Source organism: Streptomyces sp. NPDC058664 (assembly GCF_042716635.1).
Lineage (GTDB): Bacteria > Actinomycetota > Actinomycetes > Streptomycetales > Streptomycetaceae > Streptomyces.
The window spans coordinates 1-55,896 of record NZ_JBHXRW010000015.1 but is presented as its reverse complement, the minus strand read 5'-3'; the positions used below and the strand labels follow the sequence as shown (position 1 = coordinate 55,896).

Annotated in this window: 51 protein-coding genes, 7 tRNA genes and 1 pseudogene (1 of these 59 only partly in view); 41 read left to right on the top strand and 18 right to left on the bottom strand. The window is 72.3% G+C overall.

Annotated elements, in window-relative coordinates:
* Together ACFWUY_RS14730 and ACFWUY_RS14725 are read right to left on the bottom strand one after the other, a co-directional pair.
* A protein-coding gene (locus ACFWUY_RS14730) for a hypothetical protein (RefSeq protein WP_384107238.1) crosses the window boundary here: on the bottom strand, positions 1-293 show its 5' portion. The gene continues 136 nt to the left of window position 1, outside the view; 293 of the gene's 429 nt are visible here — the first part of the coding sequence; its start codon is at positions 291-293; its stop codon lies beyond the left edge, outside the window.
* A 2-nt stretch (positions 294-295) separates the two neighbouring features.
* Positions 296-658 (bottom strand): hypothetical protein, encoded by a 363-nt coding sequence (locus ACFWUY_RS14725; RefSeq protein ID WP_384107236.1) that lies wholly within the window; start codon positions 656-658, stop codon positions 296-298.
* Between the two features lie 552 nt (positions 659-1,210).
* On the opposite strand from ACFWUY_RS14725, the gene ACFWUY_RS14720 reads away from it, so the two are divergent.
* The 8 genes from ACFWUY_RS14720 to ACFWUY_RS14685 all read left to right on the top strand — a co-directional run bounded on the left by ACFWUY_RS14720 (position 1,211) and on the right by ACFWUY_RS14685 (position 12,393).
* Positions 1,211-2,266, top strand: a complete 1,056-nt coding sequence (locus ACFWUY_RS14720) for a methionine ABC transporter ATP-binding protein (RefSeq protein WP_384107234.1) — start codon at positions 1,211-1,213, stop codon at positions 2,264-2,266.
* Entirely contained in the window at positions 2,263-2,931 is a 669-nt protein-coding gene (locus tag ACFWUY_RS14715) for a methionine ABC transporter permease (protein WP_384107232.1), read from the top strand. Before ACFWUY_RS14720 ends, ACFWUY_RS14715 begins: the two co-directional genes overlap by 4 nt.
* Before the next feature lie 93 nt (positions 2,932-3,024).
* Positions 3,025-3,882 (top strand): MetQ/NlpA family ABC transporter substrate-binding protein, encoded by an 858-nt coding sequence (locus tag ACFWUY_RS14710; protein WP_384107230.1) that lies wholly within the window; start codon positions 3,025-3,027, stop codon positions 3,880-3,882.
* Between the two features lie 184 nt (positions 3,883-4,066).
* Positions 4,067-4,702 (top strand): GNAT family N-acetyltransferase, encoded by a 636-nt coding sequence (locus ACFWUY_RS14705; RefSeq protein ID WP_384107228.1) that lies wholly within the window; start codon positions 4,067-4,069, stop codon positions 4,700-4,702.
* Positions 4,703-4,772: 70 nt separating this feature from the next.
* Positions 4,773-6,035, top strand: a complete 1,263-nt coding sequence (gene cbiE, locus ACFWUY_RS14700) for a precorrin-6y C5,15-methyltransferase (decarboxylating) subunit CbiE (RefSeq protein ID WP_384107226.1) — start codon at positions 4,773-4,775, stop codon at positions 6,033-6,035.
* A gap of 305 nt (positions 6,036-6,340) precedes the next feature.
* Complete coding sequence (gene cobT / locus ACFWUY_RS14695) at positions 6,341-10,009, top strand: nicotinate-nucleotide--dimethylbenzimidazole phosphoribosyltransferase (protein ID WP_384107224.1); 3,669 nt, start codon at positions 6,341-6,343, stop codon at positions 10,007-10,009.
* Positions 10,010-10,242: 233 nt separating this feature from the next.
* Positions 10,243-11,475, top strand: coding sequence for a uroporphyrinogen-III C-methyltransferase (cobA, locus tag ACFWUY_RS14690; protein ID WP_384107222.1), 1,233 nt, complete (start codon positions 10,243-10,245; stop codon positions 11,473-11,475).
* A 99-nt stretch (positions 11,476-11,574) separates the two neighbouring features.
* Complete coding sequence (locus ACFWUY_RS14685; protein WP_384107220.1) at positions 11,575-12,393, top strand: TrmH family RNA methyltransferase; 819 nt, start codon at positions 11,575-11,577, stop codon at positions 12,391-12,393.
* A 12-nt stretch (positions 12,394-12,405) separates the two neighbouring features.
* On the opposite strand, the gene ACFWUY_RS14680 is transcribed toward ACFWUY_RS14685, so the two are convergent.
* Positions 12,406-13,578 (bottom strand): serine/threonine-protein kinase, encoded by a 1,173-nt coding sequence (locus ACFWUY_RS14680; protein WP_384107218.1) that lies wholly within the window; start codon positions 13,576-13,578, stop codon positions 12,406-12,408.
* Between the two features lie 501 nt (positions 13,579-14,079).
* On the opposite strand from ACFWUY_RS14680, the gene ACFWUY_RS14675 reads away from it, so the two are divergent.
* From ACFWUY_RS14675 to ACFWUY_RS14665, 3 genes are all read left to right on the top strand, one after another.
* Entirely contained in the window at positions 14,080-14,247 is a 168-nt protein-coding gene (locus ACFWUY_RS14675; protein ID WP_384107216.1) for a hypothetical protein, read from the top strand.
* A gap of 183 nt (positions 14,248-14,430) precedes the next feature.
* Positions 14,431-15,387, top strand: a complete 957-nt coding sequence (locus tag ACFWUY_RS14670; protein ID WP_384107214.1) for a phosphotransferase family protein — start codon at positions 14,431-14,433, stop codon at positions 15,385-15,387.
* A 46-nt stretch (positions 15,388-15,433) separates the two neighbouring features.
* Positions 15,434-15,727 (top strand): zf-TFIIB domain-containing protein, encoded by a 294-nt coding sequence (locus tag ACFWUY_RS14665; protein ID WP_384107212.1) that lies wholly within the window; start codon positions 15,434-15,436, stop codon positions 15,725-15,727.
* Between the two features lie 52 nt (positions 15,728-15,779).
* Here the strand turns inward: ACFWUY_RS14665 and ACFWUY_RS14660 are convergent.
* The 5 genes from ACFWUY_RS14660 to ACFWUY_RS14640 all read right to left on the bottom strand — a co-directional run bounded on the left by ACFWUY_RS14660 (position 15,780) and on the right by ACFWUY_RS14640 (position 16,260).
* Positions 15,780-15,854 (bottom strand) — tRNA-Val (locus ACFWUY_RS14660).
* Positions 15,855-15,895: 41 nt separating this feature from the next.
* Positions 15,896-15,967: transfer RNA gene (locus ACFWUY_RS14655), tRNA-Val, on the bottom strand.
* Between the two features lie 34 nt (positions 15,968-16,001).
* Positions 16,002-16,073, bottom strand: a tRNA-Val gene (locus ACFWUY_RS14650).
* A gap of 1 nt (position 16,074) precedes the next feature.
* Positions 16,075-16,148 (bottom strand) — tRNA-Cys (locus ACFWUY_RS14645).
* 39 nt (positions 16,149-16,187) lie between these two features.
* Positions 16,188-16,260, bottom strand: a tRNA-Gly gene (locus ACFWUY_RS14640).
* A 232-nt stretch (positions 16,261-16,492) separates the two neighbouring features.
* Between ACFWUY_RS14640 and ACFWUY_RS14635 the strand changes: the two genes are divergently transcribed.
* From ACFWUY_RS14635 to ACFWUY_RS14625, 3 genes are read left to right on the top strand one after another with little or no spacing between them, the layout of a single operon-like run.
* On the top strand, positions 16,493-17,560 hold the full coding sequence (locus ACFWUY_RS14635) for a chorismate-binding protein (protein WP_384107210.1): 1,068 nt from the start codon (positions 16,493-16,495) through the stop codon (positions 17,558-17,560).
* Complete coding sequence (locus ACFWUY_RS14630; RefSeq protein ID WP_384107208.1) at positions 17,557-18,387, top strand: aminotransferase class IV; 831 nt, start codon at positions 17,557-17,559, stop codon at positions 18,385-18,387. The genes ACFWUY_RS14635 and ACFWUY_RS14630 overlap by 4 nt, the downstream gene beginning before the upstream one ends.
* A 42-nt stretch (positions 18,388-18,429) precedes the next feature.
* Positions 18,430-19,269 carry a GNAT family N-acetyltransferase gene (locus ACFWUY_RS14625; protein ID WP_384107206.1) on the top strand — a complete coding sequence of 280 codons (840 nt, stop codon included), beginning with the start codon at positions 18,430-18,432 and terminating at the stop codon, positions 19,267-19,269.
* 5 nt (positions 19,270-19,274) lie between these two features.
* Here ACFWUY_RS14625 and ACFWUY_RS14620 read toward each other — a convergent pair whose 3' ends face one another.
* Entirely contained in the window at positions 19,275-19,790 is a 516-nt protein-coding gene (locus ACFWUY_RS14620; protein ID WP_384107204.1) for a DsbA family protein, read from the bottom strand.
* 148 nt (positions 19,791-19,938) lie between these two features.
* On the opposite strand from ACFWUY_RS14620, the gene ACFWUY_RS14615 reads away from it, so the two are divergent.
* Together ACFWUY_RS14615 and ACFWUY_RS14610 are read left to right on the top strand one after the other, a co-directional pair.
* The gene (locus ACFWUY_RS14615) at positions 19,939-20,352 is read left to right on the top strand and encodes a hypothetical protein (RefSeq protein ID WP_384107202.1); all 414 of its coding nucleotides are present in this window, start codon (positions 19,939-19,941) and stop codon (positions 20,350-20,352) included.
* A gap of 111 nt (positions 20,353-20,463) precedes the next feature.
* Entirely contained in the window at positions 20,464-20,640 is a 177-nt protein-coding gene (locus tag ACFWUY_RS14610) for a hypothetical protein (protein ID WP_384107200.1), read from the top strand.
* Between the two features lie 11 nt (positions 20,641-20,651).
* Here ACFWUY_RS14610 and ACFWUY_RS14605 read toward each other — a convergent pair whose 3' ends face one another.
* Entirely contained in the window at positions 20,652-21,209 is a 558-nt protein-coding gene (locus ACFWUY_RS14605) for a CGNR zinc finger domain-containing protein (protein ID WP_384107198.1), read from the bottom strand.
* Positions 21,210-21,403: 194 nt separating this feature from the next.
* Positions 21,404-21,817 carry an SsgA family sporulation/cell division regulator gene (locus tag ACFWUY_RS14600; protein ID WP_015032345.1) on the bottom strand — a complete coding sequence of 138 codons (414 nt, stop codon included), beginning with the start codon at positions 21,815-21,817 and terminating at the stop codon, positions 21,404-21,406.
* A gap of 190 nt (positions 21,818-22,007) precedes the next feature.
* Between ACFWUY_RS14600 and ACFWUY_RS14595 the strand changes: the two genes are divergently transcribed.
* Positions 22,008-22,430: a TIGR02611 family protein gene (locus tag ACFWUY_RS14595; protein WP_384107196.1), complete on the top strand. Its 423-nt coding sequence runs from the start codon at positions 22,008-22,010 to the stop codon at positions 22,428-22,430.
* 54 nt (positions 22,431-22,484) lie between these two features.
* Positions 22,485-22,559: transfer RNA gene (locus tag ACFWUY_RS14590), tRNA-Val, on the top strand.
* A gap of 50 nt (positions 22,560-22,609) precedes the next feature.
* Here ACFWUY_RS14590 and ACFWUY_RS14585 read toward each other — a convergent pair.
* Complete coding sequence (locus ACFWUY_RS14585; protein ID WP_384107194.1) at positions 22,610-25,195, bottom strand: SCO7613 C-terminal domain-containing membrane protein; 2,586 nt, start codon at positions 25,193-25,195, stop codon at positions 22,610-22,612.
* 93 nt (positions 25,196-25,288) lie between these two features.
* On the opposite strand from ACFWUY_RS14585, the gene ACFWUY_RS14580 reads away from it, so the two are divergent.
* Together ACFWUY_RS14580 and ACFWUY_RS14575 are read left to right on the top strand one after the other, a co-directional pair.
* Complete coding sequence (locus ACFWUY_RS14580; RefSeq protein ID WP_384107192.1) at positions 25,289-25,735, top strand: SRPBCC family protein; 447 nt, start codon at positions 25,289-25,291, stop codon at positions 25,733-25,735.
* 39 nt (positions 25,736-25,774) lie between these two features.
* Positions 25,775-25,846, top strand: a tRNA-Val gene (locus ACFWUY_RS14575).
* Between the two features lie 48 nt (positions 25,847-25,894).
* Here ACFWUY_RS14575 and ACFWUY_RS14570 read toward each other — a convergent pair.
* Positions 25,895-26,623 carry a 3'-5' exonuclease gene (locus ACFWUY_RS14570; protein WP_384107189.1) on the bottom strand — a complete coding sequence of 243 codons (729 nt, stop codon included), beginning with the start codon at positions 26,621-26,623 and terminating at the stop codon, positions 25,895-25,897.
* Between the two features lie 121 nt (positions 26,624-26,744).
* Between ACFWUY_RS14570 and ACFWUY_RS14565 the strand changes: the two genes are divergently transcribed.
* The 3 genes from ACFWUY_RS14565 (at position 26,745) to thrS (ending at position 30,751) form a co-directional block, all read left to right on the top strand.
* The gene (locus ACFWUY_RS14565) at positions 26,745-27,320 is read left to right on the top strand and encodes a DUF4365 domain-containing protein (protein WP_384107187.1); all 576 of its coding nucleotides are present in this window, start codon (positions 26,745-26,747) and stop codon (positions 27,318-27,320) included.
* Positions 27,320-28,639, top strand: coding sequence for a hypothetical protein (locus tag ACFWUY_RS14560; RefSeq protein ID WP_384107185.1), 1,320 nt, complete (start codon positions 27,320-27,322; stop codon positions 28,637-28,639). The genes ACFWUY_RS14565 and ACFWUY_RS14560 overlap by 1 nt, the downstream gene beginning before the upstream one ends.
* A gap of 135 nt (positions 28,640-28,774) precedes the next feature.
* On the top strand, positions 28,775-30,751 hold the full coding sequence (gene thrS, locus ACFWUY_RS14555; protein ID WP_384107183.1) for a threonine--tRNA ligase: 1,977 nt from the start codon (positions 28,775-28,777) through the stop codon (positions 30,749-30,751).
* Positions 30,752-30,822: 71 nt separating this feature from the next.
* On the opposite strand, the pseudogene ACFWUY_RS14550 reads toward thrS, so the two are convergent.
* A pseudogene (locus ACFWUY_RS14550) lies at positions 30,823-31,074 on the bottom strand (potassium channel family protein); the annotation flags it as partial.
* 68 nt (positions 31,075-31,142) lie between these two features.
* On the opposite strand from ACFWUY_RS14550, the gene ACFWUY_RS14545 reads away from it, so the two are divergent.
* Positions 31,143-31,706, top strand: coding sequence for an HIT family protein (locus ACFWUY_RS14545; protein WP_384107181.1), 564 nt, complete (start codon positions 31,143-31,145; stop codon positions 31,704-31,706).
* Positions 31,707-31,762: 56 nt separating this feature from the next.
* On the opposite strand, the gene ACFWUY_RS14540 is transcribed toward ACFWUY_RS14545, so the two are convergent.
* The gene (locus tag ACFWUY_RS14540; RefSeq protein WP_384107179.1) at positions 31,763-33,421 is read right to left on the bottom strand and encodes a hypothetical protein; all 1,659 of its coding nucleotides are present in this window, start codon (positions 33,419-33,421) and stop codon (positions 31,763-31,765) included.
* Positions 33,422-33,597: 176 nt separating this feature from the next.
* On the bottom strand, positions 33,598-35,805 hold the full coding sequence (locus tag ACFWUY_RS14535; protein ID WP_384107177.1) for an elongation factor G-like protein EF-G2: 2,208 nt from the start codon (positions 35,803-35,805) through the stop codon (positions 33,598-33,600).
* Positions 35,806-36,074: 269 nt separating this feature from the next.
* Between ACFWUY_RS14535 and pgsA the strand changes: the two genes are divergently transcribed.
* The 15 genes from pgsA to ACFWUY_RS14460 all read left to right on the top strand — a co-directional run bounded on the left by pgsA (position 36,075) and on the right by ACFWUY_RS14460 (position 51,412).
* Positions 36,075-36,737 carry a phosphatidylinositol phosphate synthase gene (gene pgsA / locus ACFWUY_RS14530; RefSeq protein WP_384107175.1) on the top strand — a complete coding sequence of 221 codons (663 nt, stop codon included), beginning with the start codon at positions 36,075-36,077 and terminating at the stop codon, positions 36,735-36,737.
* Positions 36,734-37,720 (top strand): phosphatidylinositol mannoside acyltransferase, encoded by a 987-nt coding sequence (locus ACFWUY_RS14525; protein WP_384107173.1) that lies wholly within the window; start codon positions 36,734-36,736, stop codon positions 37,718-37,720. The genes pgsA and ACFWUY_RS14525 overlap by 4 nt, the downstream gene beginning before the upstream one ends.
* Positions 37,717-38,868, top strand: coding sequence for a glycosyltransferase family 4 protein (locus ACFWUY_RS14520; protein ID WP_384107171.1), 1,152 nt, complete (start codon positions 37,717-37,719; stop codon positions 38,866-38,868). Before ACFWUY_RS14525 ends, ACFWUY_RS14520 begins: the two co-directional genes overlap by 4 nt.
* A 186-nt stretch (positions 38,869-39,054) precedes the next feature.
* Entirely contained in the window at positions 39,055-39,597 is a 543-nt protein-coding gene (locus ACFWUY_RS14515) for a hypothetical protein (RefSeq protein ID WP_384107167.1), read from the top strand.
* 116 nt (positions 39,598-39,713) lie between these two features.
* The gene (gene pdxS, locus ACFWUY_RS14510; RefSeq protein ID WP_384107165.1) at positions 39,714-40,628 is read left to right on the top strand and encodes a pyridoxal 5'-phosphate synthase lyase subunit PdxS; all 915 of its coding nucleotides are present in this window, start codon (positions 39,714-39,716) and stop codon (positions 40,626-40,628) included.
* A gap of 6 nt (positions 40,629-40,634) precedes the next feature.
* Complete coding sequence (pdxT, locus tag ACFWUY_RS14505) at positions 40,635-41,228, top strand: pyridoxal 5'-phosphate synthase glutaminase subunit PdxT (RefSeq protein WP_384107163.1); 594 nt, start codon at positions 40,635-40,637, stop codon at positions 41,226-41,228.
* 62 nt (positions 41,229-41,290) lie between these two features.
* Positions 41,291-42,043, top strand: coding sequence for a YebC/PmpR family DNA-binding transcriptional regulator (locus ACFWUY_RS14500; protein WP_250768698.1), 753 nt, complete (start codon positions 41,291-41,293; stop codon positions 42,041-42,043).
* Between the two features lie 140 nt (positions 42,044-42,183).
* Complete coding sequence (ruvC, locus tag ACFWUY_RS14495) at positions 42,184-42,747, top strand: crossover junction endodeoxyribonuclease RuvC (RefSeq protein WP_384107160.1); 564 nt, start codon at positions 42,184-42,186, stop codon at positions 42,745-42,747.
* Positions 42,744-43,376: a Holliday junction branch migration protein RuvA gene (ruvA, locus tag ACFWUY_RS14490; protein WP_384107158.1), complete on the top strand. Its 633-nt coding sequence runs from the start codon at positions 42,744-42,746 to the stop codon at positions 43,374-43,376. Before ruvC ends, ruvA begins: the two co-directional genes overlap by 4 nt.
* 65 nt (positions 43,377-43,441) lie before the next feature.
* Positions 43,442-44,521 (top strand): Holliday junction branch migration DNA helicase RuvB, encoded by a 1,080-nt coding sequence (ruvB, locus tag ACFWUY_RS14485; protein ID WP_384107407.1) that lies wholly within the window; start codon positions 43,442-43,444, stop codon positions 44,519-44,521.
* 165 nt (positions 44,522-44,686) lie between these two features.
* Complete coding sequence (yajC, locus tag ACFWUY_RS14480) at positions 44,687-45,172, top strand: preprotein translocase subunit YajC (protein ID WP_384107156.1); 486 nt, start codon at positions 44,687-44,689, stop codon at positions 45,170-45,172.
* Positions 45,173-45,316: 144 nt separating this feature from the next.
* Positions 45,317-47,086 (top strand): protein translocase subunit SecD, encoded by a 1,770-nt coding sequence (gene secD, locus ACFWUY_RS14475; protein WP_384107154.1) that lies wholly within the window; start codon positions 45,317-45,319, stop codon positions 47,084-47,086.
* A gap of 1 nt (position 47,087) precedes the next feature.
* On the top strand, positions 47,088-48,155 hold the full coding sequence (gene secF, locus ACFWUY_RS14470; RefSeq protein ID WP_384107152.1) for a protein translocase subunit SecF: 1,068 nt from the start codon (positions 47,088-47,090) through the stop codon (positions 48,153-48,155).
* Positions 48,152-48,703, top strand: coding sequence for an adenine phosphoribosyltransferase (locus ACFWUY_RS14465; RefSeq protein WP_384107150.1), 552 nt, complete (start codon positions 48,152-48,154; stop codon positions 48,701-48,703). Before secF ends, ACFWUY_RS14465 begins: the two co-directional genes overlap by 4 nt.
* Before the next feature lie 228 nt (positions 48,704-48,931).
* A complete protein-coding gene (locus ACFWUY_RS14460) occupies positions 48,932-51,412 on the top strand; it encodes a RelA/SpoT family protein (protein WP_384107148.1) in 2,481 nt (826 codons plus the stop codon).
* A gap of 67 nt (positions 51,413-51,479) precedes the next feature.
* Here ACFWUY_RS14460 and ACFWUY_RS14455 read toward each other — a convergent pair whose 3' ends face one another.
* Positions 51,480-52,709, bottom strand: a complete 1,230-nt coding sequence (locus tag ACFWUY_RS14455; RefSeq protein WP_384107146.1) for a DUF349 domain-containing protein — start codon at positions 52,707-52,709, stop codon at positions 51,480-51,482.
* A 200-nt stretch (positions 52,710-52,909) separates the two neighbouring features.
* On the bottom strand, positions 52,910-53,713 hold the full coding sequence (locus tag ACFWUY_RS14450) for a peptidylprolyl isomerase (protein ID WP_384107144.1): 804 nt from the start codon (positions 53,711-53,713) through the stop codon (positions 52,910-52,912).
* A gap of 162 nt (positions 53,714-53,875) precedes the next feature.
* On the opposite strand from ACFWUY_RS14450, the gene ACFWUY_RS14445 reads away from it, so the two are divergent.
* Both ACFWUY_RS14445 and hisS read left to right on the top strand, forming a co-directional pair.
* Positions 53,876-54,583 carry an MBL fold metallo-hydrolase gene (locus ACFWUY_RS14445; RefSeq protein ID WP_384107142.1) on the top strand — a complete coding sequence of 236 codons (708 nt, stop codon included), beginning with the start codon at positions 53,876-53,878 and terminating at the stop codon, positions 54,581-54,583.
* An 8-nt stretch (positions 54,584-54,591) separates the two neighbouring features.
* Positions 54,592-55,854, top strand: coding sequence for a histidine--tRNA ligase (gene hisS / locus ACFWUY_RS14440; protein ID WP_384107140.1), 1,263 nt, complete (start codon positions 54,592-54,594; stop codon positions 55,852-55,854).
* The last annotated feature ends 42 nt before the right edge of the window (positions 55,855-55,896 follow it).

Sequence of the window (55,896 nt, the reverse complement as noted above, 5' to 3'; positions counted from 1 at the left end):
GTCCCGACGACCAGGACGCCCGCGAGCTCGGCGGCGCAGCACACCAGCGCCGCCCTGCGGGCCGTCTCGCCGCCGCGTACCAGCGTGTACGTGATGAAGGCGTAGACGACGGCCGCCACCGCCGACAGGGCGTACGCGAGCGGCGCCCGGTCGAACTCCGTGGCGATCTGGTAGATCGAGCGGGAGACCGCGCCGACCGACATCACGCCGTACAGCCACACCAGCAGGATGCCGGGCCCCGAGACGAGACGGGTCCGTACGCCGTGCCCGGCCTTCTCCTGTGTCGCGGTCATGGTCAGCCCACCGTCCAGATGTCGTGGAGACGCACTTCGAGCACGGCCAGGACGACCGCGCCGGCCGCCACCGTGGCCGAACCCCACCGGCTGCGCTCCGCGAGCGACATGAAACCGGCGATGGGCACCGCGCACAGCGCCCCGAGCAGATAGGCGACGAAGATCGTCGCGCCCTCCTCGGCCTCCTCGCCGCGCACCAGCTGCACGATCCCGACGATCAGCTGGACCAGGACGAGGAAGGTCACCACGCCCATGCCGATGAAGTGCCAGTCCTTGGTCGGCTGGTCGCGGAAGGCGGCGAAGCCGCACCAGGCGGCGAGGGCGAGCGCGGCCACGGAGACCGCGACCGTCAGGACGTCAAGCATGCGCCCGAGGGTATTACGGTCGATGAGACCCGATGTGCCCGCCCCCTGCCCGGCGGCGGCCGTACGCACCGTGGCCTTGGCCACAACCGGGCCCGTGCCGGTCCCGACGGCGCCGCTCCGTCGCCCCCTTCTCCACAGGCCACATGCGGGAGAAAGGGCGGAAACCCAGGCTCCGGACCGTCCGCATGATGTCTCAGTGACGTCCGCTATTCGGACAGCCCCCGTTCGTTCGCGACTGCGCATGCTTTACTTGCAGACATGACCACGACGAGCAGCCGCATCCTTGCGACCGAGGCGATCACGACGCCCGGTGCTCGTTGTATGTGTCGAATGTGCGCCTCCTGAGGGCCCCCGCCTGAGTTTCGCGCCCCGAAGCGAGACCCGACGGCCGTGCCGTTCCGCCCGCCGACAGGCGGCGGACCGTGCCCGCCCCGCGCACCGCCGCTGCCCGGCCACCCGCCGGACCGGCCCCCGTGCGCCTGACTGTCCGAAGACGAATGCCCCGTGCGTGACGGACCCCGCGTCGCGCACTCGACAGTGACGGAAACCCCTGTGATCACCACTTCGGGCCTGACCAAGGTCTACGAGTCGCGCGGCCGGCAGGTCACCGCTCTGGACGGCGTCGACCTCCACGTCCGCGAGGGCGAGGTGTTCGGCGTGATCGGCCAGAGCGGCGCCGGCAAGTCCTCGCTCATCCGCTGCGTCAACCTCCTGGAGCGCCCCACCTCCGGCACCGTGACCGTCGACGGCGTCGACCTCACCGCCCTCGCCGGGAAGGGCCGCCGCGCGGGCAAGGACCTGCGCCGGGCGCGCAGCAGCATCGGCATGGTCTTCCAGCACTTCAACCTGCTGTCCTCCCGCACGGTGAAGGACAACATCGAACTTCCCCTGGAGATCCTCGGGGTTCCCGGCGCCGAGCGTTCCCGCCGCGCCCTCGAACTCCTCGACCTCGTCGGCCTCGCCGACAAGGCCAAGGCCTACCCCGGCCAGCTCTCCGGCGGTCAGAAGCAGCGCGTCGGCATCGCCCGCGCCCTCGCCGGCGAGCCCAAGGTCCTCCTCTCCGACGAGGCCACCAGCGCCCTCGACCCGGAGACCACCCGCTCCATCCTCCAGCTGCTGCGCGACCTCAACCAGCAGCTCGGCCTGACCGTCCTGCTCATCACGCACGAGATGGACGTCGTGAAGACGATCTGCGACTCCGCCGCGCTGATGCGGCACGGCCGCGTCGTCGAGTCCGGCACCGTCGCCGAACTGCTCGCCACCCCCGGCTCCCAGCTGGCCGCCGAGCTCTTCCCGGTCAGCGGCGCCGCAACCGGCCCCGACCGCACGGTCGTCGACGTCACCTTCCACGGCGAGTCCGCGACCCAGCCGGTCATCTCCCAGCTCTCCCGCACCTACAACATCGACATCTCGATCCTCGGCGCGGCGATGGACACCGTCGGCGGCAAGCAGATCGGCCGGATGCGGATCGAGCTCCCCGGGCGGTACGAGGACAACGTCGTCCCGGTCGGCTTCCTGCGCGAGCAGGGCCTCCAGGTCGAACTCGTGGAAGAGGACGAGGCGCCGGTCGAGGCCGCGCCCGTACTGGTCAAGGAAGGTGCCAAGTGACCTGGTCCGAGATGCAGCCCCTGCTGGAGCAGGGCACCGTCGACACGCTCTACATGGTTCTGTGGGCGACCGTCGTCACCGTGCTCGGCGGCCTGCCGCTCGGCATCCTCCTCGTCCTCACCGACAAGGGCGGACTGCTGCAGAACCGGCCGGTGAACAAGGTCGTCGGTGCGATCGTGAACGTCGGGCGTTCGCTGCCGTTCATCATCCTGCTGATCGCCCTGATCCCCTTCACCACCTTCGTCGTCGGCACCTTCATCGGCCCGACCGCGATGATCGTGCCGCTCGCCATCGGCGCCATCCCCTTCTTCGCGCGTCTCGTCGAGACGTCGATCCGCGAGGTCGACCACGGACTCGTCGAGGCCGTCCAGGCCATGGGCGGCGGCATCCCCACCATCGTCCGCAAGGTGCTGCTCCCGCAGGCCCTTCCCTCGCTGGTCTCGGGCGTCACCACCACGGTCATCGTCCTCATCGGCTACTCGGCGATGGCCGGCGCGGTCGGCGGCGAAGGCCTCGGCTCCAAGGCCGTCACCTACGGATACCAGCGCTTCGACACCACCTTCATGCTGGTCACCGTCGTCGTCCTGGTCCTGATCGTGACCGTCGTCCAGCTCATCGGCGACGGAGTCGTACGACTCCTCGCCCGCCGGGGCCGCACCGCGTAACGGCCCCCCGGCTCCCCAGACTTCGTCCTTCGAAGAAACAGCCCGGACTTGTTGTCCAGGCGTCCACCGCACCACCGGAAAGAGGCACTCTTCGTGCGTAAGAACATCAGGCTCACCGCCGGTATCGCCGCCACCGCCGCCCTCGCCCTCGGCCTCAGCGCCTGCGGCACCTCCTCGGACCCGTCCTCCGCCAAGGACACGGCCGGCGCCGCCGACAAGCCCCTCGTCGTCGCCGCGTCCCCGACGCCGCACGCCGACATCCTGAACTACGTCAAGGACAAGCTGGCCGAGAAGGCCGGCCTGAAGCTGGAGGTGAGGGAGTTCACGGACTACGTCCTGCCGAACACCGCCACCCAGTCCGGCCAGGTCGACGCCAACTTCTTCCAGCACAAGCCGTACCTCGACGACTTCAACCAGAAGAACAAGACCACCATCGTCCCCGTGGTCAACGTTCACCTGGAGCCGCTGGGCCTCTACTCCAAGAAGCTCACGTCGGTGAAGGAGATCAAGGCGGGCCAGACCATCGCCGTCCCGAACGACACCACCAACGGCGGCCGCGCCCTCCAGCTGCTCGCCGAGAACGGCCTGATCACCATCAAGCCGGGCGTCGGCACCAACGCCAAGCTCTCCGACATCACCGACAAGAAGGGCCTGGAGTTCAAGGAGCTGGAGGCCGCCACCGTGCCCCGCGCCCTGAACGACGTGGACGCCGCCGTCATCAACGGCAACTACGCCATCGAGGCCAAGCTCTCGCCGGCGAAGGACGCCCTCGTCCTGGAGAAGGCCGACGGCAACCCGTACGCCAACTTCCTCGCCGTCAAGGAGGGCGACGAGAAGGACGCCCGCGTGCAGAAGCTCGCGAAGCTCCTCAACTCGCCCGAGGTGAAGAAGTACATCGAGGACACCTACAAGGGCTCGGTCATCCCGGCCTTCGGCGCCGTCGCCGAGTAGGGAACGGCTCCGGAGGAACCGTCAGACCGGTTCCCCCGTACAGTCCTTGTGCAGAAGGCCCCCCGTACCCCGTCCGGTGCGCGGGGCCTTCGCCACATCCCACCCGGCCATGCGCGTCGGCGGTCGCATGCTGCATGCTGTGCGTTCACGGTCGATTCGGACGGTCCACGGCATGGAGCTGCGCATGACTACCACCTTTCCGGACATCTCCATCAACACGGACCGGTTGGTGCTGCGCGCGCTCGAAGAGGCCGACGTCCCCGCTCTCACCGCGATGATGAACGACGAACTCGTCGGCGCCTGGACCGCGGTGCCCCAGCCCTTCACCGAGGCCGCCGCCCGCACCTGGATCACCGAGTACGCGCCGGGGGAACGCGCCGCCGGCCGGGGCATCGACCTCGCCGTCACCGAGTTCCTCACCCAGCGCCTGGTCGGCGTCATCCAGCTGGGCAACACCAACTGGCGCGTCCGCTCCGCCGAGATCTCCTACATCGTCGCCCCCTGGGCGCGCGGCGAGGGGTACGCCTCCGAAGCCGCGCTCGCCACCGCCCAGTGGCTCTTCGGCGACCAGAAGTTCGAGCGCCTCGAACTGCGGACCGCGGCCGACAACACCGCCTCCCAGCAGGTCGCCCAGAAGATCGGCTGCATCAGCGAAGGCGTCCTGCGCAACGCCTGCATAGCCCGTACCCGCACCGAGGACGGCGAGTGGACCGAACTGCGCACCGACTTCATCGTCTGGGGCCTCCTCCCCGAGGACCTCGACGGCGTCGCCGACCAGATGGCCGAGGCCGGATACTCCTCGTACACCGACTGGAGCTGAGCCCCGGCAGCCGACCCGGGGTACGCTCGGCACGCCCCCGACCTGCGACGACACCAGGAGACAGACGACCATGGCCGACCGCGTCACGGTGATCGGCTGGGACGGCTCGCCTCTCACCGCGGCGGCCCGGTCCGCGCTCGGTGCCGCCACCCTGGTGGCCGGCGCCGCCCACCACCTGGCGCTGCCCGAAGTGCCGCCCGGTGCCGAACGCGTCCGCCTCGGCAGCGTCGACCTCGCCGCCCGCCGCATCGCCGGCCACCGCGGCACCGCCGTCGTCCTCGCCGACGGAGACCCCGGCTTCTTCGGCGTCGTCCGCACCCTGCGCGCCCCCGAGCACGGCCTGGAGGTCGAGGTCGTCCCCGCCGTCTCCTCCGTCGCCGCCGCCTTCGCACGGGCCGGCATGCCCTGGGAGGACGCCCGGATCGTCGTCGCCCACCAGCGCACCCTGCGCCGCGCCGTCAACGTCTGCCGCGCCCACCCGAAGGTCGCCGTCCTCACCTCGCCCGGCGCGGGCCCCGCCGAACTCGCCCTCCTCCTCGACGGCGTCCACCGCACCTTCGTGATCTGCGAGGAGCTCGGCACCACCCGCGAACAGGTCTCCGTCCTCACCTCCGACAAGGCCGCCGACCACACCTGGCGCGACCCGAACGTCGTCCTCGTCATCGGCGGCGCCACGGGCGGCCCCCCGGCCGCCCCCTGGCTGATGGGCCAGGACCCCACCACGCGTCCCGTACGCGGCTGGGGCCTGCCCGCGGCGGAGTACGACGACCAGGGGTACGGCTCCGCCGACGGCCCCGGCACCCCCGGCCAGGACCGGACCGGCGCGGGCGAGGACCCGTCCCTGCGCGCCGCCCAGCTCGCCCGCCTCGGGCCCCGCGTGGGCGACCTCGTCTGGGACATCGGCTGCGCGGGCGGCGCCTTCTCCGTCGAGGCCGCCCGCTTCGGCGCCGCCGTCATCGCCGTGGACACCGACCCGGCGGCCTGTGCCCGCACCGAGCGGACCGCCCGCCGCCACGGCGTACTCCTCCAGACCGTCGGGGGCCGCGCCCCGCACGTCCTGGAGAACCTGCCCGAACCCGATGTCGTACGGATCGCGGCCGGCGGGGTCCCCGTCGTCACCGCCTGCACCGACCGGCGTCCCGAACGCATCGTCACCCACGCCTCCACCCGTGACGAGGCCGAGGCGATCGGCGCCGCCCTCGCCGACGGCGGCTACACCGTGGAGAGCCTCCTCCTCCAGACCGTCGGACTCGATCCGCACGACTGGTCGGAACGCGAGCGTTCGGTCGTCTTCCTGCTGTCCGGCCGCAGGGCCGACGTCCCCCACCCGTGACGGTGTCGCCCGCCGGGCGAGGTAGGCTGGCCGATTGTTGTACCGCATCCGGATGTTCGGCGCTTCGTTCGCCAATGTCCTGAATTAGTGGCCGCTTTGCGCCGCTGACGTGGTACGCGACCAGGGGGGACCGCGCGACGTGGCGCAGTCCACAGCCCGCCGTGACGAATCTCCCTGCCACGATGGCCGGGGGCCGCGACAATGTGTGGGTGTCCGCGTGTCCTTCGTGCCGCGCGGCGCGCGCGCTCGTTCTTGTCGACGGGCGCAGGTCTGAAGGAAGCACAAGCGATGGGCGAGGGGTACGCATGACGGACACCGGCCAGGTCCCGGGCGAGGGGCTGCCGGAGAACGCAGGCATGGTCGAGCAGCCGGGCATCCCCGCTCCGGGCGCGTACACCTTCCTGGACCCCTCCGGGCACACCACCGAGGACGACGACCTGCTGCTGATGCCGGGCGCCCAGGGCGCCTGGAGCGAGCACCCGCCGGGCGTCGCGCCCGCGCCGCCGGTCGCCGTGCCGCCCCCGCCGGCGGCACCCGCCGTCCCGAACCAGGCCGCGCCCCAGCAGGAGCAGGGCACGCCGCACGCGGCCGTCCCGCATCCGGCGGCCCAGGACGCGCAGGCCCCGCTGGGCGACCCGCTCACCGACCCCCTGCCGGACCCGCTGACGGACCCGCTGGACTCCGTCGCCCTGGGCGACGTACTGACGGCCCCGCAGAACCAGACCCCGCCGCAGGGCGTCCCGCTCGCGCCGCCCCCCGGCACCCCGCCGCACGGCGTTCCGGTGGAGCAGCAGTACGCGGGAACCCCCGCGCACGGCGTTCCGGTGGAGCAGTACGCGGGAACCCCCGCCCACGGGGTACCGGTGGACCAGTTCACCGGCACTCCCGCGCACGGCGTGCCCGCCCCGCAGGAGCCGGTCCACACCGACCACGGCTACGAGCCCGGCATCCTCGACACCGGCGCCCACGACACCGGCGCCCACGAGGCCGCCGGCCGCGACACCGGCTCCGTGGACCTCGGCGGCGTCCGCACGCCCCCGCCGGCCGCGGCACAGCCCCCGGCGCCCCCGCGTCGCCCGCTGCACATGGGTCCGCCCGTCCCCGAGGCCGGCGGCGTCGTGCTCTCGCTGGCCGACCGTGGCCCCGCCGCCGCGCCGGCCCCGGTCCCGCAGGCCGCCCCGGCCCCCGCCCCCGAGTCGCTCGTTGCCACCGGCCCCGCGCCGACGCCGGCACGGAACCCGGGCCCGCCGACCACCGGCCCCGAGTACTTCGACATCGCGCAGGACCAGCAGCTCGCGCCGCAGGGCGCCGAGCCGTGGGCCGCGCAGCCGCAGGAACCCGTGGCGCCGCAGGCCGAGGCACTCCCCGCAGAAACGGTCGTCCCGCCGACCGGCCAGTTCGTCCAGGTCGAGGGCAGCGTCCCGACGACCCCCCACCTGGCCCCGACCCCCGTGGCCGAGCCCGCCCCGGCCGCCGAGCCGGAGCAGCCGTCCGAGCCCGTGGCGGTCGCCGAGGCCCCGGTCGTCCCCGCCGAGACCGCCCCCGTGGCCCCGGTCGAGAGGACGGACCCCCAGGCGACCGTCCCCGCCCCGCGCGAGGGCGAGCCCGCCGCCGAGGCCACCGAGCCCGTGCCCGCGGAGGAGCCCGAGGCCGCGGCGGAGGAGCCCGAGGCCGAGCAGGCCCCGCGGGCCGAGGAACCGGAGTCCGTCACCGAGGCCCCGGCCGAACCGGTCGCGGCCACCGAGCCCCCGCTGGAGGAGCAGACCCCGGAGCAGAACCCCGAGGCGGCTCTTGAGGCGGCCCCCGAGGCGGCTCCGCAGACGGCCCCCGAGGACGCCTTCGCCCACGAGGTCCCGTTCGTTCCGGAGGAGACCCCCGCGGCCCTGCCCGAGCCGGCTCCGGAAGCCGAAGCCGAAGCCGAAGCCATGGTCACCACGCAGCCGGCTCCCGGCGACGAGGCGCCCCCGGCCGAGCCCGCGGAGGTCCTTCCCGAGCCCGCGGAGACCCTCCCCGAGCCCGTCGAAGCGATCGAAGCCGTCGAGCCCGTCGAAGCGACCGAGCCCGTCGAGCCCGTCGACATCGTGGAGGCCCCCGCTGCCACGGACGCCCCCGAGGCGCTCCCGCAGGAGCCTTCCGCCCCCGAAGCCGACCCGGCGGCCGCTCCGCTCGCCGACCCGACGGCCGAGCCGGCCCCCGCCGGGCGGAGCGAGGACGCGGAAGACGCCCGGCCCCCGGCGGAGTCGGCACCCGCGCCCGGCTACGACGACGCCGAGCGCGAGGCCGTCCTCCGCGTGATGCGCGAGCGCCGCGACATCCGCAACGGCTTCCGCTCCGACCCGATCCCGCACGAGGTGCTGCTCCGCGTCCTGGAGGCCGCCCACACGGCCCCCAGCGTCGGCCACTCGCAGCCCTGGGACTTCGTCGTCATCCGCTCGGCCGAGACCCGGCAGGCGATGCACGAGCTGGCGCAGCGGCAGCGCGAGGCGTACGCCAAGTCGCTGCCGAAGGCCCGCGCGAAGCAGTTCAAGGAACTGAAGATCGAGGCCATCCTCGACACCCCGGTCAACATCGTGGTGACCGCCGACCCCACCCGGGGCGGCCGCCACACCCTCGGCCGCTACACGCAGCCGCAGATGGCCCCGTACTCCTCGGCGCTCGCCGTCGAGAACCTCTGGCTCGCCGCCCGCGCGGAAGGCCTCGGCGTCGGCTGGGTCAGCTTCTTCGACGAGCGCGAGATGGTCCGCACCCTCGGCCTTCCCGACCACCTCGAAGTCGTCGCGTACCTCTGCGTGGGATACGTCGACGAGTTCCCCGACGAGCCCGAGCTGATGCAGGCGGGCTGGTCCAAGCGCCGCCCGCTCGCCTGGGTCGTCCACGAGGAGACGTACGGCCGCCGCGCCCTGCCCGGCGAGGAGCCGCACGACCTCCTCCAGGAGACCGTCGCGGGCATCCGCCCGCTGGACGCCAAGGCGCTCGGCGAGGCCTGGGAGCGCCAGAAGCGCATGACCAAGCCCGCGGGGGCCCTGGGCATGCTGGAGATCATCTCCGCGCAGCTCTCCGGCCTCTCCCGGATGTGCCCGCCGCCGATCCCGGAGCCCGCGGCCGTCGCGATCTTCGCGGGGGACCACGGCGTGCACGCCCAGGGCGTCACCCCCTGGCCGCAGGAGGTCACCGGCCAGATGGTGGCCAACTTCCTCGGCGGGGGAGCGGTCTGCAACGCGTTCGCGAACCAGGTCGGCGCCGAGGTCTGCGTCATCGACGTGGGCGTCGCCTCCGAACTCCCGGCCACCCCCGGCCTGCTGCCCCGCAAGGTCCGTCCCGGCACCGCCGACTTCACCACGGGTCCCGCGATGCCCCGCGAGGACGTACTGGCCGCGATCGAGGTGGGCATCGAAACGGCCCGCGACCTCGTCGCCGCGGGCAACAAGGCGCTCCTCACCGGCGAGATGGGCATCGCGAACACCACCGCGTCCGCCGCCCTGATCTCCGTCTACACCGGCGTGGATCCGACCGAGGTCACGGGCCGGGGCACCGGCATCAACGACGAGACGCACGCCCGGAAGGTGGACGTGGTCCGCCGCGCCCTCGACCTCCACAAGCCGGACCCGGCGGACCCGATCGGTGTCCTCTCGGCGGTCGGCGGCCTGGAGCACGCGGCCCTCGTCGGCCTGATCCTGGGCGCGGCCTCCCTGCGTACCCCGGTCATCCTCGACGGCGTCTCCACCGGCGCCGCGGCGCTCGTGGCCCGGGCCATCGCGCCCGAGGCGCTGGCCGCCTGCATCGCGGGCCACCGCAGCGCCGAGCCGGGCCACGTCGCGGCCCTCAACAAGCTGGGCCTGCGCCCCCTGGTCGACCTGGACCTCCGTCTCGGCGAGGGCACGGGCGCGCTGCTCGCCCTCCCGCTGGTGCAGAGCGCGGCCCGCGCGATGCACGAGGTGGCGACGTTCGACTCGGCGGGCGTCACCGAGAAGTAGCGCCGCGGACGCGTCCCCCACCCGCCCGGCGCGGTGGGGGACGCGCGCCCGCGCGTCCCACGGCCCCGAACACGGTCCCGGAGCGGTCCGTGACGCCGGAGAGCCGACCGGCGGGACATCCGTCACACCTTGCCCACCCCAGGTCACGGATATCGTGACTGTGTACGAGCCGCTCCACCGCCGCAGCGGCCCCCTCGTTCGCACCGCCACGCTCTCCGAGGAGCCGCTCACCCATGGCCGACACCGCCGACCACCCCGCCTACCCCGTCGGCCTGCGCCTGGCAGGCCGCCGCGTCGTCGTCCTCGGCGGCGGCCAGGTCGCCCAGCGCCGGCTGCCCGCCCTGATCGCCGCGGGCGCCGACATCACCCTGATCTCCCCGTCGGCCACCCCCTCCGTCGAGGCGATGGCCGAGGCGGGCGAGATCACCTGGATCAAGCGGCGGTACGAGGAGGGCGACCTCGCCGACGCCTGGTACGCCCTGGTCGCCACCACCGACCCGGCCTCGAACGCCGCCGCGTCCGCCGAGGCCGAGCGGACCAGGACCTGGTGCGTCCGCTCCGACGACGCCGAGGCGGCCACGGCCTGGACCCCGGCGACCGGCCGCGACGCGGGCGTCACGGTGGCGGTGCTCACCGGCCACGACCCCCGCCGCTCCGCCGCCGTCCGCGACGCGATCGTCGAAGGTCTCCGCGACGGTTCGATCGCCGCACCGGCGCACCGCTCCCGCACCCCCTTCGTCGCCCTGGTCGGTGGCGGCCCCGGCGACCCGGACCTGATCACGGTGCGCGGCCGCCGGCTGCTCGCCGAGGCGGACGTGGTCATCGCGGACCGCCTCGGCCCGCGCGACCTCCTGGACGAGCTGCCCCCGCACGTCGAGGTGATCGACGCGGCGAAGATCCCGTACGGCCGTTTCATGGCCCAGGAGGCCATCAACAACGCGCTGATCGAGCACGCCAAGGCGGGGAAGTCCGTCGTGCGCCTGAAGGGCGGCGACCCGTTCGTCTTCGGCCGCGGCATGGAGGAGGCCCAGGCGCTGGCCGCCGAGGGCATCGCCTGCACGGTGGTCCCCGGCATCTCCAGCTCGATCTCGGTGCCGGGCGCCGCCGGCATCCCGGTCACGCACCGGGGTGTGGCGCACGAGTTCACGGTGGTCAGCGGTCACGTCGCCCCCGACGACCCGCGCTCGCTCGTCGACTGGGCGTCCCTCGCGAAGCTCACCGGCACGCTCGTCGTCCTCATGGGCGTCGACAAGATCGGGAAGATCGCCGAGGCGCTCATCGCCCACGGCAAGAACCCTCAGACGCCGCTGGCCCTGGTCCAGGAAGGCACCACGGCGTCCCAGCGCCGGGTCGACGCCACCCTCGCGACGGTCGCGGAGACCGTCAGGGCGCGGGAGGTCCGCCCGCCGGCGGTCATCGTCATCGGCGACGTGGTCACGGAGGGCCCCGGCGAACCGGTGAAGTGACCGGACGAAGGGCGACGGCGGGCACCACCTGACCTAACCAGCGGTAACAAGCACCTCGCACACATTGGCACCACACCCCGGACAAGGCAGTATCACCCCGTGGCCGAACTCATCACGATCGACGACCCCGACGACCCGCGCCTGCGCGACTACACCGGCCTGACCGACGTCGAGCTGCGCCGCAGACGCGAACCGGCCGAGGGCCTGTTCATCGCGGAGGGCGAGAAGGTCATCCGTCGGGCGCGGCAGGCCGGGTACGAGATGCGGTCGATGCTGCTCTCCGCCAAGTGGGTCGACGTCATGCGGGACGTCATCGACGAGGTCCCCGCGCCGGTGTACGCGATCCAGCCGGACCTCGCGGAACGCGTCACCGGCTACCACGTGCACCGGGGCGCCCTCGCCTCCATGCAGCGCAAGCCGCTGCCGGACGCCGCGGAACTCCTGGCCGACGCCCGCCGGGTGGTCGTGATGGAGTCGGTGAACGACCACACCAACATCGGCGCGATCTTCCGCAGTGCCGCGGCCCTCGGCATGGACGCCGTGCTGCTCTCGCCGGACTGCGCGGACCCGCTGTACCGGCGCTCGGTGAAGGTGTCCATGGGCGCCGTGTTCTCCGTCCCGTACGCGCGCCTCGACAGCTGGCCGCGCGGCCTCGAGGCCGTACGGGAGGCGGGCTTCAAACTCCTCGCGCTCACCCCCGCGGAGAAGGCCACCTCGATCGACGAGGCCGCGCCGCACCGCCTGGAGCGGGTCGCCCTGATGCTGGGCGCGGAGGGCGAAGGACTGTCCACGCAGGCCCTGCGCGCCGCCGACGAATGGGTCCGCATCCCGATGGCCCACGGCGTCGACTCGCTGAACGTGGGCGCGGCGGCGGCGGTCGCCTTCTACGCGGTGGCGACGGGCCGACCGGAGTCCTGACCGCCGGCCGTCCTATCCCTGGAGGGCCTGGGCGGCGGCGATGCCCAGGGCCACCACCAGGGTCACCACCACGAAGACGAAGAGCCGCTGTCGCAGCAGCCGGGGGTTGGCGGGCCGGCGGCCCGTCGACGTCGTGCGGGCACCCGGCCGCGTCGCGGGACGACCCCCGGTGCGCGGCCCCGCGGAGGGCCGGGAGGACGGCCCGGGCCCACGGCCCTGGGAGCCGCGGTCGGCACCGCGCTCGGCGCCCCGCTCCGCTCCACGACCGGGCACGTCCCGCTCGGTGTACCGCTCGGTCGGCCGTACGGTGTTCCGCTCCTCGGCCCGTTCCCGCTGCACGGGCGGCCGCGAGACCGGCAGCCCCTGCGCCTCGCGCGCCGCGATCTCCTTGAGCCGCATCGACAGCTGGAGCGTGCTGGGACGGTCCTCCGGGTCCTTCGCGAGACAGGCCCGGATCAGCGGCGCCAGCGCGTCCGGCACCCCGTGCAGCTGCGGCTCCTCGTGCACCACCCGGTAGAGCATGACCTCGGAACTGCCGTGTCCGAAGGGGGAGTCGGACATCGCCGCGTACGCCAGGGTGGCGCCGAGCGAGAACACGTCGGTGGCGGGGGTGACGGCCGCTCCGCGCACCTGCTCGGGCGCGAGGAAGCCGGGCGAGCCGACGGCCGTGCCCACGTGGGTCAGGGTGCTGGCGCCGGTGGCCCAGGCGATGCCGAAGTCGATGATGCGGGGGCCCTTGGGGGAGAGCAGGATGTTCGAGGGCTTGAGGTCCCGGTGCACCACGCCGGCCTCGTGGACGGCGACGAGGCCCTCCGAGAGGGCCGCCCCGATGGAGGCGACGTCGGCGGCGCGCAGCGCGCCCTCCTCGGCGACCCGGTCGTGCAGCGAGGGCCCGGGCACGTACTGGGTGGCGAACCAGGGGCGCTCGGCCTCCAGGTCGGCGGCGACCAGCCGGGCCGTGCAGCCGCCGCGGATCCGGCGGGCGGCCGACACCTCGCGGGCGAACCGCGACCGGAACTCCTGGTCCTCGGCCAGGTCCGGCCGGATCACCTTCAGTGCCACCCGCTGGCCCCGCCGGTCGGACCCCAGGTACACGACGCCCATCCCGCCGGCCCCCAGCCTGCGGTGGAGCCGGAACGACCCGACGATCCGCGGATCCTCGCGCCGGAGCCGCATCATCGCCATGTCCGTCCCCTCGTCCGTTCGACGTGGCACAGCTTACGTAGTGGCGCCCGCGCGTGCTCATAGGCCGCGCCCTCGCACCGGGATCGATTGTCAGTGCTGAGGGGGACACGGGCCGGAGGCGCGGGGCGCCGTCCCGCTTCAACACCCATGCTCCGCAATCCACTTGACGAGAAGTCGAGGATCCCGCCCGAGGCCTCCCGAGGCGCGCCGGGGGTCCTCGGACCAGGGCGTTCGCGGGACGCCGCGAGAAGTGAGCCATGTCACGCCCGCGGTGGCTCTCCCCGGACCCCTCAGGGAAGACCCCGGGTTCCGCGCCCCCGTCTCCACCCAGGGGAGTACGCCGTGCGGGCGGCCGTCATCCTCCGGGAGGCCCGCAAGTCGGTACGAGGGCATGACGTCCCGGCGCTCTCCGCTCCCTAGTGTTGAGGTCAAGCGGCGGGTGCAGCACTCGTCCCCCGAGGTCACGTACCCGCCGCGCCAGAACACGACGGGAGAGGAACCATGGCTTACACGGCACCGCGGACGAGCACCCGGCCTTCGAGCCGACGGCACCCCTTGGTGGCCACCGCCATGGTCCTCCCTCTCGCGGCCCTGCTCGTGGTCGTCTTCGGCGGCTGGGAAGCGGTGGTCACACAGGCGTCGTCCGTGGGCGTGATGCTGGGGCGCTGAGCGGCGCCCCGGACCCGGGAGAGCGGCCCGGGTCGGGACATCCGGCCATCAACCCCGTGGGGACGGGGGTGCGACGGACGGCAGCGTGGGGCCGGTCAGCTGGGGAGCTGACCGGCCCTCGCGCCTTCCCGCCCGTCCCCGCCGACTCGACGCCCGTCCGTCCCCTCCCCGTAGGCTCCCCACGTGCACTCCACCGACCGGCCTCCGCTCGACCGACTCGCCGCCCTCGCGCACGCCGCCGCCCACCGCTCCGGTGCGCCCTGTCGTTGCGCGAGCGGCGTCGTCGGGGTGCTCGCCGACCGGGACGACGGGACCGTCGTGCGCCACGGACGGCTCGTCGCCAAGGCCCACGCCCCCGGCACCGATCCCGAGGCGCACCGCGCACGGCTCGCGCTGGCCGCCCACCCGGACGTCGCCGGCGTCTTCCTCCCGCCCCTCCCTGCCTCCGCGCACGAGGAGGTCGACGGCCGCCCCGTCACCGTCTGGCCGTACGGGCCGCCCGTCGACCCGGCGGACCCCGACGCCGCCCCCTGGGAGGACGCGGCGCGGCTGCTCGCCCTGCTCCACCGCACTCCGCCCCCGGCGGGGCGGGCGGAACTCCCGGAGATGCGGGCGCCCGCCAAGGCGGCCCTCGCCGTGGACCGGATGCGCCGGACGGCACCGGACCACCCGGCCACCGCGACCGTCCTCGCCGCCTGGCGGACGATCCCCGAGCGCCCCGCACTCGGCCCCCGACTCCTCTGCCACGGCGACTTCCACCTCGGTCAACTGGTCCGTGACACCGGGGCGTCGCCGGCCGGACCCTGGCGGCTCATCGACATCGACGACCTCGGCCTCGGCGACCCGGCCTGGGATCTGGCCCGTCCGGCCGCCTGGTTCGCCGCGGGCATCCTGCCTCCGGAGATCTGGTCCCGTTTCCTCGGCGCGTACCAGGAGGCGGGCGGCCCCGCCGTGGGCGCCGACCCGTGGGCCCGACTCGACGTGCCCGCCCGCGCCCTGACGGTCCAGACCGCGGCCCTCGCCCTCGCCAAGTCGACGGCCGAGCGCAGGGCGCTCGACGAGGTGGAGGACGTGATGATCGACACCTGCGCCCGTATCGCCGGGCACCGAACCGACTCGGCCCCCTCGGCGTCCACGTAAGGTGAAGTGACCATTCGAACGGCGATGTCAGGGAGTTGAGCCGACCATGCAGTGTCCCAAGTGCCATGCGGCCATGCACACGTACAACCGCAACGGTGTCCAGATCGAGCAGTGCAGCGGCTGCCGCGGGATATTCCTGGACTACGGCGAGCTGGAGGCCCTGACCCGCCTGGAGTCCCAGTGGGTCCAGCCGGCCCCGCCCGCGCCGCCGGCCCCGCAGGCCTACCCGGCGCAGCCCGCCCCCGCCGCTCCCGCCTGGGGCGCCCCGCAGCACGGTGGCCACCACGGCGGCGGTCACTACCGTCAGCGCGGTTTCGGCCGGATGCTCTTCTCCTCCTGACCGGGGGTACGAGGAAGCCCCCGGCCGCGAGATGCGGCCGGGGGCTCCTTGGTGGTGCGCGATACTGGGATTGAACCAGTGACCTCTTCCGTGTCAGGGAAGCGCTCTCCCGCTGAGCTAATCGCGCGGGTTGTGCACACGTCGTACCCGAAGGTACTGCGTACTGCGTGCGCGATACTGGGATTGAACCAGTGACCTCTTCCGTGTCAGGGAAGCGCTCTCCCGCTGAGCTAATCGCGCGGGGGATCCGAAGATCCAGGACCCGAGGGTCCAGTGGACGATACTGGGATTGAACCAGTGACCTCTTCCGTGTCAGGGAAGCGCTCTCCCGCTGAGCTAATCGTCCTTGGAGGTGGAGACGGGATTTGAACCCGTGTAGACGGCTTTGCAGGCCGTTGCCTCGCCTCTCGGCCACTCCACCAGGAGTGAATACAGGGGTTCGGGAAGATCCCCCACATCGAGCGGACGACGAGATTCGAACTCGCGACCCTCACCTTGGCAAGGTGATGCTCTACCAACTGAGCCACGTCCGCTTGTCGTTTCCGTTTCGCTTGCGCGTCCCGGCGACGTGTTGAACTCTAGCGGATTCCTGGGCCAGTACAAAAACGCGTTTCCGCAGCGTGCTGACCTGCGCGCCGATCCCGGTACCCGGCGGGGCGTCCCGGAGGGTCCGCGTCGCGTTCACTCGCCGTGTCCTCCGGGTCGCGCGGAGCCGCCGCCGTACGCCGTCCGGTGTCCCTCTCCCGGCGGACCTAGACTCGACGCGTGTACGACCTTGCTCCTCTGGCCCGCTTCGGCGGCCTCGTCGCGACCGACCTCCGGGACGTCACCCACGACCCCGAAGCCCTGGACTCCGCCGGCTTCTGGGCCGTCTGCGCGGACTTCGAAGGGCGCCTGACCTGCGCCCGCTTCGGGGACGTGCGGCGGGACCCGGTCCGCCCGCCCGCCCCGGGCGCCTGGCGGGGCCCCGCCGCCGGTGACTGGACGTCGTCCCTCGACCGCGCCGCGTACATCGAGGGCGTCCGGCGCGTGCGCGAGCACATCGCGCGCGGCGAGGTCTACCAGGCGAACCTCTGCCGGGTGCTGACCGCGCCGCTGCCGGACCCGGCCGTCGCCGACGTCGACGCCCTCACCGCGCTGCTCGCCAGAGGCAACCCCGCCCCCTACGCGGGGACGATCCGGCTGCCCGCGCACGGCGTGGAGGTCGCCACCGCGTCCCCCGAGCTCTACCTCCGCAGGGAGGGGGGCCTGATCACCTCCGGCCCCATCAAGGGGACCGGGCGGACCGCCGCCGACCTCCTCCCCAAGGACCACGCGGAGAACGTGATGATCGTCGACCTGGTCCGCAACGACCTGGGACGCGTCAGCGAGACCGGCTCGGTCGCCGTGCCCGCCCTCTGCGCGGTCGAGGAGCACCCCGGCCTCGTCCACCTCGTCTCCACCGTCACCGGCCTGCTGCGCGAGGACGTCGGCTGGCCCGAGCTCCTCGACGCCACCTTCCCGCCCGGCTCCGTCACCGGCGCCCCCAAGTCCAGTGCCCTCCGGATCATCGAGGACCTGGAGGCCGCCCCCCGCGGCCCCTACTGCGGGGGCGTCGGCTGGGTCGACGCCGACGCGGACACCGCCGAGCTGGCCGTCGGCATACGCACCTTCTGGATCGACCGCCCCGAGGGCGTGCTCCGCTTCGGCACCGGCGCCGGGATCACCTGGGGCTCCGACCCGGAGCGCGAGTGGGAGGAGACCGAGCTCAAGGCGGCCCGGCTCGTCGCGATAGCGTCGGGCGCCTACGAGTCAGGCGCCCTTGAGGCGAGCGGAAAGGCCATTTCTCGATGAAACTCTGGGTCAACGGCGGGCTGCACGATGCGGAGACCGCCCTGGTCTCCGTACTGGACCACGGACTGACCGTCGGCGACGGCATCTTCGAGACGGTCAAGGCCGAGCGGGGAGAAACGTTTGCTCTGACGCTTCACCTGGAGCGGCTCACCCGCTCCGCCCGCGGTCTCGGGCTGCCCGACCCGGACCTCGACGAGGTCCGCCGCGCCTGCGCCGCCGTCCTCGAGGCGAACCCGATGGAACTCGGACGGCTCCGCATCACGTACACCGGCGGACTCTCCCCGCTCGGCTCCGAGCGCGGCGACGCCGGGGCCAGCCTCGTCGTCGCCCTCGGCGAGACCGGCCGCCGCGCCGACTCCACCGCCGTGATCACCGTGCCCTGGACCCGCAACGAGCGCGGCGCCCTCACCGGCCTCAAGACCACCTCGTACGCCGAGAACGTCGTCGCCCTCGCCAGGGCGCGCGAGCGGGGAGCGTCCGAGGCGCTCTTCGCCAACACCGTCGGACAGCTCTGCGAGGGCACCGGTTCCAACGTCTTCGTCGTGGTCGACGGCCGGATCCTCACCCCGCCCGTCTCCTCCGGCTGCCTCGCGGGCATCACCCGCGCCCTGGCGGTGGAGTGGACCGGCGCGCAGGAGACCGACCTGCCGCTGGACGTCCTGGAGAGCGCCGAGGAGATCTTCCTGACCTCGACCCTCCGCGACGTGCAGGCCGTGCACCGGGTCGACGGCCGCGAACTGCCGTCGGCGCCCGGCCCGGTCACCGCGAAGGCCATGCGGATCTTCGACGAGCGGGCCGCCCGGAACCGGGACCCGCGCCTCGGGTAAAACCTGATGACGGACGGCCCCGGGGTGGGTAGAACACCTCTGATGACCACCACCCTGCGGCCGGCCGAGCCGCTTCAGCAGACGCCCGACGGCGGCCGTTCCCGTACCTACGACGTGTGCGTGAACAGCCGCCGCGTCGGTTCCGTCCACCTCTCCACCGACCCCGCCTTCGGGGCCGCGTCCGGCGTGATCAGCCGTCTCGGGATCGACGAGCCCGACCGCGGCCGGGGCCGGGGCACGGTCGCGGCCCTCGCCTCCGAGGAGGTGCTGCGGAACTGGGGCTGCGTCGAGGTGCAGATATCGGTGCCCGCCGACGCCGCGGCGGCGCTGCGGACGGCCCGCTCCCTCGGCTACACCGAGCGCAGCCGGAACATGGTCAAGGAGCTGCCGGCCGAGCCGCCGGCCCTGCCGGAGGGCGTCGAGGTCCGGCCGATGACCGAGGCCGAGTACGCCGGGTGGGAGGCCCGGGCCAAGGACGGGTTCGCGCGGAGCTGGATCGACCGCGGGGTCCCCGAGGAGCAGGCCCGCGCCAAGGCCGAGAGCAGCCACCGGAAGTACCTCCCGGAGGGTCTGGCCACGCCCGGCGTCGCGATCCACGTGGTCGTCCGCGACGGCCGGCCCGCCGGCCATCTGTGGACCGGCCGGATCGAGCTGGAGCCGGGCCGGTGGGCGGCCTTCGTGTACGACATCGAGGTCGAAGAGGAGCAGCGCGGACGCGGCTACGGGCGGGCGCTCATGCTGCTCGCCGAGCGGGTCGCCCGGGAGGCCGGGGAGACCCTGCTCGGACTGCACGTCTTCGCGGGCAACACCCCGGCGATCCGGCTCTACGAGTCGCTGGGCTACCGCACCACCCACGTCAACAGCGCCAAGGAACTGCGGTAGGACGGTCAGGCGGCCAGCAGGCGGTCGGCGATCTCCTCGATCCGCTTCCGCAGGCCGTCCTGGCTCTGACCGCCGTCCAGGCGCTCGCCGCCGATCACATAGGTCGGCGTGCCGGTGACCTTGATCGCCTTCCCCTCGGCCTCGTCCGCGTCGACGGTCAGCAGGTGCCGGCCGTCGATCAGGGCGGTGTCGAACTCCTCGGCGTCCAGGCCGAGTCCGGTCGCGACCTCCATGAGCACCGGCTCGCCCCGCTCGCCGAGCTCGGTGGTCCTGGCGAGCAGCGCCTCCGCGTACGGCCAGCCCTTGCCCTGATCGACGGCCTCCTCGGCGGCCTGGGCGGCGGCGTACGCGTGCTTGTGCTTCGCCAGCGGGAAGTGGCGCAGCTGTACGTCGAGCCTGTCGCCGTACTTCTCGCGGAGCGCGCGGACGTCGTCGAGGGCCTGGAAGCAGTCGGGGCACTGGAGGTCGAACCACGCCTCCAGGACGACGGGGGAGGCGGGGGCGGTGGTGGAGTCACTCATGACAGCAGTCTCCCTCACCGGGACCTGGGGAGGAGATCCGGCCGGGACGACCCGGAGATCTCCCTGAGACCGGCCTCGGGACATGGCCCCGGACGGGCCCGCCGGTGCAGGATGGAAGGGACGTATCACCCGGGACCTGGAGGACCGCATGCTGGCCGAGACCATCTGCTCCGCGGTGTCCGCGGCGGGCCTGGGCATCGCCGCGATCATGGCGTACCGGAAGCGCTTCCTGACCGCCGCCCGGACCGCGGCCTACGCCTTGGTGCCGCTCGGCCTGGTGATGACGGGCGCCGTCGAATGGATCGCGGGGACGGCGTTCAGCCCGGTCGCCTGGGCCGGTTTCGGTGTCCTCGGTGCCGCGTGGCTGCTCTTCCTGTCCACCCGGGCCGTCGAGCGCCGCCGGGGCGGTCGCGAGGAGATCACCGGCGGAGCCGAGCCGAGAGCGGTGGCCCCGGGGGCGTCGGCGCCCTCGCGCGCCGTGAAGGCGAAGCCGCAGACCGGCCGGGCCGCCGGCGACGACTTCAGCGACATCGAGGCGATTCTGAAGAAGCACGGAATCTGACCGCTTCTGGCGATTCCCGTTCCCATGATCCACGGGAAGGAGTGAACGGCCTTTGCGGTGGGGCGTGTTGCGGGATTCTCCGGGCCCCGGGTGCGCGATCATCCCCCCGAGATGCTGGATACCTCGCGGGGCACCGTCCCCGCCGCCCCCGATGCCCCTGTCGATGTCCCCGCCGAAGAGCCGCGCGGCTGTCTGTTCGCGCTCTCCCAGCCACCGCTGATGATCTTCCTCGGGGTGATCGGCTGTCTGTTGCTGATGGCCGCCGTGCACGATCTCTTCGTCCTGTGACGGCCCCCGTCTCAGCCCGCCGCCTCCTTGCGGCGCGCCCGGTACGCGGCCACGTGCAGACGGTTGCCGCAGGTGCGGCTGTCGCAGTAGCGGCGTGAGCGGTTGCGGGAGAGGTCGACGAAGGCCCGGCCGCAGTCCGGTGCCTCGCAGCGCCGCAGCCGCTCCTGCTCGCCCGCCACCACGATGAACGCGAGGGCCATGCCGCAGTCGGCCGCGAGATGGTCCGCCACCGAGGCGCCCGGCGCGAAGTAGTGCACGTGCCAGTCGTAGCCGTCGTGGTCGGTGAGCTGCGGCGTGGTGCCCGCACCCGCCACCAGCTGGTTGATCAGGGGCGCCGCGATCCGCGCCTCGGGCGCGGAGAAGACGGCGGCGAACTTCTCGCGGACCTCGCGGACGGCCCGCAGGTCGTCGGCGTCGAGATCGCCCACACCGCTGACCTTGTGCGCCTGGACGAAGGTCCGCAGCCCCGGGAGGTCCGCGAGCTCGTCGGCGCGGTCGCCCTGGGGCGCGGTGTTCATCAGATCGACGACGGTGTCGAGGGCGATCCGGGTGTCGTGGGGGATCAGCACGATTCGCTCCCTGGCCGGCCGCGGGCGGGCGCCCGCGGAATGGCGCTGACTTTAGCGCGACCGGGAAAAGGACACCGGCGCCCACCACCGCGCCGGCTGCGCGGTGGTGGGCGCCGGATGTCGTGCCTGGGTGACTCTCCCCGCGCGGCGCCGTCGCCCCGAGTCGGACGGCGCCGTGCGGTTCTCGGCCTGGCTCAGCTGTCGGCCAGGATGTGGGAGAGCTCCGTATCGAGGTCGAAGTGCCGGTGCTCGGTGCCCGGTGGCACGGCGGCGTCGGTCCTCTTCAGGAACGACTCCAGGGCCCGCGCCGGGGCCTCGAGCAGGGCTTCTCCCTCGGGGGAGCTCAACGCGATGCAGACGACTCCTTGACCGTGGCTGCGCGACGGCCAGACGCGGACGTCGCCCGTGCCGGTGGGCCGGTGCAGCCCCTCGGCGAGAAGGTCGCGGGCGAAGACCCACTCGACCGTCTCCTCGGCTCCGGTGTGGAAGGTGGCGTGCACGGCATAGGGGTCGGCCGTGTCATACCGCAGGCCCGCGGGTACAGGCAGTGAGGACTCGCTCGACACAACGAGGCGCAGGTGCAGCTCGCAGCTGACCGTGGTGTTCATAAGCGCCAGGGCCTTTCGCTCAGTGTGCGCTCGGGGATTCGCACGTCGGCGAAATCGACATGCCACTTCCGGTGCCGTTGTAAACCCCTCTGTCGGTTTTGTGGTCGTTCAGGTAACTCGAACGGGGGGCTGTGACCTGGGGTAATACCGCCATTCAGGTGGTGGCTCCCCATCCGGTAAGTTGGAGCCCATGAATGCGGAGAGTGACGAGCGCGCCGGGGATTCCGCAGACGGCCAGGAAGCCGAACTGGGATCCCGCGCACCGGAGTTCATCAAGTCCCGCCGAGGTCTGCACCTGAGCTGGCAGGTCGGCGTCTTCATCGTGGGGCTCGCCGTGGTCGGTGCCGGAGTGGTGATGCTGCCGCTGCCCGGACCCGGCTGGCTGGTCATCTTCGGCGGCATGGCGATCTGGGCGACCGAGTTCGTCTGGGCGCAGCTCGTGCTCCGCTGGACCAAGCGGAAGGTCACCGAGGCCGCGCAGCGCGCCCTCGACCCCAAGGTCCGCCGCCGGAACATCATCCTCACCACCGTCGGCCTGGTGATCATCGCCGTCCTGCTCGGCGTCTACCTCTGGAAGTTCGGCTTCGTCATGCCGTGGAAGATCGACCAGTGACCCCCGGACGGTTCAGGAGCCCCGCTGACATGCGGTAATGTTTGCGGTGCACCGGGGCGATTAGCTCAGTGGGAGAGCACTTCGTTCACACCGAAGGGGTCACTGGTTCGAACCCAGTATCGCCCACCACCCGGTCCGAAGGCCCGGAGACGGACACACCGTCTCCGGGCCTTCGGCGTTCACCGCATCCGCGCGACCCGGTCCCGGAGCCTCCGCGCGTCCCGCAGCCGCTGCTCGTACGTGGCACCCACCGCGAGCAGCAGGAGCCCGGCGAGGGCCGGCGGCAGCCAGCGCGGCAGCGCGCCCACCACCTGCACCACGTACGGCGCCAGCTCGTGCAGCCCGTCCAGGGCGAGGACCACCCCACCGAGGACCAGCAGGGCCTGGAGCCGGAAGCGGGCGCCGATCAACGTCACCACCAGGGCCGCGCCCCCCAGGGCCAGCGGGCGGACCCACTCCGGGTCCGTCCAGGCCACCAGGAGGCTCGGCAGCAGCGTCACCGCGAGACCCGGGCCGTACGCCGTCCAGGACGAGGCCCCGGCGTCCCGGCGCCGACGCAGGAACCCGACGACGAGAGCGGGCACGGTCACCGGGAGCGTGTACGCCTCCGGGGTCGTCACCTCCCAGTCCGCCAGGCGCACCCAGGTGGCCAGCAGGAACAGCACCGCCGCCGTCCACGAGGCGAACCGCCGCCGCTCCGGCCGTACCGCCGTCGCCGCCGCGATCACCCCGCCGAGGGCCAGGGCGAGCGCCAGGAACGCCGGCCGGGACACGGCGAGCCCGAACGCCGGGAGCGCCACGGCCGCACCGGTGATCTCCACCGCCAGGGCGACCGGACGCGGACGCGTCCGGGCCCCCACGGCGGCGGTGGCCGCCGGGACCAGCAGGAGCGCCAGGGCCGTCCAGTGCTCCTCGAGCCCGACGGCGGCCGCCGCGGCGCACACGAGCCCGGTCGACGCGAGGACCGCGCCGCAGGCCGAGACCACCCGGCGGGCACCCGTACCGAGCACCGCCACGCCCGTGAGGAGCCCGAGCACCGCCGTCAGCACGGCGAACGTGGCCCCCCGTACGTCCAGACCCAGCGCCACGGCGCTCACGGCGGACGCGAGCCCGGCGGCGTACGCGCACCGCCCCAGGACGGCCCCGGGCTCCATGACGGGCGTCCGCCCGGGGAGCTTCGGCGCCCAGGAGGCCCACGGGGTCTCAGGACCGGCCGCCGGCGCGGACGGGGCGGCGGGTGCCGCCTCCACCCGCAGGCCGCGCGTCAGCGGGTCGGGGCGGACGGCGATCCACAGGGCCGCCGCGGTCGTGAGGAGCTGGAGGACGAGCGTCGCCGCGTACGGCAGGCCGAGGGAGACCGGCAGGGCGGTGAGGAGCGCCCAGACCAGGGCGAGCGCCCCGCACCGGGCCCAGGGCCGGGGGACCGCCGCGAGAACGGCCGCGGCCACCGCCACGACCAGGACCGCCGTCGCCGGGTACGACGTCAGGGCAGGCCCGGCGTGCTCGCCCGACCACACGCCCGTCGTCCGGGCCATCGGCCCGAGGAGCCCGGCCGCCGCCGGCGGCAGTGCCCACACGACCCCGAGCGCCGCCACGGCGGCCCCCGCGGAGGCCAGCCCGAGCCGCACCCCACGCGGCAGCCGGAAGCCGCCGACGACCGCGCCGGCCTCCGGGCCGGGCCCGGCGCCGGGCGCCGCCTCGCCGGGCGGGGTCGTGCTCGCGCCCCTGCCCGGCGCCGCGCCGCTCGCCGGGCCCGCCGTTCCGTCCCGCCCCGTCCCGGTGACCGTCACGGCGCCCGCGCGCCACACCGAGGCCAGGGCCAGGGCGCACAGCACGTACCCCGGCACCGCCCAGTCCGTCGGGACCGCGGCACGCAGCAGGCCGCCCGGGGCCGCCACCGTCGCCAGGCCCGCGACCACCGAGGCCGCCACCGCGAGCGCCGGCGTACGCCAGGCCACGTACAGCGTCACCGCCGCACCCGCCAGGAGCAGCGGCGCGCCGCTCCACGGCGCGGTGAGCGAGAGCCAGCCGCCCGTCAGGAGCGCCCAGCCGCCCAGCGCCGTCGCGCCGGTGACCGCCGTGATCCGGACCGCCGCCGGCCGGGTCCACAGCACCACCGCGCCGTCCGCCGCGGCCGTGACGAGCGCCGCCCACGCGAAGGCCGTCGGCCCGCCCCCGGCCGCGAGCACGCCCAGCGGCAGCGGCAGCTGTCCGGCGGCCACCGCCACCGGCAGCGGGATCCGCAGCCGGGAGAGGGCCGAGCCGTACGCGGTCCACGCGCCCGCGAGGACCGCGGCGGCCACCGCCGCGTACCCGAGGCCGTCGGTCTCCGGCAGTGCCACCCGGTGCAGCGCGTACGCGTCGAGCACCATCAGGACCAGGCCGAGCGCCGCCACCGACTCGGCCGTCGACACCAGGCTCCGGCGCAGCAGCGCCACCGGCGCCGCCAGGGCCGCCGAGGTCACCGCGAACAGGACCGCCGCCCGGCCGCCGATGCCCATCGAGCCCCAGCTCACCAGGGTGAAGGCGACCGCCGCGATCGTCAGCAGGGTGCCGCCCAGCGTCAGCAGGACGTTCTGCGCGTTCCGCGGCGTCGAGTCCGCCACCGGCGGCCGGGGCCGCGGCGGCGCCTGCGTGGCCGGTGCGTACAGCACCTGGAGCAGCCAGGCCCGCCGGGCCAGCAACTGGGACCGTCGGGCGTCGAGTCGCGCCAGCTCGCGGTCGACGAGCACCAGCTCGTCGGCGGGCGGCAGTGAGTTGTCCATATCCGGAGTGTGGCCCCGGCCACAGCCGGCGGGAATGCGTCCCCGTACTCATCTTTCCGGTGCTCGCCGACTGAGTACCTCCACACTGGGGGCATGGACTGGTACCGGTACCGCTTCCGCAGCGTCTGGCGGCTCGCCGCCCCGCCCGACGCCGTCTACGCCGTCCTCGAACGCGCCGAGGAGTACCCCCGCTGGTGGCCCCAGGTCCGCGAGGTCGTCCCCGTCGACGACACCACCGGCACCGCCCGCTTCCGCTCCCTCCTTCCGTACGAGATCGTCGTCACCGCCCGCGCCCTGCGCCGCGACCCGGCCGGCCGGGTCCTGGAGGTCGGACTCGGCGGAGACCTGGAGGGCTGGGCCTGCTGGACCGTCGGCCCGGAAGGGACCGGCACCCGGGTCGTGTACGAGCAGGAGGTCGAGGTCCGCGCCCGCCTCCTGCGCGCCCTCGCCGTCCCCGGGCGGCCCGTCTTCCGCGTCAACCACGCCCTGATGATGCGCGGGGGACGGCGGGGACTCGCCACTCACCTCCTACGAGTTTGAACGAAGGGTCCGAGGACCTGTATGGTTCAACCCGTTCCCGGGCGATTAGCTCAGCGGGAGAGCACTTCGTTCACACCGAAGGGGTCACTGGTTCGATCCCAGTATCGCCCACCGGGTAGAGGCCGGTCCGTCGAAAGACGGACCGGCCTTTCTCATGTGTCACGCCGCCGTGCCCAGTTCCGGCCGGAGCGGCCACGAAGGGTCCACGGTCTCCGGTGTCCCCTGCCGGGTGAACCACGCCTGGAGGCCCCGCGCCTGCGCCGCGTGCCACACCGCCTGCAGCGTGTGGAGCTCCGCCGGGGTCAGCCGTTCGAGCCGGGACGAGAAGCGCCGCGCCACCGCCCGTACGACATCGAGCGCCGCCGTCGCGTCCGCCGCCGCGTCGTGCGCCCCCGCCAGCTCCACCTCGTAGTGCGCGCAGAGGTCCGTGAGCGTCCGGCGGCCCTTGCGGTAGCGGTCCAGGTGCTTGTCCAGGACCCGCGGGTCGAGTACGCACAGCGGGGTGCCCGGCAGGTAGTCGCCGAGCGTGGACGCCCGGTGCCTGCGCAGTTCCCGGTCGAGGATCGTCAGATCGAACGGCGCGTTCATCACCACCAGCGGACGCCCCGCCGCGACCTGCTCGGCCAGCGCGCGCGCCAGCTCCTCCATCACCGGGGCCGGCCAGCGGCCGTACCGCTGGAGGTGATCGTCCGTCAGGCCGTGCACGGCGGTGGCTCCCTCGGGCACCGGCACGCCCGGGTTCACCAGCCAGCGCGTCACCCGCGGTCGCGCCGCCGCGGTGTCCTGCACGACGAGAGCGGCCGAGACGATCCGGTCCCCCTCGACGTCGACCCCCGTGGTCTCCGTGTCGAAAGCGGCCAGGGGCCCTTCGTACCAGTGCATCGTCATCCCTGAACTCCCTGCACACGTGCGGCAGATGGCCAACCCTCTGCCCCGAAACGGTGATACCCGGACTGTTTGCGCCGTACGCGGACCGGTCACAACACAAGGGACGGGGAAGGAAACAGACATGGCGCTCGCCCAGCCCGAGTCGGGAGGGCTGCCGCCCCAGGGGCTGGCACCGACGCGCGGCTCACTCGCCACCACCGCCTGCATGGAGACCCTTCAGGTGGGATACCTGCACGCCGTCGCCGCCGCGGCCGGCTGCTCGCTGTCCCAGCCCTTTCCGGACAACGGCATCGACTGGCACGTGAGCCACGGCGCTCCCGGGCACACCGTCGACGACGAGGTCACCATCAAGGTGCAGCTCAAGTGCACCTACCAGCTACCGCCGCGAACGTCCGGGGACACGTCCGCGGCGTTCTCGTTCACCCTCGACAACGACCACCTGGTGAAGCTCGCCAGGACCCCGGTGGCCGTGCACAAGATCCTCGTCGTGATGCTCGTCCCGAGGTCACAGGAGGACTGGCTGAGAGCGAGCCACGACCGGCTCGACCTGCGGCACTGCTGCTACTGGACCAACCTGGCCGGACACCCGGTCACGGGACGGCGCCGGACCACCGTGCGCATCCCGACGGCGCGGATCTTCGACGACCGGGCGCTCTGCGACATCATGACCCGGGTCGGCGTGGGAGGGAGACCTTGATGCACCGACCGATCGACGAACCGAGGTTCGGGGACGAGGGAGCCGGGGCCGGGCACGGCCCCGTCTCGGTTCCCCCGCCCTACCGGCCCCACCCGGCCCCGGGCGACCTTCCCGGGCCCTGGACGGGCGTTCCGGGCCCGCCCGCCGGCCCCTGGGCCGACGGCCAGGGCGCGCCCGACCCCGGCAGGGTCGACCCGCGCGTCCTCGGCGCCCTCCTCGCCCGCCACGGATGGCGGCGGCGCGGCGGTGCGGCCGGCCGCTACAGCCGCTGGACCCCGCCCGGCACCGGCACCGGCACCAGCCTCCTCGTCCCGGAGAGCCGCGCCTTCCCGGACTGCGAGGACCTGCTCGGCGAGGCGCTCACCGCCCTCGCCCGCAGCGCCACGCCCTCCGCCCGCGAGGTCCTCACCGGTCTCGCCGTGCCCAGCGACGAGATCCGCTGGTGGCGCGACGTGCCCCCGGGCCCCGCGGGGACCGTCCCCTGGACCGTGCAGGAACAGCTCAGGTCGGCCGCCCGCCAGCTGCTCCTGGCCGGCGCCCTCGCCGTGCGCGGCCGGGCCGGTTACTACGGCGCCCGGCACCGGCGCCCGGCCCAGGCCTCCCTGGAGACCGTCGTCGTCGGCGCGGCGCCCGGCGGACGCGGCCTCACCGCCTTCCTGCCGGTCGAACCGGGCCGGCCCATCGCCGTCCGGCTCTACCACGCGCTCCACGCGGCCCGCGAGGCCACCGACTACCAGCGGGCCACCGGCGGCATGGAAGCCTTCGACGCCGCCGTCGCCGCGGGCGTCAGCCGTGAACTCACCGAGGCCCTCGTCGCCCTCGTCCGCGGCACCGAAGGCGCCCGGATCGCCCTGGAGTGGGCCCCGTCCGCCGGGGCGCCCGAGGGCTGCGCCCCCCGCCCCGAACCGGTCGAGTTCTCGCCCGGGGACCTGCCGGCCCTGCGGGAGGCGAGCGCCCGCTACCTCACCGACGAGCCTTCCGTCCCGGTCCGGCTCACCGGCGCCGTCGTCCGCATGCGCCGCTCGGGGCCGCGCGGCGAGGGCACCGTACGCCTCCGGGTGCTCGCAGGGGCGGAGGTCCCGCACGTCCGCGTCACCCTCGACGAGGAGGCGTACCGCACCGCCGGCCACGCCCATCTCGTCGGGCTCCCGATCAGGGTGGTGGGCCGCCTGGAGAGCCGGGGCGGCTTCCGCCGGCTCACCGACGCGTCCGGGGTCGTCCCCGTACAGGTCGACGAGACGGAGAGGGACCGGCTGATGAAGGCCCTGCAGGAGAACCTCGACTTCTTCGAGGAGGCCTGCGGCCCGGACGAGGGGTGAGGCGTGGGGGAAACCGTTTCGCGGGTGGGACGGTCGCCTCGGTAACATCGGCGATGCGCGGCACCTCGTCTCTGTTGCGCACCGCCGGCGCCGGCACCTCGTGTCTGCCTGCGCCCCAAGGAAAGAAGAACACCCGTGTCTGATGTCCGTGTGACCGTCCAGTCCGCCTCGGAAGCAGAGGAGAGGGCGGTGAGCGCGGGCACCACCGCCGGCGCCCTGTTCGCCGACGACCGCACCGTCATCGCCGCCCGTGTGGGCGGCGAGCTGAAGGACCTGTCGTACGAGCTCTCCGACGGCGATGTCGTCGAGGGCGTCGAGATCTCCTCCCCGGACGGTCTCGACATCCTGCGCCACTCGACCGCGCACGTCATGGCGCAGGCCGTGCAGGAGCTCTTCCCCGAGGCCAAGCTGGGCATCGGCCCGCCGGTCCGGGACGGCTTCTACTACGACTTCGACGTCGAGAAGCCCTTCACTCCCGAGGACCTCAAGGTCATCGAGAAGAAGATGCAGGAGATCCAGAAGCGCGGCCAGCGTTTCGCCCGCCGCGTGGTGACCGACGAGGACGCCCGCGCCGAGCTCGCGGACGAGCCGTACAAGCTGGAGCTCATCGGCATCAAGGGCTCCGCGTCGACCGACGACGGTGCGAACGTCGAGGTGGGCGGCGGCGAGCTGACCATCTACGACAACCTCGACGCCAAGACCGGCGACCTGTGCTGGAAGGACCTCTGCCGCGGTCCGCACCTGCCGACCACCCGGAACATCCCGGCGTTCAAGCTGATGCGCAACGCGGCCGCCTACTGGCGCGGCAGCGAGAAGAACCCGATGCTCCAGCGCATCTACGGCACCGCCTGGCCGTCGAAGGAGGAGCTGAAGGCCCACCTCGACTTCCTCGCCGAGGCCGAGAAGCGCGACCACCGCAAGCTGGGCAACGAGCTCGACCTCTTCTCCATCCCCGACGAGATCGGTTCCGGCCTCGCGGTCTTCCACCCCAAGGGCGGCATCATCCGCCGGGTCATGGAGGACTACTCGCGCAAGCGGCACGAGGAGGAGGGCTACGAGTTCGTCTACTCGCCGCACGCCACCAAGGGCAAGCTGTTCGAGAAGTCCGGGCACCTCGACTGGTACGCCGAGGGCATGTACCCCCCCATGCAGCTCGACGAGGGCGTGGACTACTACCTCAAGCCCATGAACTGCCCGATGCACAACCTGATCTTCGACGCGCGCGGCCGTTCGTACCGTGAACTGCCGCTGCGCCTCTTCGAGTTCGGCACCGTGTACCGGTACGAGAAGTCCGGCGTCGTGCACGGCCTGACCCGGGCCCGCGGCTTCACCCAGGACGACGCGCACATCTACTGCACCAAGGAGCAGATGGCGGAGGAGCTCGACAAGACCCTCACCTTCGTCCTCAACCTGCTGCGCGACTACGGTCTGACCGACTTCTACCTGGAGCTGTCCACCAAGGACCCGGAGAAGTTCGTCGGCTCGGACGAGATCTGGGAGGAGGCCACCGCGGTCCTCCAGCAGGTCGCCGAGAAGCAGGGCCTCCCGCTGACCCCCGACCCGGGCGGCGCCGCGTTCTACGGCCCGAAGATCTCGGTGCAGGCGCGGGACGCCATCGGCCGCACCTGGCAGATGTCGACCGTGCAGCTCGACTTCAACCTGCCGGAGCGCTTCGACCTGGAGTACACCGCCCCGGACGGCACCAAGCAGCGTCCGGTCATGATCCACCGCGCGCTGTTCGGCTCGATCGAGCGCTTCTTCGCGGTGCTCCTCGAGCACTACGCGGGCGCGATGCCGCCGTGGCTGGCGCCCGTGCAGGCGACCGGCATCCCGATCGGCGACGCCCACGTCGACTACCTGCACGAGTTCGCCGCCAAGGCGAAGAAGCAGGGCCTGCGGGTGGAGGTCGACTCCTCCTCGGACCGGATGCAGAAGAAGATCCGGAACGCGCAGAAGCAGAAGGTCCCGTTCATGGTCATCGCGGGTGACGAGGACATGGCCGCCGGTGCGGTCTCCTTCCGCTACCGCGACGGTTCGCAGGAGAACGGCATCCCCGTCGACGAGGCCATCGCCAAGCTCGCCAAGGTCGTCGAGGACCGCGTCCAGGTGTGATGACCCGAGCGGTTCAGGAGGCCCCCGGGGAATCCCCCGGGGGCCTCTCCCCTTCCCCCGGGACCGTCCCCCTTCTCGTCCTCCCGGGTGAACGCCTGGATCAGCCAGGACGAGAAGGAACCCGTCACCGCGCCCAGGAGCGCCAGACCGCAGGCCATCATGCCCACCGCCGTCAGCCTGCCGATCGGGGTCACCGGCGCCACGTCCCCGTACCCCACGGTCGCGAGCGTGGCGCAGGCCCACCACACCGCGTCGCCGAAGGTGCGGATCGTGGCACCGGGGGCGTCCACCTCGTACCGGTAGACGGTGAGCGCTCCCGCGAACATCGGATCAGCATGGCCGCTGCATGGATCCTCCGCCCCGGCGACACGTTCCGAACGGGCGACGCAATATGCTGCACAGCATGACGACTGAGCCGGAGCAGCAGATCGGAGTGGGGACGCGGGACGCGTTCCAGCGCCTCTGGACGCCTCATCGGATGGCGTACATCCAGGGCGAGAACAAGCCGACCGGACCGGGCGCCGACGACGGTTGTCCGTTCTGCTCGATTCCGGCGAAGTCGGACGAGGACGGTCTGGTGATCGCGCGCGGCAACAGTGTCTACGCGGTCCTCAACCTGTACCCGTACAACGGAGGGCACCTCATGGTCGTCCCCTACCGTCACGTCGCCGACTACACGGATCTGGACCCGGCGGAGACGGCGGAGCTCGCCGACCTCACCAAGCGCGCGATGGTCGCGCTGCGGGCGGCCTCCGGCGCGCACGGCTTCAACATCGGCATGAACCAGGGCGCCGTCGCCGGCGCCGGCATCGCCGCCCACCTGCACCAGCACGTGGTGCCGCGCTGGGGCGGGGACACCAACTTCATGCCGGTCGTCGGTCACACCAAGGTGCTGCCGCAGCTTCTCGCCGACACGCGGAAGATGCTGGCCGACGCCTGGCCGGCCGCGATCTGATCCCGATCCGTACGCCCACACCCGCGTCCGTACGGACACGGGGGCGGGCACACGGGTCAGGCGTCGTAGACGTCGGCCTTCTTCGGGCCCGGTTCCTGGACGGCGCCGCCGAGGACCAGCGAGCGGTTCGTGAAGCGCTCGGTGTCCACGCCGTGGTCGTCGAGCATCTTGATGGTCGCGGTGTGGACCGCCCGCAGCACCGGCGTCGCCATGCGGATGGCGTCGTCGGCCATGAAGCGGTTCTTCCAGGGCGGCCCGGCCCAGATGTGCCGCAGTCCGAAGGGCTCGGGCAGGACGAGCTTGCCGCCGAGGAAGTCCAGGAGCGGCGGGTACCAGGTGAGCGGCGCGCGGACCGCCAGCCGGACGACCTCGTCGGTCGTCATCAGCGGCTGCTTGATCTCCTTGGTCTCCCAGAAGCGGACCGTCTTGGAGACCTCCTTGGTCTTCGCCTTCGGCTTCGTCGTGAAGAGGCCGTGCACGGGACCGAGGGCGTGCCCGGTGACCTCGATCCGGAGGGTGTGGAGGAGGGACGTCACCGTGACCATCATGGTGAGGACCAGGTTCCCGTCCCAGAGCGTGAACTGCACGCCGAGGTAGTGACGGTTGCCGGCGCCGAACTGCTGGTCGTTGCAGATGCGCTGTATCTCGTGCGGCTTGACCTGGTAGTGCACGATGCTGTCGCCCTCGGGGCGGGTGACCTCGTCGGCGCCCTCCCCGACCGGGGAGACGATCCAGTGCTTGACGGTCGGCTTGGGGAACCCGGTCTTCATCGAGCCGCGCTCCAGCAGGGTCAGCTGGTCGTGGATCTTGCGGACGACGTCCCAGGCGCGGAAGTCGTGGATCTCGCGGCCGGGCTGGGGGACGAGCTCCTCGGCGAGCGTCCAGCTGCCCCAGCGGGTGCCGAGGCCGAGGACGCCCTTCGCGCCCGCGTAGAACACGATGTTGGACTGCTGCTCGGCGGAGAGCTTCTCCAGGTTCTGCCGGAGCTCCTCCGCGGTCTTCTCGCTCGGGTCCCGGGGCGCGGCCTCGGGGATCTTGGCGCCGACGCCGCCGCCGCTGAGCAGGGCCGTCCAGCGCTCGCGGAGGTCGACGGCGGTGGTCTCGCAGACGCGGCGGGCGAGGAACCACCCCACCACCGGGGCCACGATCATGGCGCGCAGGTAGTTCGGCAGGATCCCGTCGAAGGGCAGCTTGAGCAGGAAGAGCGCGGCGAGGAACCCGACCGCGACGAGGAGCGCGGTGCCGATGGCGCTGGTGCTCTTCTTGTCGGAGCCCGCGGCCATCCGGCGGAGCTGGAAGACCCCGAGCCAGAGCAGCAGACCGGGCAGGAAGAGCACCCCGCAGACGAGGGTGACCAGGGTCAGCCTGATGTCGCGCTGCCTGCGGATGCGGGAGGCGGCGAGGCAGTGCTCGACGACCGGCTGCGGCTCCGCGCCGAAGGACTGGATGAGGGCCTTGCGGGCGCCGCCGAGCATGCGGACCTGGACCGCGCGGGAGAACGCCTCACCGAGGTCGGGGTGGAAGAGCTTGTGCCACTTCCCCTCCTTGACCGTCGACTTGTAGAGCTCGTTGTCGGCTTCCTTGATGGTGTCCAGGGGGCTGTCCCGGTACGCGGCGGAGGCGAGCGCGTTCGTCGCCCCCGCCCCGCCACCGGAACCCTGGAGGGGAATCTGTGCCCCGGGTCCGAAACCGTCGATCGCCACTGCCGCCCCCATCGCGTGCGAGTACCTGTGCGGGCTGTTCCCAACTGCCGCGCCCCGCACACCTTCTGAGCTGGGCACCACAGCGTAACCGGGTGCCGCCTGATGCGTCACCGGAGTGCGGAGGGTCGGCCGAATGCCGCCCGCCCCGTCGTGGCGGAGCGGGCGGCATTCGGCCGACATCCCGTCAATCAGGAACCCTTTTCGGCCTGTTCGCGCATCTTCTCGGCAAGGTGCGGGGGCATCGGCTCGTGCCGGGCGTACGTGCGGTCGAACCGGCCGGTGCCGTGCGACACGGACCGCAGGTCGATCGCGTACCGCCCGATCTCGATCTCCGGCACCTCGGCCCGGACCACGGTCCGCCCGGGGCCGGCCTGGTCGGTGCCGACGACCCGGCCGCGCCGCCCCGACAGGTCGCTCATCACGGGGCCGACGTACTCGTCCGGTACGAGGACCTGGACCTCGGCGACCGGTTCCAGGAGGTGGATGGCGGCATCGGCGGCCGCCTCGCGCAGCGCGAGCGCCCCGGCCGTCTGGAAGGCGGCGTCGGAGGAGTCCACGGAGTGGGCCTTGCCGTCCCGCAGGGTGATCCGGATGTCGACGAGCGGATAGCCGGCGGCGACGCCCCGCGCGGCCTGGGCCCGTACCCCCTTCTCCACGGAGGGGATGAACTGGCGGGGGACCGCTCCGCCGACCACCTTGTCGACGAACTCGATGCCGCCGCCCGGCGGGAGCGGCTCCACCTCGATCTCGCAGATGGCGTACTGGCCGTGGCCGCCGGACTGTTTGACGTGCCGGCCCCGGCCCGTCGAGGCGCCGCCGAAGGTCTCGCGCAGCGGCACCTTGTACGGCACGGCGTCGACCCGCACCCCGTACCGGCCCCTGAGGCGTTCGAGGACGACGTCCTGGTGGGCCTCGCCCAGGCACCACAGCACCACCTGCCGGGTGTCCTGGTTCTGTTCGAGGCGCAGGGTCGGGTCCTCGGCGACCAGCCGGGCGAGGCCCTGCGACAGCCGGTCCTCGTCGGCCTTGCTGTGGGCCTCGATCGCGAGCGGGAGCAGGGGCTCGGGCATGCTCCAGGGCTCGATCAGGAGCGGATCGTCCTTCGCGGAGATCGTGTCGCCGGTCTCCGCCCGGCCGAGCCGGGCCACACAGGCGAGGTCCCCGGCGATGCAGTGCGCCAGGGGCCGCTGCTGCTTCCCGAAGGGCGAGGTGAGCCCGCCGACCCGCTCGTCCACGTCGTGGTCCTCGTGGCCCCGGTCCGCCAGGCCGTGACCGGAGACGTGGACGGTCTCGTCGGGGCGCAGGGTGCCGGAGAAGACCCGGACGAGGGAGACCCGGCCCACGTAGGGGTCGGCGGCGGTCTTGACGACCTCGGCGACCAGGGGGCCCTCGGGGTCGCAGCTGATCGGGGACCGGGACCGGCCGTCGGGGGTGGTGACGGCGGGCGGCTCGTGCTCGAGGGGGGAGGGGAAGCCGCCGGTGATCAGTTCCAGGAGTTCGAGGGTGCCGAGGCCCTGCGTACCGCCGTCGGCGGCGGGGGCGGCCGCGAGCACCGGGTGGAAGGTGCCACGGGCGACGGCCTTCTCCAGGTCGTCGACGAGCGTCTTCACGTCGATCCGCTCACCGCCGAGGTAGCGGTCCATGAGGGTCTCGTCCTCGCTCTCGGCGATGATCCCCTCGATCAGCCGGGCGCGGGCCTCCGCGATGAGCTCCCGCCGGCTCTCGTCGGGCGGGAGCTCCCGCCGTACCCCCGTGGAGTAGTCGAGGATCCGCTCCGAGAGCAGGCCGACCAGACCGGTGGCGGGTGCGTGCCCGTCGGGGCCCTCGTCGCCGAGCACCGGCAGGTAGAGCGGGAGGACGGCGTCGGGATCGTCACGGCCGAAGAGCGAGGCGCAGACGGCGGTGAGCTCGTCGAAGTCGGTGCGGGCCGTGTCGAGATGGGTGACGACGATGGCGCGGGGCATGCCGACGGCCGCGCACTCCTCCCAGATCATCCGGGTGGAGGCGGCGACGGCGTCGGCCTCCTGGGCGGCCGAGACGACGAAGAGGGCCGCGTCCGCCGCGCGCAGACCGGCCCTCAGCTCCCCGACGAAGTCGGCGTACCCGGGGGTGTCGAGGAGGTTGATCTTGTACCCGTCCCAGCCGACCGGGACGAGGGAGAGCTGTACGGAGCGGTGCTGGCGGTGCTCGATCTCGTCGTAGTCGGAGACGGTGGCGCCGTCCTCGACCCGGCCCGCCCGGTTGAGCGCCCCGGCGGTCTGCGCGAGGGCCTCCACGAGGGTCGTCTTGCCGGATCCGCTGTGGCCGACCAGCACCACGTTCCGTACGGCCGCGGGCCGGTCGGCCGTCAGAGCCCTGCCGGCGGCCCCGGCGGACGTGTTCGCCTTGTCACCCATGATGTGTTCCTCCCGGCTGCTCGCACGGTGCGGCGGCACGCGGGCGCGGGGGAGTGGTGTGTCGCGGTACGGCTCCTGCGGTGCCCGCGGTGGTCCTTCGAGCTTTGCACCGACGCGGGGACGCGTCCATACGTCGTACCCGGAGCGGGTCCCCGGGAGGGCGCCGACGCGGCGGGGCGGGTGCCGCCGGTACGCCGGGGCGCTCGTGGCTACGATGGGTGAGCCGGTGGTCATAGGGGCCGCGCGGCCCACCGAACCTCGGGAAGGCCATGCTGAACAAGTACGCGCGTGCATTCTTCACGCGTGTCCTCACACCGTTCGCCGCGTTTCTGCTCCGCCGGGGCGTCAGCCCCGACGCGGTCACGCTCATCGGCACGGCGGGAGTGATGGCCGGTGCGCTGGTCTTCTTCCCCCGCGGAGAATTCTTCTGGGGCACCATCGTCATCACCCTCTTCGTCTTCTCCGACCTGGTCGACGGCAACATGGCCCGGCAGGCGGGGATCTCCAGCCGCTGGGGGGCCTTCCTCGACTCGACGCTCGACCGGGTCGCCGACGGCGCGATCTTCGGCGGCTTCGCGCTCTGGTACGCGGGTACGGGCGACGACAACGTGCTGTGCGCGGTGGCGATCTTCTGCCTGGCGAGCGGGCAGGTCGTCTCGTACACCAAGGCGCGAGGCGAATCGATTGGCCTGCCCGTCGCCGTCAACGGTCTGGTCGAGCGCGCCGAACGACTGGTGATCTCGCTGGTCGCCGCGGGCCTCGCAGGCCTGCACGCGTTCGGGGTGCCCGGGGTCGAGGTCCTGCTCCCGATCGCCCTGTGGATCGTGGCCGTCGGCAGCGCCGTCACCCTGGGGCAGCGGGTCGTGACCGTACGGCGTGAATCGGCCGAGGCGGACGCCGCCGCGGCCGGGGGGAGTGGGGCGACGACGTGAGCGTGCTGAAGGACCGACTGAGCGACGGGTTGTACGGCGCCGGCTGGGCGACCGTCAAGAAGCTCCCCGAACCGGTGGCCACGGGCCTCGGCCGGCGGATCGCCGACTTCACGTGGAAGCGGCGCGGCAAGAGCGTCCTGCGCCTCGAGGCCAACCTCGCGCGCGTGGTGCCCGACGCCACGCCCGAGCGGCTCGCCGAGCTGTCGAAGGCCGGCATGCGCTCGTACATGCGGTACTGGATGGAGTCGTTCAGGCTGCCGACCTGGGACGAGGAGCGGGTCGGGCGCGATGTCGACATCAGGGACACCCACCATCTGCACGAAGGCCTGGCCGCCGGGCGCGGGGTCGTCGTCGCCCTGCCGCACCTGGCCAACTGGGACCTGGCCGGTGTGTGGGTGACCCGCACCCTCGGCGTGCCCTTCACGACGGTCGCCGAACGGCTCAAGCCGGAGACGCTCTACGACCGCTTCGTCGCCTACCGCGAGTCCCTCGGCATGGAGGTCCTCCCGCACACCGGGGGCTCCGCCTTCGGCACGCTCGCCCGGCGGCTGCGGGCGGGCGGCCTGGTCTGCCTGGTCGCCGACCGCGATCTGTCGGCCTCCGGCACCGAGGTCACCTTCTTCGGCGACACGGCGCGGATGCCCGCGGGCCCCGCGATCCTCGCCCAGCAGACGGGGGCGCTGCTGCTGCCGGCGACGCTCTGGTACGACGAGACCTCGGTCATGAGGGGACGGATCCACCCGCCCGTCGACGTACCCGAGTCGGGTACGCGGGCCGAGAAGGCGTCCGTGATGACACAGGCGCTGGCGGACGCCTTCGCCACCGGCATCGCGGACCACCCGGAGGACTGGCACATGCTGCAACGACTGTGGCTCGCGGACCTGGAGGAACGCCCGGAGCGACCCGCGGCGGGCGACGGGACGCGGGACGGGAAGCGGCCCGGGGCGCGGGACATGGAGCGGGGCGGGGAGCGCGGCGCGTGAAGATCGGGATCGTCTGCCCGTACTCCTGGGACGTGCCGGGCGGCGTCCAGTTCCACATCCGCGACCTCGCCGAGCAGCTGATCCGGCTCGGCCACGAGGTCTCCGTCCTCGCCCCCGCCGACGACGAGACCCCGCTGCCGCCGTACGTGGTCTCCGCCGGCCGGGCCGTCCCCGTGTCGTACAACGGCTCGGTGGCACGGCTCAGCTTCGGCTTCCTGTCCGCCGCGCGGGTGCGGCGCTGGCTGCACGACGGCACCTTCGACGTCGTCCACATCCACGAGCCGACCTCGCCGTCCCTGGGCCTGCTCACCTGCTGGGCGGCGCAGGGGCCGATCGTGGCCACCTTCCACACCTCGAACCCGCGCTCGCGCGCCATGATCGCCGCGTATCCGATCCTCCAGCCCGCGCTGGAGAAGATCAGCGCCCGCATCGCGGTCAGCGAGTACGCGCGGCGCACGCTGGTCGAGCACCTCGGCGGTGACGCCGTCGTCATCCCCAACGGGGTCGACGTGGACTTCTTCGCGCGCGCCGAGCCGAAGAAGGAGTGGCAGGGCGAGACCCTCGGCTTCATCGGCCGGATCGACGAGCCGAGGAAGGGCCTGCCGGTCCTCATGCGGGCCCTGCCCAGGATCCTCACCGAACGCCCCGGGGCGCGGCTCCTCGTCGCCGGGCGCGGGGACGAGGAGGAGGCGGTGGCGTCGCTGCCGCGCGAACTCCGCTCCCGGGTGGAGTTCCTCGGCATGATCAGCGACGAGGACAAGGCGCGGCTGCTGCGCAGCGTCGACGTGTACGTGGCGCCCAACACAGGCGGCGAGAGCTTCGGCATCATCCTCGTCGAGGCGCTGTCGGCCGGTGCGCCGGTCCTCGCCTCCGACCTGGACGCCTTCGCCCAGGTCCTCGACCAGGGGTCGGCGGGGGAGCTCTTCACCAACGAGGACGCGGACGCGCTCGCGGACGCGGCGGTCCGGCTCCTGGGCGACGAGGAGCGCCGCGCGGGACTGAGCGCGCGGGGCTCGGCGCATGTACGCCGCTTCGACTGGACGACGGTCGGCGCGGACATCCTGGCGGTGTACGAGACGGTGACGGACGGGGCGGCGGCGGTGGACACGGACGAACGCGTCGGCCTACGGGCCCGCCTGGGCCTGTAGACCCCGGCAGGCCCCCGCGGACCAGGGGCCCACGACGGGGCGCCAGGCATACGGCTTCGCGGTCGGGTTCGGCACCCCGTACCGCCCTCCGGTCGGGCCGGAGGCCCGTCCCGACCGTGTCCTGTTCGCCCATGACCGCGACCTTTGGGAAGGCGCGCCGCCACCGCCCCGGTAGCCTGTGCGCCCGTGACCGAAACCCTGATCTGGACCGTCGTCGCGCTGATTCTCATCGGCGTCTATCTCAGCTGGACCGCCGGCCGGCTCGACCGCCTGCACTCCCGTATCGACGCCGCCCGCGCGGCCCTGGACGCGCAACTGCTGCGCCGGGCCTCGGTCACCCAGGAGCTGGCCACCTCCGGTGTTCTCGATCCGGCCGCCTCGATCGTGCTGTACGAGGCCGCGCACGCCGCCCGGCAGGCCGAGGAGGATCACCGGGAGGTCGCCGAGAGCGAGCTCAGTCAGGCTCTGCGGGCCGTGTTCGGCGAGCCCGAGCAGGTGGAGGTCGTCCGGGAGGCCCCCGGTGGCGTGGAGGCCGCGGAGGAGCTCGCGCAGGCCGTCCGCCGGGTGCCGATGGCCCGCCGCTTCCACAACGACGCCGTACGCGCCGCCCGTGCCCTGCGCCGCCACCGGAAGGTCCGCTGGTTCCGGCTCGCGGGCCACGCGCCCTTCCCGCTGGCCTTCGAAATGGACGATGAGCCGCCGGTGGCTCTTGCCGATCGTCCTACCTGACACTCCGTAACCTGCGAAAACGATCCACCGGGTCCACATTGGCCCTTGCTGTGGACCGCAGGTGGACTGTTTCCTCACTGGTGTCGTCAATCGCTCTTGTCACGAGTGAGGTACTTGTGTCCACCACGCCTTCCCCCTCCCCCCAGTCCCCCGAGACCGGCACCGCCCGTGTGAAGCGCGGCATGGCCGAGCAGCTCAAGGGCGGCGTGATCATGGACGTGGTCAACGCCGAGCAGGCGAAGATCGCCGAGGACGCCGGCGCCGTGGCCGTCATGGCCCTGGAGCGCGTCCCCGCGGACATCCGCAAGGACGGCGGCGTGGCCCGCATGTCCGACCCGAACATGATCGAAGAGATCATCGGCGCGGTGTCCATCCCGGTCATGGCCAAGTCCCGCATCGGCCACTTCGTCGAGGCCCAGGTCCTGCAGTCCCTCGGTGTCGACTACATCGACGAGTCCGAGGTCCTCACCCCGGCCGACGAGGTCAACCACTCCGACAAGTGGGCCTTCACGACCCCCTTCGTCTGTGGTGCCACCAACCTGGGCGAGGCCCTGCGCCGCATCGCCGAGGGCGCGGCCATGATCCGCTCCAAGGGCGAGGCCGGCACCGGCAACGTCGTCGAGGCCGTCCGCCACCTGCGTCAGATCAAGAACGAGATCGCCCGGCTGCGCGGCTTCGACAACAACGAGCTGTTCGCCGCCGCCAAGGACCTGCGGGCCCCGTACGAGCTCGTCAAGGAGGTCGCCGAGCTCGGCAAGCTCCCGGTCGTGCTGTTCTCCGCCGGTGGCGTCGCCACCCCGGCCGACGCCGCGCTCATGCGTCAGCTCGGCGCCGAGGGCGTCTTCGTCGGCTCCGGCATCTTCAAGTCGGGCGACCCGGCCAAGCGCGCCGCCGCCATCGTGAAGGCCACCACCTTCTACGACGACCCGAAGGTCATCGCGGACGCCTCCCGCAACCTGGGCGAGGCCATGGTCGGCATCAACTGCGACACCCTCCCCGAGTCCGAGCGCTACGCCAACCGGGGCTGGTAAGCACCGATGAGCAGCACTCCCGTGATTGGTGTCCTGGCTCTCCAGGGCGACGTACGGGAGCACCTGATCGCCCTGGCCGCGGCGGACGCCGTGGCCAGGCCGGTGAGGCGCCCCGAGGAACTGGCCGAGGTCGACGGCCTGGTCATCCCCGGTGGTGAGTCCACCACCATCTCCAAGCTGGCCGAGCTCTTCGGCCTGATGGAGCCGCTGCGCGAGCGCATCGCCGCGGGGATGCCGGTCTACGGCACCTGTGCCGGTCTGATCATGCTCGCGGAGAAGATCCTCGACCCGCGTTCGGGTCAGGAGACCTTCGGCGGCATCGACATGATCGTCCGCCGCAACGCCTTCGGACGGCAGAACGAGTCCTTCGAGGCCGGCGTCACCGTCGCGGGCATCGAGGACGGACCCGTCGAGGGCGTCTTCATCCGCGCCCCCTGGGTGGAGTCCGTCGGCGCCGAGGTCGAGATCCTCGCCGAGCACGGGGGCCATGTCGTCGCCGTACGGCAGGGCCGGGCCCTCGCGACCTCGTTCCACCCCGAACTCACCGGGGACCACCGCATCCACGCCCTGTTCGTCGACATGGTGCGCGCGGTGCGCTGATCCGATCCCGGTAGGATCTCTGGGGTTCGTTCAGTAATGGGTTACGCGAAGGAGACAGGCAGATGTCCGGCCACTCTAAATGGGCTACGACGAAGCACAAGAAGGCCGTGATCGATGCCAAGCGCGGCAAGCTCTTCGCGAAGCTGATCAAGAACATCGAGGTCGCGGCCCGTACGGGCGGCGCCGACCTGGACGGTAACCCGACGCTGTTCGACGCCGTCCAGAAGGCGAAGAAGCAGTCGGTCCCGAACAAGAACATCGACTCCGCGCTCAAGCGCGGTGCGGGTCTCGAGGCCGGCGGCGCCGACTACGCCACGATCATGTACGAGGGCTACGGCCCGAACGGTGTCGCGGTGCTCATCGAGTGCCTCACCGACAACCGCAACCGCGCCGCCTCCGACGTGCGCGTGGCCATGACCCGCAACGGCGGTTCCATGGCCGACCCGGGCTCGGTCTCGTACCTGTTCAACCGCAAGGGCGTCGTCGTGCTCCCCAAGGGCGAGCTGTCCGAGGACGACGTCCTGGAGACGGTGCTCGAGGCCGGCGCCGAGGAGGTCAACGACCTCGGTGAGTCCTTCGAGATCATCAGCGAGGCCACCGACCTGGTCGCGGTTCGTACCGCCCTCCAGGAGGCCGGCATCGACTACGACTCCGCCGAGTCCAGCTTCGTCCCGACCATGCAGGTCGAGCTCGACGAAGAGGGCGCGCGCAAGATGTTCAAGCTGATCGACGCGCTGGAGGACAGCGACGACGTGCAGAACGTCTTCGCCAACTTCGACGTCAGCGACGAGGTCATGGCGAAGGTCGACGCCTGATCGAGCGGCGGCTCCACAGCCGTTCCACAGCGGGCCGACGGGGACACCTCCCGTCGGCCCGCTGTCGTTCGTGCGACGTTGTCAGTGGCAGGGGATAGCCTGCACAAACAGTTGAGCGACAGCGGGCCGGGAGGAGCACAGTGCGCGTTCTCGGGGTGGACCCGGGGCTGACCCGGTGCGGCGTCGGCGTCGTCGAGGGAGTCGCCGGACGGCCCCTGACCATGCTCGGCGTGGGAGTGGTGCGGACGGCCGCGGACGACGACATCGGCGTGCGCCTTGTCGGCATCGAGCGCGGCATCGAGGAGTGGCTCGACCGTTTCTCGCCCGAACTCGTCGCGGTGGAGCGGGTGTTCAGCCAGCACAACGTGCGTACGGTGATGGGCACGGCACAGGCGAGCGCCGTCGCCATGCTCTGCGCCTCGCGCCGCGGCATCCCCGTCGCCCTGCACACCCCCAGCGAGGTCAAGGCCGCCGTCACCGGCAGCGGACGCGCCGACAAGGCGCAGGTCGGCGCCATGGTGACCCGGCTGCTCCGGCTCTCCGCCCCGCCCAAGCCGGCCGACGCCGCCGACGCCCTCGCCCTCGCCATCTGTCACATCTGGCGGGCCCCCGCCCAGAACCGCCTCCAACAGGCCGTCGCCCAGAACCGTCTCCAGCAGGCGGTCGCCCGGCAGACGCCCGCAGTGAAAGGCCGAATCCGATGATCGCCTTCGTCAGCGGCCCGGTCGCCGCCCTCGCCCCCACCACGGCCGTCATCGAGGTCGGCGGCGTGGGCATGGCCGTCCAGTGCACCCCGGGAACGCTCGCGGGACTGCGGATCGGGCAGGACGCCCGGCTCGCCACCTCCCTCGTCGTCCGCGAGGACTCCCTCACCCTGTACGGCTTCGCCGACGACGACGAGCGGCAGGTCTTCGAGCTCCTCCAGACCGCCAGCGGCGTCGGCCCCCGCCTCGCGCAGGCCATGCTCGGGGTGCACAGCCCCGACGCGCTCCGCCTCGCCGTGTCCACCGGAGACGAGAAGGCCCTCATGGCCGTCCCCGGCATCGGCAAGAAGGGCGCCCAGAAACTCCTCCTCGAACTGAAGGACAAGCTGGGCGCCCCCCTCGGCAGCAGCGGCCTGGTCGGCGCCCAGCGCGCCGGGGCCGCCGGCCCGGCGCCCTGGACGGAGCAGCTGTCCGCCGCGCTCATCGGCCTCGGCTACGCGTCCCGGGAGGCGGAGGAGGCGGTCGCCGCGGTGGCCCCGCAGGCCGAGGCGGCCATCGCCTCCGGTGCCTCGGCCCCGGTCCCGCAGCTTCTGCGCGCGGCCCTGCAGACGCTGAACCGAGCGCGCTGACCAAGACCGCCGCGCGGGGCCACCCGTCGCCGGCGCACCACCGTATGAACGAGAAGGCAGACACCGTGAACTGGGACGACGAGACGGCACCGACCGCCGAGGAACGGATCGTCGGCGCCTCCGCCGAGGGCGACGACCAGGCCGTCGAGGCGGCCCTGCGCCCCAAGGACCTCGACGAGTTCGTCGGCCAGGAGAAGGTGCGCCAGCAGCTCGATCTGGTCCTCAAGGCCGCCCGCCAGCGTGGCGCCACCGCCGACCACGTGCTGCTCTCCGGCGCCCCCGGCCTCGGCAAGACCACCCTCTCGATGATCATCGCCGCCGAGATGAACGCGCCGATCCGCATCACCTCGGGCCCCGCCATCCAGCACGCCGGAGACCTCGCGGCGATCCTCTCCTCCCTCCAGGAGGGCGAGATCCTCTTCCTCGACGAGATCCACCGCATGTCCCGGCCCGCCGAGGAGATGCTCTACATGGCGATGGAGGACTTCCGCGTCGACGTCATCGTCGGCAAGGGCCCCGGCGCCACCGCCATCCCCCTGGAACTCCCGCCCTTCACCCTCGTCGGCGCCACCACCAGGGCCGGACTCCTGCCGCCCCCGCTGCGCGACCGCTTCGGTTTCACCGGCCACATGGAGTTCTACGACCCGGGCGAGCTCCAGCGGGTGATCCACCGCTCCGCCGGACTCCTCGACGTCGAGATCGACCCGGCCGGCGCCGCCGAGATCGCCGGCCGCTCCCGCGGCACCCCCCGTATCGCCAACCGCCTGCTGCGCCGCGTCCGGGACTACGCGCAGGTCAGGGCCGACGGAGTCATCACCCGTGAGATCTCCGAGGCGGCCCTCAGCGTGTACGAGGTCGACGGCCGCGGCCTCGACCGGCTCGACCGCGCCGTCCTGGAGGCCCTGCTGAAGCTCTTCGGCGGCGGACCGGTCGGTCTCTCCACCCTCGCGGTCGCCGTGGGGGAGGAGCGGGAGACCGTCGAGGAGGTCGCCGAACCCTTCCTCGTACGCGAAGGTCTGCTGGCGCGCACACCCCGTGGCAGGGTCGCCACTCCCGCGGCCTGGGCGCACCTCGGACTGGTTCCGCCGCAGGCAGCGGGCCCGGGAGGGACAGGAAGCGGACAACAGGGGCTCTTCGGGGCGTGACGGTGTCGACACTCGCCCGGACAGGAACCGGGGTGCGATGCTGGACGTTGTTCCATCGATGCGGACTCGCCTAGACTCCGCCGATGCCGCCCTTTCTGGTCGGCGCGCCCACCCCCGAAGATCAGGCCGCGGGTTCTCCGCGACCGTGCGAAGGAAACCCGTCCCGTGAGCATCGTGACCCTCCTCCCCTTCATCGTCCTCATCGGGGCCATGTTCCTGATGACCCGCTCCGCCAAGAAGAAGCAGCAGGCGGCGGCGCAGATGCGTGACGAGATGCAGCCCGGTACCGGCGTGCGCACGATCGGGGGGATGTACGCCACCGTCAAGGAGATCGGTGACGAGACCGTTCTCCTCGAAGTCGCGCCCGGCGTGCACGCCGTCTACGCGAAGAACGCGATCGGCGCGGTCCTCCAGGACTCCGAGTACAACCGCATCGTCCACGGTGACGACGAGGAGTCGGACTCCGACGCCGTCGTCCCGGACGACGCCTCGTCGCTGACCGGGGCCACCGAGGCCACGGAGAGCACGGAGACCACCGACACGGACGACGCGGCGCCCAAGGCCGACCTGTCCAAGAAGTCGGACACGGCCGAGGCCGCCACCGAGGGCCAGAAGGACGGCAAGACCGACGGCGAGACCGACGCGAAGTAGTCGCGGCCGGGGACACCGCGCACGCCCACCGGCGCGCGCGGTCCTCGGAACGGTTCCACGTCTGCGGGGGCAGGTCCCCACACATACTTCGTGGCCGTCTCACGCATACCCGGCGGGAGACGGTTGGACAGGGAGATACGACAGGTGGCAGCACCGAAGAAGGGCCGAAGGCCGGCGGGGGGACAGAGCCGGCCGGGCCGCGCCCTGGCACTCATCCTGATCGCCATGGTCGCGCTCACCGGCGGCATGTTCTGGTCGGGGCACACCACCCCGCGCCTGGGCATCGACCTCGCCGGCGGTACGTCGATCACGCTCAAGGCCAAGGCTGAGCCCGGCCAGGAGTCGGCGGTCAACGAGACCAACATGAACACGGCGGTCGGCATCATCGAGCGCCGTGTCAACGGTCTGGGTGTCTCCGAGGCCGAGGTCCAGACGCAGGGCCGCGAGAACATCATCGTCAACATCCCTCGCGGGACGAACGAGAAGCAGGCCCGAGAGCAGGTCGGCACCACCGCCCAGCTCTACTTCCGGCCCGTTCTCGCGGTGTCGAACGGCGCGCCCCAGCCGGCGCCGACGGCCAGCTCCTCCGGCTCCCCGTCGGCCTCGCCGAAGCCGTCCTCCTCCGCCTCCGGCGCGACGGTGGGCGAGAAGCCGGCGACCCCGACGGCCACCGCCTCCACGCAGGGCCGTGCGCTCACCGAGGCCCTCAAGGCCCCGAGCCCCACGCCCACCGGAAGCGCCTCGGCCTCGTCCTCCGCGACGCCGAAGGCCACGGGCACCCCCACGGCGACCCCGAAGCCCGACGCGGCCCAGGCGGCGCTGGAGCAGAAGTTCGCCACCCTGAACTGCCTCGACCCCAAGCAGCGCACCGCCGCGGGCCAGGGCGTCAAGCCCACCGAGCCGACCGTCGCCTGTGGCGAGGACGAGCCCGGCGTGTGGTCGAAGTACCTGCTCGGCCCGGCCGAGGTCGACGGCAAGGACGTCGACGACGCCAAGGGCGCCCTCGACCCGCAGCGCGGCATGTGGATCGTGAACATGGACTTCACGGACGCGGGCTCGAAGAAGTTCCAGGCGATCACCAGCAAGCTGTCGGCCCAGGCCGACCCGCAGAACCGCTTCGCGATCGTCCTGGACGGCGAGGTCGTCTCGGCGCCCTCGGTGCGCCAGACGCTGAGCGCCAGCGCCGAGATCTCCGGCAACTTCAACCAGCAGTCCGCCCAGGACCTCGGCAACATCCTGTCGTACGGTGCCCTGCCCCTGACGTTCGAGACGCAGAGCGTCGACACCGTCACCGCCGCCCTCGGCGGTGACCAGCTGGAGGCCGGTCTGATCGCCGGCGCCATCGGGCTCGGTCTGGTCATCATCTACCTGGTCGCGTACTACCGAGGCCTGTCGCTGGTCGCCATCCTCAGCCTCGGCGTCTCCGCGCTCCTCACCTACGTGATCATGTCCCTGCTCGGCCCGGCCATCGGCTTCGCGCTGAACCTGCCGGCCGTCTGTGGCGCCATCGTCGCCATCGGCATCACCGCGGACTCGTTCATCGTCTACTTCGAGCGCATCCGCGACGAACTCCGCGAGGGCCGCACGCTCCGCCCGGCCGTCGAGCGCGCCTGGCCGCGTGCCCGCCGCACCATCATGGTCTCCGACTTCGTGTCGTTCCTGGCCGCGGCCGTGCTCTTCATCGTCACCGTCGGCAAGGTCCAGGGCTTCGCGTTCACGCTCGGTCTGACCACCCTGCTCGACATCGTGGTGGTGTTCCTCTTCACCAAGCCGGTCATGACGCTCCTCGCGCGGACCAAGTTCTTCGGCGACGGCCACGCCTGGTCCGGCCTGGACCCGAAGCGGCTCGGCGCCAAGCCGCCGCTGCGCCGCACCCGCCGTGCCCACGCCCCCGTCGACACGAAGGAGGCGTGAGATGTCGAAGCTCGGCGATCTCGGCGCCCGGCTCCACCGCGGTGAGGTCGGTTACGACTTCATCGGCAACCGCAAGATCTGGTATGGCCTGTCCATCCTGATCACCATCACCGCCATCGTCGCCCTGGCCGTCCGCGGCCTCAACATGGGCATCGAGTTCCAGGGCGGCGCCGTCTTCACCACCCCGAAGTCGGACGTCTCCGTCAGCCAGGCCCAGGAGTACGCGGAAGAGGCCTCCGGCCACGACGCGATCGTCCAGCAGCTCGGCAACGGCTCCCTGCGCATCCAGGTCGGCGGCCTCGACACCGCGCAGTCCGACCAGGTCCGCACGGAGCTCGCCAAGGACCTGAACGTCCCCGAGGACAAGATCGCGGCGGAGCTCGTCGGTCCCAGCTGGGGTGAGCAGATCGCCAACAAGGCCTGGACCGGCCTGGGGATCTTCATGATCCTCGTGGTGATCTATCTGGCCATCGCCTTCGAGTGGAGAATGGCGGTCGCGGCACTCATCGCCCTCATCCACGACCTCACGATCACCGTGGGCATCTACTCGCTGGTGGGCTTCGAGGTCACGGTCGGTACGGTGATCGGTCTGCTGACCATTCTCGGATATTCGCTGTACGACACGGTCGTCGTCTTCGACTCCCTCAAGGAGCAGACGAAGGAGATCACGAAGCAGACCCGCTTCACGTACAGCGAGATGGCGAACCGCTCGATCAACGGCACCCTGGTCCGTTCGGTCAACACCACCGTCGTCGCGCTGCTGCCGGTCGCCGGCCTGCTCTTCATCGGTGGTGGCGTCCTCGGCGCCGGCATGCTCAACGACATCTCGCTGTCGCTGTTCGTCGGCCTCGCCGCCGGTGCGTACTCCTCGATCTTCATCGCCACCCCGCTCGTCGCCGACCTCAAGGAGCGCGAGCCGGCGATCAAGGCCCTCAGGAAGCGCATCGTCGCCAAGCGGGCCGCCGCGGCCGCGAAGGGCGAGTCGCCGGACGAGTCGTACGCCGACGACGCGCAGACCGCCGTCGCGGGCCCGCGGTCGAGCCGTCGCGCCCAGGAGCACCGAGGATGACCGCCGAGGTCCAGGACGTCACCGCACTCCTGCTCAGCCGCATCCGCGACGTTCCCGACTATCCGAAGCCGGGCGTGCTGTTCAAGGACATCACGCCGCTGCTCGCGGACCCGGAGGCGTTCACGGCGCTCACCGACGCCCTCGCCGCGCTGTGCTCCGCGCACGGCGCGACGAAGGTCGTCGGCCTCGAGGCACGCGGCTTCATCCTGGCCGCCCCGGTGGCCGTCCGCGCGGGCCTGGGCTTCATCCCGGTCCGCAAGGCGGGCAAGCTCCCCGGGGCGACGCTCCGCCAGGCGTACGAGCTGGAGTACGGCACCGCCGAGATCGAGGTGCACGCCGAGGACCTGGCGCCGGGCGACCGCGTCATGGTCATCGACGACGTCCTCGCCACCGGCGGCACGGCCGAGGCCTCCATCGAGCTCATCCGCCGCGCCGGCGCCGATGTGGCGGGCGTCGCGGTCCTGATGGAGCTGGGCTTCCTCCCGGGCCGCAGCCGCCTGGAGCCGGCCCTGGACGGCGCTCCGCTCACGGCGCTGATCCAGGTCTGATCACCTCGCACCGCAGGGGCGCCCCGGGACCACCCGGGGCGCCCCCGCCTTTTTCCGGAGTACCCCGTCCGGGGCCCCGGGACGCGGTCCGTACCGTGCCGCGCCGTCCGTCCACACGGCGCGTGCGCATCGCGACTCCCGGCTCGATACCATGGGCTTTCCGGGCCTGACCGGGGGACCCGGTACCTCCCCCAGACCCCGTCCGGGGGTACCCCCAGAGGAGCGCTCTTGCCAGACGAGGCCCAGCCACTCTCCGCCGCGCAGCCCGACCCGAAGGCCGACAAGGCCGCGCCGGGGACCGGCACGCCCCAGAACAAGCCGGCGGAGACCGGGCCCGCGCCTGCCCCGCCCGCGCAGCCGGCCCCCGAGGCTCCGGTGCCCGCCCGGCCCGTCCCGGCCGCGCCCGCCCGCTCGGGCGGCTCGTCCAACCGCGTCCGTGCCCGCCTCGCCCGGCTCGGCGTCCAGCGTTCCTCCCCGTACAACCCGGTGCTCGAACCGCTGCTGCGGATCGTCCGCTCCAACGACCCCAAGATCGAGACGGCGACGCTCCGCCAGATCGAGCGGGCCTACCAGGTCGCCGAGCGCTGGCACCGCGGCCAGAAGCGCAAGAGCGGCGACCCGTACATCACGCACCCGCTCGCCGTCACCACCATCCTCGCCGAACTCGGCATGGACCCGGCGACCCTGATGGCCGGGCTCCTGCACGACACCGTCGAGGACACCGAGTACGGCCTCGACACCCTGCGCCGGGACTTCGGCGACCAGGTCGCGCTCCTCGTCGACGGCGTCACCAAGCTCGACAAGGTCAAGTTCGGCGAGGCCGCCCAGGCCGAGACCGTCCGCAAGATGGTCGTCGCCATGGCCAAGGACCCGCGCGTCCTGGTCATCAAGCTCGCCGACCGCCTGCACAACATGCGCACCATGCGCTACCTCAAGCGGGAGAAGCAGGAGAAGAAGGCCCGCGAGACCCTGGAGATCTACGCTCCGCTGGCGCACCGGCTGGGCATGAACACCATCAAGTGGGAGCTGGAGGACCTCGCCTTCGCGATCCTCTACCCCAAGATGTACGACGAGATCGTCCGGCTCGTCGCGGAGCGCGCCCCCAAGCGGGACGAGTACCTCGCCATAGTGACCGACGAGGTCCAGGCGGACCTGCGCGCCGCCCGCATCAAGGCGACCGTCACCGGCCGCCCCAAGCACTACTACAGCGTCTACCAGAAGATGATCGTCCGCGGCCGTGACTTCGCGGAGATCTACGACCTGGTGGGCATCCGTGTCCTCGTCGACACGGTGCGGGACTGCTACGCCGCCCTCGGCACCATCCACGCGCGATGGAACCCGGTCCCCGGCCGGTTCAAGGACTACATCGCGATGCCGAAGTTCAACATGTACCAGTCGCTGCACACGACGGTCATCGGACCCAACGGCAAGCCCGTCGAGCTCCAGATCCGCACCTTCGACATGCACCGGCGCGCCGAGTACGGCATCGCCGCCCACTGGAAGTACAAGCAGGAGGCCGTCGCCGGCGCCTCCAAGGTGCGCGCCGACGTGCCGAAGAAGGCCGGCAAGGACGACCACCTCAACGACATGGCGTGGCTGCGCCAGCTCCTCGACTGGCAGAAGGAGACCGAGGACCCCAGCGAGTTCCTGGAGTCCCTGCGCTTCGACCTCTCCCGCAACGAGGTCTTCGTCTTCACGCCCAAGGGCGACGTCATCGCGCTCCCCGCGGGCGCCACCCCCGTCGACTTCTCCTACGCCGTCCACACCGAGGTCGGTCACCGCACCATAGGCGCGCGGGTCAACGGGCGGCTCGTCCCGCTCGAATCGACCCTCGACAACGGCGACCTGGTCGAGGTCTTCACCTCCAAGGCCGCGGGCGCCGGGCCGTCCCGGGACTGGCTGGGCTTCGTCAAGTCCCCGCGCGCCCGCAACAAGATCCGCGCCTGGTTCTCCAAGGAGCGCCGGGACGAGGCCATCGAGCAGGGCAAGGACGCCATCGCGCGGGCCATGCGCAAGCAGAACCTGCCGATCCAGCGGATCCTGACCGGCGACTCGCTCGTCACCCTCGCCCACGAGCTGCGCTACAGCGACATCTCCTCGCTGTACGCGGCGATCGGCGAGGGCCATGTCACCGCCCAGTCCATCGTGCAGAAGCTGGTCCAGGCGCTCGGCGGCGAGGAGGCCGCCACCGAGGACGTCGACGAGGCCACCATGCCGACGCGCGGCCGCTCCAAGCGCCGCTCCAGCGCCGATCCCGGCGTCGTCGTCAAGGGCGTCGAGGACGTCTGGGTGAAGCTGGCCCGCTGCTGCACCCCCGTACCCGGCGACCCGATCATCGGCTTCGTCACCCGCGGCAGTGGCGTATCGGTTCACCGCAGCGACTGCGTCAACGTGGAGTCGCTCTCCCGGGAGCCGGAGCGGATCCTGGAGGTCGAGTGGGCCCCGACCCAGTCCTCGGTCTTCCTCGTCGCCATCCAGGTCGAGGCGCTCGACCGGTCCCGGCTGCTCTCGGACGTCACCCGGGTCCTCTCGGACCAGCACGTCAACATCCTCTCGGCGGCCGTGCAGACCTCCCGCGACCGGGTGGCCACCTCGCGCTTCACCTTCGAGATGGGCGACCCGAAGCACCTGGGCCACGTCCTGAAGGCCGTACGGGGCGTGGAGGGCGTCTACGACGTGTACCGCGTGACCTCGGCCCGCAGGCCGTGACAGCGCGTACGAGGAAGGCCCCCCGGCAGCGAGCCGGGGGGCCTTCCTCGTAGGGTCACGGCTCCGATCAGCCGCCGAACTCCTCCAGACCCTTCAGAGCCTGGTCGAGCAGGGCCTGACGCCCCTCCAGCTCGCGGGCGAGCTTGTCGGCCTTGGCGTCGTTGCCGGCGGCGCGGGCCGCGTCGACCTGCTTGCGCAGCTTCTCGACCGCGTCCTGGAGCTGACCGGTCAGACCCGCGGCACGCGCGCGCGCCTCCGGGTTCGTGCGGCGCCACTCGGCCTCCTCGGCCTCCTGGATCGCCCGCTCCACCGTGTGCATCCGGCCCTCGACCTTGGGACGGGCGTCACGCGGAACGTGGCCGATGGCCTCCCACCGCTCGTTGAGGGAACGGAAGGCCGCGCGCGCCGCCTTCAGGTCCGTCACCGGCACCAGCTTCTCGGCCTCGGTCGCGAGCTCCTCCTTCAGCTTGAGGTTCTCGGTCTGCTCCGCGTCCCGCTCGGCGAAGACCTCGCCCCGCGCCGCGAAGAAGACGTCCTGGGCGCCGCGGAAGCGGTTCCACAGATCGTCCTCGTGCTCGCGCTGGGCGCGGCCGGCCGCCTTCCACTCCGTCATCAGGTCGCGGTAGCGGGCCGCCGTGGTGCCCCAGTCGGTGGAGTTCGACAGCGACTCCGCCTCGGCGACCAGGCGCTCCTTGGCCTTGCGGGCGTCCTCACGCTGGGCGTCCAGCGAGGCGAAGTGCGCCTTGCGGCGCTTCGAGAACGCCGAGCGGGCGTGCGAGAAGCGGTGCCACAGCTCGTCGTCGGACTTGCGGTCGAGCCGGGGGAGGCCCTTCCAGGTGTCCACGAGCGCCCGCAGCCGCTCGCCCGCGGAACGCCACTGCTCGCTCTGGGCCAGCTCCTCGGCCTCCGTGACGAGCTTCTCCTTGGCGGCGCGCGCCTCGTCGGTCTGCTTCGCCTTCTGGGCCTTCCGCTCCTCGCGGCGCGAGTCGACGGTCTCCACGAGCTTGTCGAGACGGGTCGCGAGCGCGGCCAGGTCACCGACGGCGTGGTGCTCGTCGATCTGCTGCCGGATGTGCTCGATCGCCGCGGTGGCGTCCTTCGCCGAGAGGTCGGTGGTCCTCACCCGCTTCTCGAGGAGGCCGATCTCGACAACCAAGCCCTCGTACTTGCGCTCGAAGTAGGCCAGGGCCTCCTCAGGGGTGCCGGCCTGCCACGATCCGACGACCTTCTCGCCCTCGGCCGTCCGCACGTACACGGTGCCCGTCTCGTCGACGCGGCCCCACGGGTCGCTGCTCACAGCGCCTCCTCACCATGATGCCGTCGCGGGGTCGTACCCCCCGGGCATCGTCCACAGTTTCCCGGCGGGCCTCGCCCGCCTTCCGCAGCGCGGCCGACGGCCCAACGCTGCACAACGCCAATCTAGGCGAACCGCGGCCCGGCTGTCCGCACTCAGCGCGACCGAGATTCGACGGTCACGCGCGCGTGCGGACGTCCGGCTCACTTCTTCGCGACGGTCGCCTTCTCGATGGTGACGGCCTTCTTCGGGGCGCCGTCCGTGGCACCGCCCGTGACACCGGCCTCGGCGACCTTCTCGACCGCCTTCAGACCGGCCGCGTCGATCTTCCCGAACGGGGTGTAGGTCGGCGGCAGCTTGGTGTCCTTGTACACGAGGAAGAACTGCGAGCCGCCCGTCCCCGGCTGCCCGGTGTTGGCCATGGCCACGGTGCCGGCAGGGAAGGTCACCGTGCCGTCCGCGCCCGCCTTGCCGAGGGCGTCCAGGTTCTCGTCCGGGATGTTGTAGCCGGGGCCGCCGGTGCCGTCGCCCTTGGGGTCACCGCACTGGAGCACGAAGATGCCCTGAGTGGTGAGCCGGTGGCACTTGGTCCCGTCGAAGTACTTCTTGTCGGCGAGGTGCTTGAAGGAGTTCACCGTACGCGGGGTCTTGGCCGCGTCCATGGTGATCGTGACGTCGCCCTCGTTGGTCTTCAGAGCCATGGTGTACGTGGCCTTCGCGTCCACGGACAGCTTCGGCTCGGAGCTCGCCGACTCGCTTCCCGAGGGCGTGGGCGCGGAGCTGGTCGGCGTGTCGCCCACCGCGCTGTCCGAGCCCTTCGGGGAGCCGTCGTCCGTCAGCGCCACGGACGCGTACACGGCGCCTCCGGCCGCGAGGACCACCGCGAGGGCGGCCGCGACGACGGTGTTGCGGCGCTTCGCCTTGCGCCGGTTCTCCTCCCGCCGCTGCTGCTGCCGCGCGTACTTCTCCCTGGCAAGCTGCCGCCGCCGCTGATCGCTGGTGACCACCGGTTCCGCTCCTGTCGCTCGTCTGTTCCCGTCCTGGCCGGATGTGCCCGTACCGTATACGGGTTGGCTGTGGAACCGGCACCGCCGGTAGGCTCTGATCTGCTGAATCCCGTCATTCTCGTGATTCCGCGCCCCGTGCCGGACGACAACCAAGGACGAAACGTGCTGATTGCCGGGTTCCCCGCCGGGGCCTGGGGGACCAACTGCTATCTGGTCGCCCCCGCCGCAGGCGAGGAGTGCGTGATCATCGACCCGGGCCACCAGGCCGCTCAGGGAGTCGAGGAGACGCTGAAGAAGCATCGGCTCAAGCCCGTCGCCGTCGTCCTCACCCATGGACACATCGACCACGTCGCCTCCGTCGTCCCGGTGTGCGGCGCCCATGACGTCCCCGCGTGGATCCACCCGTCCGACCGCTACATGATGAGCGACCCGGAGAAGGCCCTCGGCCGCTCCATCGGGATGCCCCTCATGGGCGAGCTGACCGTGGGCGAACCCGACGACGTGCGAGAACTCACCGACGGCGCCGAGCTGAAGCTCGCCGGTATGGAGTTCTCCGTCGCCCACGCGCCCGGTCATACCAAGGGGTCGGTGACCTTCAGGATGCCGGAGACCACGGAGATCCCCTCCGTGTTCTTCTCCGGGGACCTGCTGTTCGCCGGCTCCATCGGACGCACCGACCTTCCCGGCGGTGACATGGACGAGATGCTCGCTTCGCTGGCCCGTGTGTGCCTGCCGCTGGACAACTCGACCGTGGTGCTGTCGGGACACGGTCCCCAGACGACCATCGGCCAGGAGCGCGCCACCAACCCCTATCTGCGGGACGTGGCCTCCGGCCTTGGGAGCGCGAAGGCTCCCCGACGAGGAATGTGACGACTCACGTGAGCACCTTCAAGGCCCCCAAGGGCACGTACGACCTGATCCCGCCGCGCTCCGCCACCTTCCTGGCGGTGCGCGAGGCGATCTCCACCCCGCTGAAGAACTCGGGTTACGGGTACGTCGAGACGCCCGGTTTCGAGGACGTCAGGCTCTTCTCGCGCGGTGTCGGCGAGTCCACCGACATCGTGAGCAAGGAGATGTACACCCTCACCACGAAGGGCAACGACGAGCTCGCCCTTCGCCCCGAGGGCACCGCCTCCGTCCTGCGGGCGGCCCTTGAGGCCAACCTGCACAAGCAGGGAAACCTGCCCGTCAAGCTCTGGTACTCCGGTTCGTACTACCGGTACGAGCGGGCCCAGGCGGGCCGCTACCGCCACTTCTCGCAGGTCGGCGCCGAGGCGATCGGCTCGGAGGACCCGGCGCTCGACGCCGAGCTGATCATCCTCGCCGACCAGGCGTACCGCTCCCTCGGCCTGCGGAACTTCCGCATCCTGCTGAACTCGCTCGGCGACAAGGAGTGCCGTCCCGTCTACCGGGAGGCCCTCCAGAGCTTCCTGGGCGGTCTCGACCTCGACGAGGACACCCGCCGCCGGGCCGAGATCAACCCGCTGCGCGTCCTCGACGACAAGCGCGAGGCCGTGCAGAAGCAGCTGGTCGGCGCGCCGCTCCTGCGCGACTACCTGTGCGACGCGTGCAAGGCGTACCACGAGGAGGTGCGCGCCCTGATCACCGCGGCGGGCGTCGTCTTCGAGGACGACGCCAAGCTGGTGCGCGGCCTCGACTACTACACCCGTACGACCTTCGAGTTCGTCCACGGTGGTCTCGGCTCGCAGTCTGCGGTCGGCGGCGGCGGACGCTACGACGGCCTCTCCGAGATGATCGGCGGCCCCGCGCTGCCGTCCGTGGGCTGGGCCCTCGGTGTGGACCGCACGGTCCTCGCCCTGGAGGCGGAGGGCATTCGGCTCGACCTCCCCGCCACCACCAGCGTCTTCGCGGTGGCCATCGGCGAGGAGGCGCGCCGCCTCCTGTTCGGCAAGGTCACCGAGCTGCGCAGGGCGGGCGTCGCCGCGGACTTCTCCTTCGGCGGCAAGGGCCTCAAGGGCGCCATGAAGGACGCCAACCGCTCGGGAGCCCGTCTCGCCGTCGTCGCCGGCGAGCGCGACCTCGCCGAGGGCGTCGTCCAGCTCAAGGACATGGAGTCCGGCGAGCAGCAGGCGGTCCCCGTCGACGGTCTCCTGGACGCGGTACGGGCCAAGCTGGCCTGACGGACGACGGAAGGGGCCCCGGCCACACGCGCGCGTGTGGCC

Bases quoted from the DNA above. Each gene is read 5' to 3' on its own strand.
- ACFWUY_RS14725 (WP_384107236.1), bottom strand. From the start codon at position 658: ATGCTTGACGTCCTGACGGTCGCGGTCTCCGTGGCCGCGCTCGCCCTC.
- ACFWUY_RS14705 (WP_384107228.1), top strand. From the start codon at position 4,067: ATGACTACCACCTTTCCGGACATCTCCATCAACACGGACCGGTTGGTG.
- cbiE (WP_384107226.1), top strand. From the start codon at position 4,773: ATGGCCGACCGCGTCACGGTGATCGGCTGGGACGGCTCGCCTCTCACC.
- cobT (WP_384107224.1), top strand. From the start codon at position 6,341: ATGACGGACACCGGCCAGGTCCCGGGCGAGGGGCTGCCGGAGAACGCA.
- cobA (WP_384107222.1), top strand. From the start codon at position 10,243: ATGGCCGACACCGCCGACCACCCCGCCTACCCCGTCGGCCTGCGCCTG.
- ACFWUY_RS14680 (WP_384107218.1), bottom strand. From the start codon at position 13,578: ATGGCGATGATGCGGCTCCGGCGCGAGGATCCGCGGATCGTCGGGTCG.
- ACFWUY_RS14675 (WP_384107216.1), top strand. From the start codon at position 14,080: ATGGCTTACACGGCACCGCGGACGAGCACCCGGCCTTCGAGCCGACGG.
- ACFWUY_RS14665 (WP_384107212.1), top strand. From the start codon at position 15,434: ATGCAGTGTCCCAAGTGCCATGCGGCCATGCACACGTACAACCGCAAC.
- ACFWUY_RS14630 (WP_384107208.1), top strand. From the start codon at position 17,557: ATGAAACTCTGGGTCAACGGCGGGCTGCACGATGCGGAGACCGCCCTG.
- ACFWUY_RS14625 (WP_384107206.1), top strand. From the start codon at position 18,430: ATGACCACCACCCTGCGGCCGGCCGAGCCGCTTCAGCAGACGCCCGAC.
- ACFWUY_RS14620 (WP_384107204.1), bottom strand. From the start codon at position 19,790: ATGAGTGACTCCACCACCGCCCCCGCCTCCCCCGTCGTCCTGGAGGCG.
- ACFWUY_RS14615 (WP_384107202.1), top strand. From the start codon at position 19,939: ATGCTGGCCGAGACCATCTGCTCCGCGGTGTCCGCGGCGGGCCTGGGC.
- ACFWUY_RS14610 (WP_384107200.1), top strand. From the start codon at position 20,464: ATGCTGGATACCTCGCGGGGCACCGTCCCCGCCGCCCCCGATGCCCCT.
- ACFWUY_RS14600 (WP_015032345.1), bottom strand. From the start codon at position 21,817: ATGAACACCACGGTCAGCTGCGAGCTGCACCTGCGCCTCGTTGTGTCG.
- ACFWUY_RS14595 (WP_384107196.1), top strand. From the start codon at position 22,008: ATGAATGCGGAGAGTGACGAGCGCGCCGGGGATTCCGCAGACGGCCAG.
- ACFWUY_RS14585 (WP_384107194.1), bottom strand. From the start codon at position 25,195: ATGGACAACTCACTGCCGCCCGCCGACGAGCTGGTGCTCGTCGACCGC.
- ACFWUY_RS14580 (WP_384107192.1), top strand. From the start codon at position 25,289: ATGGACTGGTACCGGTACCGCTTCCGCAGCGTCTGGCGGCTCGCCGCC.
- ACFWUY_RS14570 (WP_384107189.1), bottom strand. From the start codon at position 26,623: ATGACGATGCACTGGTACGAAGGGCCCCTGGCCGCTTTCGACACGGAG.
- ACFWUY_RS14565 (WP_384107187.1), top strand. From the start codon at position 26,745: ATGGCGCTCGCCCAGCCCGAGTCGGGAGGGCTGCCGCCCCAGGGGCTG.
- ACFWUY_RS14560 (WP_384107185.1), top strand. From the start codon at position 27,320: ATGCACCGACCGATCGACGAACCGAGGTTCGGGGACGAGGGAGCCGGG.
- ACFWUY_RS14545 (WP_384107181.1), top strand. From the start codon at position 31,143: ATGCTGCACAGCATGACGACTGAGCCGGAGCAGCAGATCGGAGTGGGG.
- ACFWUY_RS14540 (WP_384107179.1), bottom strand. From the start codon at position 33,421: ATGGGGGCGGCAGTGGCGATCGACGGTTTCGGACCCGGGGCACAGATT.
- ACFWUY_RS14535 (WP_384107177.1), bottom strand. From the start codon at position 35,805: ATGGGTGACAAGGCGAACACGTCCGCCGGGGCCGCCGGCAGGGCTCTG.
- pgsA (WP_384107175.1), top strand. From the start codon at position 36,075: ATGCTGAACAAGTACGCGCGTGCATTCTTCACGCGTGTCCTCACACCG.
- pdxT (WP_384107163.1), top strand. From the start codon at position 40,635: ATGAGCAGCACTCCCGTGATTGGTGTCCTGGCTCTCCAGGGCGACGTA.
- ACFWUY_RS14500 (WP_250768698.1), top strand. From the start codon at position 41,291: ATGTCCGGCCACTCTAAATGGGCTACGACGAAGCACAAGAAGGCCGTG.
- ruvA (WP_384107158.1), top strand. From the start codon at position 42,744: ATGATCGCCTTCGTCAGCGGCCCGGTCGCCGCCCTCGCCCCCACCACG.
- secF (WP_384107152.1), top strand. From the start codon at position 47,088: ATGTCGAAGCTCGGCGATCTCGGCGCCCGGCTCCACCGCGGTGAGGTC.
- ACFWUY_RS14465 (WP_384107150.1), top strand. From the start codon at position 48,152: ATGACCGCCGAGGTCCAGGACGTCACCGCACTCCTGCTCAGCCGCATC.